The organism is Methanobacteriaceae archaeon, from assembly GCA_013403005.1.
GTDB lineage: Archaea > Methanobacteriota > Methanobacteria > Methanobacteriales > Methanobacteriaceae > Methanobacterium.
This window is the reverse complement of the sequence record JACBOA010000001.1, coordinates 288358-346028: the sequence shown is the minus strand read 5'-3', so window position 1 is coordinate 346028 and position 57671 is coordinate 288358. Positions and strand designations below refer to the sequence as shown.

Annotated in this window: 52 protein-coding genes and 1 CRISPR repeat array (2 of these 53 only partly in view); of the genes, 29 read left to right on the top strand and 23 right to left on the bottom strand. The window is 36.1% G+C overall.

Features of this window, described 5'->3' with window-relative positions; genetic code table 11:
* The 5 genes from HVN35_01650 to HVN35_01630 form a co-directional block, all read left to right on the top strand.
* On the top strand, positions 1-744 hold the 3' portion of the coding sequence (locus HVN35_01650; protein ID NYB51258.1) for an NTP transferase domain-containing protein. Its footprint begins 537 nt before the window's first position; 744 of the gene's 1281 nt are visible here — the last part of the coding sequence; the start codon falls outside the window, past its left edge; the stop codon is at positions 742-744.
* A gap of 210 nt (positions 745-954) precedes the next feature.
* Positions 955-1449 (top strand): gamma carbonic anhydrase family protein, encoded by a 495-nt coding sequence (locus HVN35_01645; GenBank protein ID NYB51257.1) that lies wholly within the window; start codon positions 955-957, stop codon positions 1447-1449.
* An 88-nt stretch (positions 1450-1537) separates the two neighbouring features.
* Positions 1538-2638, top strand: coding sequence for a histidinol-phosphate transaminase (locus tag HVN35_01640; protein ID NYB51256.1), 1101 nt, complete (start codon positions 1538-1540; stop codon positions 2636-2638).
* A 43-nt stretch (positions 2639-2681) separates the two neighbouring features.
* Positions 2682-3377 (top strand): anaerobic ribonucleoside-triphosphate reductase activating protein, encoded by a 696-nt coding sequence (locus tag HVN35_01635; protein ID NYB51255.1) that lies wholly within the window; start codon positions 2682-2684, stop codon positions 3375-3377.
* A 177-nt stretch (positions 3378-3554) separates the two neighbouring features.
* On the top strand, positions 3555-4688 hold the full coding sequence (locus HVN35_01630; protein NYB51254.1) for a tetratricopeptide repeat protein: 1134 nt from the start codon (positions 3555-3557) through the stop codon (positions 4686-4688).
* Between the two features lie 155 nt (positions 4689-4843).
* On the opposite strand, the gene HVN35_01625 is transcribed toward HVN35_01630, so the two are convergent.
* Both HVN35_01625 and HVN35_01620 read right to left on the bottom strand, forming a co-directional pair.
* Positions 4844-5209, bottom strand: coding sequence for a DUF5518 domain-containing protein (locus tag HVN35_01625; protein ID NYB51253.1), 366 nt, complete (start codon positions 5207-5209; stop codon positions 4844-4846).
* Between the two features lie 160 nt (positions 5210-5369).
* Positions 5370-5882, bottom strand: coding sequence for a nucleoside deaminase (locus HVN35_01620; GenBank protein NYB51252.1), 513 nt, complete (start codon positions 5880-5882; stop codon positions 5370-5372).
* A gap of 534 nt (positions 5883-6416) precedes the next feature.
* Between HVN35_01620 and HVN35_01615 the strand changes: the two genes are divergently transcribed.
* Positions 6417-9047 (top strand): PAS domain S-box protein, encoded by a 2631-nt coding sequence (locus tag HVN35_01615; GenBank protein NYB51251.1) that lies wholly within the window; start codon positions 6417-6419, stop codon positions 9045-9047.
* A gap of 152 nt (positions 9048-9199) precedes the next feature.
* Here HVN35_01615 and HVN35_01610 read toward each other — a convergent pair whose 3' ends face one another.
* The 10 genes from HVN35_01610 to HVN35_01565 all read right to left on the bottom strand — a co-directional run bounded on the left by HVN35_01610 (position 9200) and on the right by HVN35_01565 (position 20291).
* A complete protein-coding gene (locus HVN35_01610) occupies positions 9200-9631 on the bottom strand; it encodes a DUF1284 domain-containing protein (protein ID NYB51250.1) in 432 nt (143 codons plus the stop codon).
* A 52-nt stretch (positions 9632-9683) separates the two neighbouring features.
* Positions 9684-10301, bottom strand: coding sequence for a biotin transporter BioY (locus HVN35_01605; GenBank protein ID NYB51249.1), 618 nt, complete (start codon positions 10299-10301; stop codon positions 9684-9686).
* A 373-nt stretch (positions 10302-10674) separates the two neighbouring features.
* On the bottom strand, positions 10675-12042 hold the full coding sequence (phrB, locus tag HVN35_01600; protein ID NYB51248.1) for a deoxyribodipyrimidine photo-lyase: 1368 nt from the start codon (positions 12040-12042) through the stop codon (positions 10675-10677).
* Positions 12043-12148: 106 nt separating this feature from the next.
* Positions 12149-13099: a DUF1722 domain-containing protein gene (locus tag HVN35_01595; protein NYB51247.1), complete on the bottom strand. Its 951-nt coding sequence runs from the start codon at positions 13097-13099 to the stop codon at positions 12149-12151.
* Positions 13100-13325: 226 nt separating this feature from the next.
* The gene (locus HVN35_01590) at positions 13326-14513 is read right to left on the bottom strand and encodes an MFS transporter (protein NYB51246.1); all 1188 of its coding nucleotides are present in this window, start codon (positions 14511-14513) and stop codon (positions 13326-13328) included.
* A gap of 192 nt (positions 14514-14705) precedes the next feature.
* Positions 14706-15011 (bottom strand): helix-turn-helix transcriptional regulator, encoded by a 306-nt coding sequence (locus tag HVN35_01585; GenBank protein NYB51245.1) that lies wholly within the window; start codon positions 15009-15011, stop codon positions 14706-14708.
* A 501-nt stretch (positions 15012-15512) separates the two neighbouring features.
* A complete protein-coding gene (locus HVN35_01580; protein NYB51244.1) occupies positions 15513-16511 on the bottom strand; it encodes a tyrosine-type recombinase/integrase in 999 nt (332 codons plus the stop codon).
* Positions 16512-16688: 177 nt separating this feature from the next.
* Positions 16689-18200, bottom strand: coding sequence for an ATP-binding protein (locus HVN35_01575; GenBank protein ID NYB51243.1), 1512 nt, complete (start codon positions 18198-18200; stop codon positions 16689-16691).
* Between the two features lie 423 nt (positions 18201-18623).
* Positions 18624-19790, bottom strand: a complete 1167-nt coding sequence (locus HVN35_01570; GenBank protein ID NYB51242.1) for a DNA primase — start codon at positions 19788-19790, stop codon at positions 18624-18626.
* 84 nt (positions 19791-19874) lie between these two features.
* Positions 19875-20291, bottom strand: a complete 417-nt coding sequence (locus HVN35_01565; protein ID NYB51241.1) for a hypothetical protein — start codon at positions 20289-20291, stop codon at positions 19875-19877.
* Between the two features lie 323 nt (positions 20292-20614).
* On the opposite strand from HVN35_01565, the gene HVN35_01560 reads away from it, so the two are divergent.
* The 6 genes from HVN35_01560 to HVN35_01535 all read left to right on the top strand — a co-directional run bounded on the left by HVN35_01560 (position 20615) and on the right by HVN35_01535 (position 24714).
* Complete coding sequence (locus tag HVN35_01560) at positions 20615-20905, top strand: DUF211 domain-containing protein (protein ID NYB51240.1); 291 nt, start codon at positions 20615-20617, stop codon at positions 20903-20905.
* 4 nt (positions 20906-20909) lie between these two features.
* Positions 20910-21587, top strand: a complete 678-nt coding sequence (locus tag HVN35_01555) for an RraA family protein (GenBank protein ID NYB51239.1) — start codon at positions 20910-20912, stop codon at positions 21585-21587.
* 153 nt (positions 21588-21740) lie between these two features.
* A complete protein-coding gene (locus HVN35_01550) occupies positions 21741-22811 on the top strand; it encodes a UPF0104 family protein (GenBank protein ID NYB51238.1) in 1071 nt (356 codons plus the stop codon).
* 120 nt (positions 22812-22931) lie between these two features.
* A complete protein-coding gene (locus HVN35_01545) occupies positions 22932-23207 on the top strand; it encodes a hypothetical protein (GenBank protein NYB51237.1) in 276 nt (91 codons plus the stop codon).
* Positions 23208-23263: 56 nt separating this feature from the next.
* The gene (locus HVN35_01540; GenBank protein ID NYB51236.1) at positions 23264-24199 is read left to right on the top strand and encodes a transcription initiation factor IIB; all 936 of its coding nucleotides are present in this window, start codon (positions 23264-23266) and stop codon (positions 24197-24199) included.
* 251 nt (positions 24200-24450) lie between these two features.
* Complete coding sequence (locus HVN35_01535; protein NYB51235.1) at positions 24451-24714, top strand: hypothetical protein; 264 nt, start codon at positions 24451-24453, stop codon at positions 24712-24714.
* A 237-nt stretch (positions 24715-24951) separates the two neighbouring features.
* On the opposite strand, the gene HVN35_01530 is transcribed toward HVN35_01535, so the two are convergent.
* Together HVN35_01530 and HVN35_01525 are read right to left on the bottom strand one after the other, a co-directional pair.
* Positions 24952-27066, bottom strand: a complete 2115-nt coding sequence (locus HVN35_01530) for a phage holin family protein (GenBank protein ID NYB51234.1) — start codon at positions 27064-27066, stop codon at positions 24952-24954.
* A gap of 307 nt (positions 27067-27373) precedes the next feature.
* Complete coding sequence (locus HVN35_01525; protein NYB51233.1) at positions 27374-28225, bottom strand: metallophosphoesterase; 852 nt, start codon at positions 28223-28225, stop codon at positions 27374-27376.
* A 257-nt stretch (positions 28226-28482) separates the two neighbouring features.
* On the opposite strand from HVN35_01525, the gene HVN35_01520 reads away from it, so the two are divergent.
* Both HVN35_01520 and HVN35_01515 read left to right on the top strand, forming a co-directional pair.
* The gene (locus HVN35_01520; protein NYB51232.1) at positions 28483-30489 is read left to right on the top strand and encodes an FUSC family protein; all 2007 of its coding nucleotides are present in this window, start codon (positions 28483-28485) and stop codon (positions 30487-30489) included.
* Positions 30490-30598: 109 nt separating this feature from the next.
* Positions 30599-31444 carry an ion transporter gene (locus HVN35_01515; protein ID NYB51231.1) on the top strand — a complete coding sequence of 282 codons (846 nt, stop codon included), beginning with the start codon at positions 30599-30601 and terminating at the stop codon, positions 31442-31444.
* Positions 31445-31675: 231 nt separating this feature from the next.
* Here HVN35_01515 and HVN35_01510 read toward each other — a convergent pair whose 3' ends face one another.
* Together HVN35_01510 and HVN35_01505 are read right to left on the bottom strand one after the other, a co-directional pair.
* Entirely contained in the window at positions 31676-32155 is a 480-nt protein-coding gene (locus tag HVN35_01510; protein ID NYB51230.1) for a DUF308 domain-containing protein, read from the bottom strand.
* A 302-nt stretch (positions 32156-32457) separates the two neighbouring features.
* Positions 32458-32970: a DUF308 domain-containing protein gene (locus HVN35_01505; GenBank protein ID NYB51229.1), complete on the bottom strand. Its 513-nt coding sequence runs from the start codon at positions 32968-32970 to the stop codon at positions 32458-32460.
* A gap of 339 nt (positions 32971-33309) precedes the next feature.
* Here HVN35_01505 and HVN35_01500 point away from each other — a divergent pair, with 339 nt between their 5' ends.
* On the top strand, positions 33310-33825 hold the full coding sequence (locus HVN35_01500; protein NYB51228.1) for a DUF308 domain-containing protein: 516 nt from the start codon (positions 33310-33312) through the stop codon (positions 33823-33825).
* Between the two features lie 205 nt (positions 33826-34030).
* Here HVN35_01500 and HVN35_01495 read toward each other — a convergent pair whose 3' ends face one another.
* Positions 34031-34186, bottom strand: coding sequence for a hypothetical protein (locus HVN35_01495; GenBank protein ID NYB51227.1), 156 nt, complete (start codon positions 34184-34186; stop codon positions 34031-34033).
* A gap of 377 nt (positions 34187-34563) precedes the next feature.
* On the opposite strand from HVN35_01495, the gene HVN35_01490 reads away from it, so the two are divergent.
* On the top strand, positions 34564-34980 hold the full coding sequence (locus tag HVN35_01490; GenBank protein ID NYB51226.1) for a ribbon-helix-helix protein, CopG family: 417 nt from the start codon (positions 34564-34566) through the stop codon (positions 34978-34980).
* A gap of 144 nt (positions 34981-35124) precedes the next feature.
* Here HVN35_01490 and HVN35_01485 read toward each other — a convergent pair whose 3' ends face one another.
* Together HVN35_01485 and HVN35_01480 are read right to left on the bottom strand one after the other, a co-directional pair.
* Positions 35125-35985 (bottom strand): heavy metal-binding domain-containing protein, encoded by an 861-nt coding sequence (locus HVN35_01485; GenBank protein ID NYB51225.1) that lies wholly within the window; start codon positions 35983-35985, stop codon positions 35125-35127.
* 70 nt (positions 35986-36055) lie between these two features.
* Positions 36056-36379, bottom strand: coding sequence for a YbjQ family protein (locus tag HVN35_01480; GenBank protein NYB51224.1), 324 nt, complete (start codon positions 36377-36379; stop codon positions 36056-36058).
* Between the two features lie 344 nt (positions 36380-36723).
* Between HVN35_01480 and HVN35_01475 the strand changes: the two genes are divergently transcribed.
* Entirely contained in the window at positions 36724-37200 is a 477-nt protein-coding gene (locus HVN35_01475; GenBank protein NYB51223.1) for a DUF308 domain-containing protein, read from the top strand.
* 65 nt (positions 37201-37265) lie between these two features.
* Here HVN35_01475 and HVN35_01470 read toward each other — a convergent pair whose 3' ends face one another.
* The gene (locus tag HVN35_01470; GenBank protein NYB51222.1) at positions 37266-37466 is read right to left on the bottom strand and encodes a DUF2116 family Zn-ribbon domain-containing protein; all 201 of its coding nucleotides are present in this window, start codon (positions 37464-37466) and stop codon (positions 37266-37268) included.
* A 105-nt stretch (positions 37467-37571) separates the two neighbouring features.
* Positions 37572-38252 (bottom strand): UMP kinase, encoded by a 681-nt coding sequence (pyrH, locus tag HVN35_01465; GenBank protein ID NYB51221.1) that lies wholly within the window; start codon positions 38250-38252, stop codon positions 37572-37574.
* Between the two features lie 540 nt (positions 38253-38792).
* Between pyrH and cas6 the strand changes: the two genes are divergently transcribed.
* The 5 genes from cas6 to cas3 are packed head-to-tail and all read left to right on the top strand — an operon-like array spanning position 38793 to position 44709.
* Positions 38793-39527, top strand: a complete 735-nt coding sequence (cas6, locus tag HVN35_01460) for a CRISPR-associated endoribonuclease Cas6 (protein ID NYB51220.1) — start codon at positions 38793-38795, stop codon at positions 39525-39527.
* Positions 39524-40876, top strand: coding sequence for a type I-B CRISPR-associated protein Cas8b1/Cst1 (cas8a1, locus tag HVN35_01455; protein ID NYB51219.1), 1353 nt, complete (start codon positions 39524-39526; stop codon positions 40874-40876). Before cas6 ends, cas8a1 begins: the two co-directional genes overlap by 4 nt.
* Positions 40869-41861 (top strand): type I-B CRISPR-associated protein Cas7/Cst2/DevR, encoded by a 993-nt coding sequence (cas7i, locus tag HVN35_01450; protein ID NYB51218.1) that lies wholly within the window; start codon positions 40869-40871, stop codon positions 41859-41861. The genes cas8a1 and cas7i overlap by 8 nt, the downstream gene beginning before the upstream one ends.
* 2 nt (positions 41862-41863) lie before the next feature.
* The gene (cas5b, locus tag HVN35_01445) at positions 41864-42481 is read left to right on the top strand and encodes a type I-B CRISPR-associated protein Cas5 (protein NYB51217.1); all 618 of its coding nucleotides are present in this window, start codon (positions 41864-41866) and stop codon (positions 42479-42481) included.
* A gap of 11 nt (positions 42482-42492) precedes the next feature.
* Positions 42493-44709 carry a CRISPR-associated helicase Cas3' gene (cas3, locus tag HVN35_01440; GenBank protein ID NYB51216.1) on the top strand — a complete coding sequence of 739 codons (2217 nt, stop codon included), beginning with the start codon at positions 42493-42495 and terminating at the stop codon, positions 44707-44709.
* 4 nt (positions 44710-44713) lie between these two features.
* Here cas3 and HVN35_01435 read toward each other — a convergent pair whose 3' ends face one another.
* Entirely contained in the window at positions 44714-45097 is a 384-nt protein-coding gene (locus tag HVN35_01435) for a hypothetical protein (GenBank protein NYB51215.1), read from the bottom strand.
* 30 nt (positions 45098-45127) lie between these two features.
* Positions 45128-45622, bottom strand: a complete 495-nt coding sequence (locus tag HVN35_01430; protein ID NYB51214.1) for a hypothetical protein — start codon at positions 45620-45622, stop codon at positions 45128-45130.
* A gap of 456 nt (positions 45623-46078) precedes the next feature.
* Here HVN35_01430 and HVN35_01425 point away from each other — a divergent pair, with 456 nt between their 5' ends.
* The 7 genes from HVN35_01425 to HVN35_01395 all read left to right on the top strand — a co-directional run.
* Positions 46079-46312, top strand: a complete 234-nt coding sequence (locus HVN35_01425; GenBank protein NYB51213.1) for an AbrB/MazE/SpoVT family DNA-binding domain-containing protein — start codon at positions 46079-46081, stop codon at positions 46310-46312.
* Positions 46309-46698 (top strand): PIN domain-containing protein, encoded by a 390-nt coding sequence (locus HVN35_01420; protein NYB51212.1) that lies wholly within the window; start codon positions 46309-46311, stop codon positions 46696-46698. The genes HVN35_01425 and HVN35_01420 overlap by 4 nt, the downstream gene beginning before the upstream one ends.
* Before the next feature lie 11 nt (positions 46699-46709).
* A complete protein-coding gene (cas4, locus tag HVN35_01415; protein NYB51211.1) occupies positions 46710-47225 on the top strand; it encodes a CRISPR-associated protein Cas4 in 516 nt (171 codons plus the stop codon).
* Positions 47226-47280: 55 nt separating this feature from the next.
* Entirely contained in the window at positions 47281-48246 is a 966-nt protein-coding gene (gene cas1b / locus HVN35_01410) for a type I-B CRISPR-associated endonuclease Cas1 (protein ID NYB51210.1), read from the top strand.
* A gap of 25 nt (positions 48247-48271) precedes the next feature.
* A complete protein-coding gene (cas2, locus tag HVN35_01405; protein ID NYB51209.1) occupies positions 48272-48535 on the top strand; it encodes a CRISPR-associated endonuclease Cas2 in 264 nt (87 codons plus the stop codon).
* 356 nt (positions 48536-48891) lie between these two features.
* A CRISPR array of direct repeats spans positions 48892-55997; the repeat unit is 30 nt; unit sequence GCCAAAATCAGACTATTTTAGGATTGAAAT.
* A gap of 136 nt (positions 55998-56133) precedes the next feature.
* On the top strand, positions 56134-57009 hold the full coding sequence (locus tag HVN35_01400; protein ID NYB51208.1) for a hypothetical protein: 876 nt from the start codon (positions 56134-56136) through the stop codon (positions 57007-57009).
* A gap of 406 nt (positions 57010-57415) precedes the next feature.
* Positions 57416-57671, top strand: the start of a protein-coding gene (locus tag HVN35_01395; protein ID NYB51207.1) for a phosphoenolpyruvate protein kinase. 2501 nt of this gene lie beyond the right edge of the window; the window shows 256 of its 2757 coding nt (coding positions 1-256); the start codon lies at positions 57416-57418; its stop codon lies off the right edge, out of view.

Here is a 57671-nt window from a genome sequence, read left to right as displayed (position 1 = left end):
GAGAACATATTCAAGGCCATTGTTAAAACTGAAAAATCCGAAAGAGGAGAATATGAAATAACTGACTCTTTGAAAATTCAAATTAAACAGGGTGAGAAGGTTTTAGGCCTGGTATCCCATGATAAATGGATCGATGTGGGGCGTCCCTGGGAATTTCTGGAATTGAACGAACACTTTTTGGAATTATCAGAATCAAAAATTGAAGGTGAAGTGGAGGAAGGAGTAACCATCCACGGACCCCTAATACTTAAAAAAGGCAGTATTATCCGTTCCGGTACTTATATTATGGGCCCGGTTTATATCGGTGAAAACTGCGATGTGGGGCCTAACACCTTCCTGCGCAAACACACCTCAATCGGGAATAACGTTAATGTGGGTAACGCTGTTGAAATAAAAAATTCAATTATTATGGATGGAACCAATGTAAACCATCTCTCTTATGTGGGTGATTCCATTATTGGAGCTGACTGTAACATTGCCGCCGGTACCAACATTGCCAACCTGCGCTTTGATGACGGAGGAGTTAAAGTCACGGTGAAGGGGAAAAGAATTGACAGTGGAAGGCGTAAAATGGGAGTGATCTTCGCTGATGGGGTAAAAACTGGTATAAACTCCAGTTTTAATCCCGGGGTTACTGTGGGTTTAAATTCATCCGTGGGATCCGGTGCCATAATTTACCGGGACATACCAGATAATAAAGTGGTTATACATCACCAGACCCAGGAAATGAAAGACAAAAAATAATTTATTCCCTAACGTCACCAGGAACTGATAATTTCCTTATCAAATAATTTCTTTATTTATTCTAATGAATTAGTTTAGAATACCCCCTCAGAGGACCTATAATGCGGTAATAGTTCTCCTAATTGTAGGCGGGGGATTGATCTTTAATCCAGCAATATTAATAGTGAACCCAATGAAATCTTTTTATTTATCGAGAGTATACTTTTTAACATGATACATCACACTGCCTTAATATTCAAAGGTGCCCATACAATTGGAAAAGTGAGCATAGGAAAACATTCCTCTGTCTGGTATAATGCTGTGATTAGAGGAGATATCGAACCCATAACCATTGGCAATACTTCTAATGTACAGGATAACTGCGTACTGCATTCATCGGAAGGATTTCCCCTGGAAATTGGGGATCGTGTTTCAGTAGGACATGCAGCAGTAGTTCACGGCTGTAAAGTGGATGATAACTGCATTATCGGTATGAATGCAACAGTTCTCAATGGAAGCCATATTCATAAAAACAGTATTGTGGCTGCAGGTGCAGTGGTAACCGAAGGAAAAACCTTTCCAGAAGGTAGTCTGATTATGGGTGTTCCTGCTAAAGCTGTAAGGGAATTAAATGAAGAAGAGATTAAAAAAATTGAAAGAAATGCTTTAAACTACCTGAAACTTGCACTAAAACAGAGAACAGACATGGCAGATAACGAAGATTAACTAGTGAACATTTTTCATAGCCCATAAGAGGACTTTTAAAGGATTTTTATAAATTTATGGAGCTTAAACGATTTTAAGGATTGATTAAATGGTTCATATCAAAAAAACAGTTAAAAAAATGGATCCCTATGTTCCGGGCAAGTCTAATGCAGATTTAGCCCGTATTTATGGGTTGGATCCTGCGGATATCATTCGAATGGGATCCAATGAAAATCCCCTTGGACCCTCCCCCAAAGCCATCCAAGCACTTGAAAAAAGTCTTCACCTGATTAACACCTACCCAGAATCTAACATTGATGATCTGAAACTTAAGATCGCATCTTATGCTGGTGTGAATCCTGAAGAAGTGGTTGTGGGTGGAGATGGTGCCGATGAAATACTGGATGTTCTGGCCAAGACCTTAATTGAACCCGGAGATGAATACATCGTCCATCATCCCTCTTACATGTATTATGAATACAGCTTCAACGTATATGGGGCTGTTCCGGTTTATGCACGCTGGGATGTTGAAGAAAACCGTCTGAATTTAGATTCTGTGCTGGAATCCATTTCCCCCAGAACCAAGGTTATATTCCTGTGCACTCCCAACAATCCCACCGGGGGATTGATAGATGAGCCTGATATCCGCACCATCCTGGAAAGTAGTGATGCTCTGGTGGTTGTTGATGAGGCTTACTGGGAGTTTTCAGGGATCAACAATCTGGGACTGCTGGAAGAGTACGAGAATCTATTTATTCTCAGAACGTTCTCCAAGGTAATGGGACTGGCTGGTATGAGAATTGGTTATGGTATAGGTCACCCTGAACTAATCGAATACATGCATCGGGTTAAACCTGTTTTCAGCCTTAATAAACTATCCTATATCGCTGCATCTGCCACTTTAGATGATCCTGATTACATTGAAAGGTCCACTCAACTGTCCATTGAAAGCAGAGAATTTTTATACCAGGAAATGTCAAAAATTCCCAGTATACGAGTTTTCAAGTCATATGCCAATTATTTGCTGGTGGATTTGCACGGTACCGGCATGAACTCTAAAGAAATTTCAGAAGAACTTATGAAAAATGGTATAATAGTCCGGGATTGTAACTCTTTCCATGGGCTGGATGAATACTGGATAAGAGTGAGTGTAGCAACCCTTAAAGAGGATGAGAAGTTTATTAAAGTCCTGAAAAATATTTTGGGATAAAAATAATATTTTTTGGATAAAATAATAGGGATACTGTAATTTTATGATAACCGGTGGCATAATATTTTCCTCACTGGAATACCCTGGCAAAGTTTCCCTAGTCATATTTACCGCAGGATGCACCCTCAGATGTCCCTATTGCCATAACCCCGAGATAATCCATGGTGGAGAAAACCTGGAACTCTCTGAAATTGAGAGAAAAATTGATGAATCACAGGACTTTATTGATGCCGTGGTTATCACTGGTGGAGAACCCCTAATGCAAATGGAGGAAGTTAGAAAAATCCTCCAGTATTGTGTAAAAAAAGGCTTAAAAACCAAACTCGATACCAATGGGGGTTATCCTGAAAGACTTTCTGAAGTGGTTGACCTGGTGGATTATGTTGCCCTGGATGTGAAAGCCCCATTTAATAAGTATAAAGAAATTATAGGTGCAAATATTGGTGAAAAAGTAATTAAAAGTATGAATATTTCCTCTAATTCGAAATGTTTCTTGGAATGCAGAACTACTTATGTTCCCGGACTTCTTAGACCCTCAGACATAATAGAAATCGCAGAAAATATTCACTGTGATATTTACACTTTACAACAATTTAGAAATCAGATAGTGCTGGATGAGCGATTGAAAGAAACCCCTAATCCTTCACCACAAGAACTTAAAAGAATTGCACGTCAGATTAAACCCATTCTAGGAAAAATCAAGATTAAAACAGCTGAATTTGGTGAAGAAATAATATGAAATGCATATGCATTAAGAGATAGGCATTAAATCTACTGACACTAATCTAATCTGTAATCTGATACAACCTTTAAACATAACTTAATTTGAAACACCATATAAAAAACCTCCATATAACGATCTAGTCATAACTGAAGATAATCCAATTGATGCACAAATCAAATGGGAGGGTGCTAAATACCAATACTATTATTCGGAAGCCGTCACTTGGACCTTATAACTGGTGAAAAAACAACCACCATCAGAAAGCTCTGGAAGAAACCTTTATCTCCTGGTGATCGACTGCATTGCTACTGGAATTTAGTTTCCAAAGAAAGAAAGAAACTCTTTGAGGCCGAAGTAACTGATGTGGAAGTGGTGAAATTCGGTGATCTCATAAAAAATGACGATATTGCACGTGAAGAAGGTTTCAGCAGTGCTAAAGAGCTTGAATCAGAGTTCAGGAAGATGTATCCCGACCATAGTGCAGATGATTCTCTTTATCAAGTTATCAGATTCGTCAAGCTCCCCATGGAGGAATGGGAGGGTGCTAAGATTGATGAAAAGGCCATGATCGCCAAAAGAGCAGACATACTCTTTGATGTGGGGAAGTTTGACAAATCAGTGATTTGTTACACTGCTGCTTTGAAAATCGACCCGGAGGATGTTTACCTTCTTAACCGCAAAGGTGATAATCTTTCACGCCTCGGTAAATTTCAGGAAGCTCTGGAATGCTATGATCAGGCTTTGAAAATAGAACCCAACAATGAATATATATGGAATAACAAGGCTATTGCCCTACTGAATTCTAACCGTCCAGAAGATGCTCTTAAAGCCAGTGATAAAGCCATGGAAATAAATGATGAAAATTTGCTGGTTTTATACTGGAGGGGTTTTATTTTTGAAATGCTGGGACGTTTTAACCATGCACTGCAATGCTATGATAAAATATTAAATCTGAACCCTCAGGATTTGGAAGCCTGGAATGCTAAGGGAAACCTTTTATCACAGATTGATCGAGCTGAAGAAGCCTTAGAATGTTATGACCGTTCTCTAGAACTTTGTTTAGAAGATGAACCTGATTCATTAACCTGGAATAGGAAAGGAAACGCGCTTATGGAGTTGAACCGTTTTAAAGAGGCTATTGAGTGTTATGATAAATCACTTGCTCTAGATCCGGATAACGAGGTTTTCCTGAGTAATAAAGGAGTTGCATTAATGGAATTGAACAATTTTGAGGATGCCGTAAACTGTTTTAAAAAAGTCCTCATTCTAAACCCTGAAAATGAAGATGCCCAGATTTTGATGGATGAATGTCTGGAAAACCTTTAGCTGGAAGATCAATTGCCTAATACAATAAGGATTCGCTTTTTAGTACTATTTTATTAGAAATAATTGTATAAATTTTACTATAAATTATAAAATGAGGGTTATAAAATGAGGGGAAGTGGATAAATAGTTCAAAGGATGCTTGGTAAAATTAAATTTTAGTCACTTCCACTTAATAAACCACCAATGGCTCCCCCTACACCCATGAAAATTATGTTAACGATTAGCGATGCTATTACTAAAGTTATCCCTGTTAATACTCCTGCTGTAAATCCTGCTATACCACCAAAAATTGTTCCTCCCACCACCAGTAAAATAGCCAGGACAATGGATCCGAATGCACCGGCCACAGTAGCATTCCACAATCCGCCCAGTATCCCCTCATGAACCCAGTATCCCACAATAAATCCTGCTATGAAAAGCCCCAGGTTAACACCCCAATAAGCATTCACGTAGATACCAAATAAATTACTGAGTATCACTGCTAAAATAAAACCCACCACTACGGGTCCCCATTTCACCATTCATATTCCCCCTTAGTATGTTGTTTTTTTAAATCCAGGATTTTTTTAATTAAATTTTTTAATGTAATATGATTTAAATTATTATGTATGATTTTTAGATTAATCTAAAAATAATTTATTTCCTTATTAATCTAAGGTTTTTTTATTATAATAAAATTTGCTAATAACTTCTGTATTGATTAATAAAAATTGCATCTGTAATGGATTTTTTTTTAAGTCTGAAGGGTGTTAGTTTACAACCTACATCTTCATTACCTATATTCTCATTCCACAAATCGGGATGTTTCTCAATGAATTCCCTTAGCATATGCTTACACGAATCAAGGTTAAGGTTTATTACCTGCACACCATTACGGGTAAGATTCTCTTCCGGACCCTTGAAGTTTTCGTTCACCCCCACCACAACCAGAGGAATGTTATAAAGTAAAATTGCTCCTGAACACATTGCACAGGGTGAAAGTGTTGTGTAGAGTGTGCAATTTTTATATTCATCTGCTTTAATCCTACCTGCACTTTCTAAACATTCAATTTCGGCGTGGAGAATTGCTGAATCGAGCTGAACCCGTTTGTTATGCCCTCTTCCTATTATTTCACCGTTTTTTACCAGAACAGCGCCAATAGGAATGCCTCCATTTCTCAAGCTTTCCATGGCTTCTTCCTGAGCAAAGGCCATGAACTTATGATGATTATCTTCTATGGTTACCCTGTTTTTTTTATCTGTCAAAGTTCACACTCTCCCCTTTCAATCCCCCCTGAATAATCACAATAACCTAATTGAATTTTGAGAAGAAAGATATGCCCTCACCCTTAGGAGTTGTTGATAAACCCCTTATGGAGTTGTTGATATTTAGATTAACTGTGATCATGCTTCATAATTATATTAATATTGAGCTGTAATTTCTCCAGCTGTGTGATACTCACCCCGTATTATTATTCCTATGGCCACATTCTAATCAACTTATAATCATTTTTCCTAAGCAAAGTCACATCAGTATTGAATTAAGTCATAAAGTAATAATCTAAAATGTGTTTTAGAAGATGAAAGGATTTATTGCTATTAGTTACCTAAATCCATAATACGTTCTTAATTTTATTTATGCAGTTATATCTGTTGGTTATTATGTGCAAAGTTTTTTAAAAATACAGAGTTAAAATATATTATCATAGTAACTTCTTTATTATAGCAACCTCTCAGGAAAGTGTGAGTTTGGAGAAGAATCCTAAGATAAGGTTGATTTCATTACGTAATGCCACTATTATATCTGCAGTATTTACAGTTGTTTATCTAATGTTAACCCTTATTTTTTTAGGTAATCAGGAATTTCTTACAGTTTTAAGCAACACAATTAGCCCCTTAGTCAACCTAATCGTGATCATATTCCTTATATTAACCTTGAGGGTTCTTAAAACATGTAAATCATCCGAGTACACTGCATGGTTATTTTTGACACTGGCACAATTTTCTTATTTAGTAGGTGATGTGATTTGGAGTATTTTAGAAATGGGACTTCGAACCGAGCCTTTCCCCTCTATTGCTGATGTGGGTTATATTTTGTACTATCCCCTATTTGCCATTGGTATTTTTATGTTGCCACGTTTATCTCAAAATACTGATAGAAACTATAAAACCGTCTTGGACATGGCTATAATACTTATTGCCAGTGGCATGTTCTTTTGGACCTTCCTTATAATGCCCACTTTAGAGACTAAGACCGGAGAGGGTTTAGGACTTTATCTTTCCATTTTGTATATTATGCTGGATTTTGCACTCCTTTTCCCATTACTTGATTTGATTTTCAATCGAATTAAAAGTTTAAAAGATAGTGTTCTTCTCCTGTTAGCTGCTTCAATCGTTGCACAACTTTTCACCGATATCTGGTTTGTTCAACAAACCATTTCAGGAAACTACTTTTCAGGAAATCCTATGGAAACCGGTTGGATGATAGGTTACTTCCTATTAGGTCTTGCAGGAATAATGAGAGCCAATGAGATTATATCTCATGAGAAAGAGGCGACAACCTCCAGAGACCCTCATAAATTTTCTTATAATATATATTTACCTTATTTACTTGTTATTTTATCCTATTTGCTGCTTATCGTAGGGTATAAAAATTATTCCGACATGAACTTAATGGTTTTAGAAACAGGTGTTGGTTTAACAATTTTACTGGTGGTTATCAGGCAATTATTGTCCTTGAAAGAAAATCAAACCCTGTATCTCAACGCCCAGCAAGAGATCATAAAAAGAAAGAAAACTGAAAAAAAACTTAAAAGAGAAAGAGATCGGGCGCAAAGTTATTTCAATATTTCCGGAGTGATATTGTTGGTGCTGGACCTGAAAGGATGTGTGAAACTAGTGAACAAAAAAGGTTGCCAGGTTTTAGGATACCCTAAGGAGGAAATAATTGGAAAGGATTGGTTTTCCACATTCGTGGCACCTGAGGAGAGGGAGGATGCAAAATCTATTTTCACAAAATCAATTCAAAATCCAAAAGATTACAAAAATATGCAAACTGAAACTAACATTATTAACCGGGAAGGAGAAAAAAGAACCATTTCATGGCAGCACACTTTTCTAAAAAATGAAAATAAAGAGATAGTAGGGACCTTAAGTTCTGGAGAAGATGTAACCTTAAGAAAGATCAGAGAAAAAAAGTTAAATGAAAAAACCAAATCCACTATTCGAAGACAGGATGTACTTCTCCAGTTAACACGTGAAGAAGCTAATGACCTGGAACATGCATTTAAAACATTAGTTGAATATGATTCTGATATTTTAGATGTGGAAAGAGTGAGTATTTGGTTCTTTAATGATGATAAGACTGAAATTGTATGCCGTGACCTATACCAGAAAAGTACAAAGACCCATGATAAAGGTTTCATTCTCAAGGCTCTGGATTATCCCCAGTATTTCAAAGCCATTAAGAACAGCCACAACATAGCAGCATATGATGCAATTAATGATCCAAATACCTTTGAATTCGCAGAATCTTATTTGAAACCCTTGGGGATCATTTCCATGCTGGATGTTCCCATCTGGTTTAAAGGAGAGTTGTACGGAGTTCTGTGTCATGAACATGTGGGGGATAGGAAGAGAAAATGGAGTTTTGAAGATCAGGATTTTGCAGGGGCTATTGCTAACCTGGTCTCACGCTATTTGGAATCAGAAAATCGTAGGCAGGCTGAAAAAAAAATAATTCAATCCTTAAATGAAAAAGAGGTTTTGTTAAGGGAGATTCATCACCGGGTTAAGAATAATATGCAGGTTATCTCCAGTCTTCTCAATCTTCAGTCCCGCAGTATTGAAAATGAATCCGTTAGAGATGTTTTTAAAGAAAGTCAGAATAGGGTTAGATCAATGTCCATGGTTCATGAATTACTGTACCGGTCTCCAGATCTGGCCAGTATCTATTTTAAAGATTACATTAGGAACCTGGTGAACACTCTTTTTCAATCTTACAATGCGCATAACCGAGAAATAAAATTGAAAGCTGATATTGAAGATATTAAAATGGGAATAGATACTGCCATCCCCCTGGGATTGATAATGAATGAGCTACTGACCAATTCATTGAATCATGCTTTCCAAGAGGGTCAAAATGGAGAGATAAAAATAAGTGCTAAATTAGAGGGTGATGGTTACCTGGTTACAATTTCTGATAATGGGGTAGGTTTTCCAGATGATATTGATTTTTACCAAACCAGGAGTTTGGGTCTGCAACTAGTTAACACCCTAGTGGATCAGATTAAAGGAGATATCAAATTAGAAACTGAACATGGTAAAGGAACCAAATTTGAATTACGCTTCAAGGAAGTGAAGTATAAAGCAAGGATCTAAGTAGAAGAATCAAGAAATGGAAATCAGAATGACTATTTCCATCCTTAATTTTAATTTTATAACTTATTTTTTTTTAGGATAAACTTTATAATAAAATATTTTCCCCATATCACATACCTTGGATTGTATTTGCAATCAGGATATGATGAATTTTATAGAACTCTTTTCTGGAAATATAAACACTTATTTTTCCAAAAACAATTTGCACATATCTTTTTAATAGTCCGTGGGCTTAAATTCTTGGTTAAAGTTTTTATCTCATTCCAGGATACCAGGGATTCATGGTTAATTTCTAAATATTGAAGTAATAAATTATCCATAACCTTGATTCTGCTTTCAGATATGGGATCCAGATAACAGGTACCATTTGAAAGATGAGGACAATACCTGCATATGGAATCCGCGCCTCTGACAATCTTTAAAAAAGTAGAAGGATTATCTCGGAGTTTATGGACAATTTTTGCCATATTTGTCGTGAAATCCTTGCTGTAGCCGTGGCCCTGGAATCCTTGGATGCATAGGAGGTGATGGGCTCTGATCTCCACAGGCTCAGAAACAACGCCAATTTCGACGTTACCCACCATATTATTCTCCCTTTGAGACATCCTCTTAAATTTCCATAAACCTTCTTTTGGATTAATATCTATCTTTAGGCGTTATGGCCTTGGTTAAAGCAGCTGCTCCCCCTATTTTAACCAGATCTCCGAAAATAAAGGGTAAAAGACCCATGCTAATAATGGTTAAGATTGTGGGGAAGCTTCCCTTAACCAGGTACATCCATAATCCCAATCCTACTAAACCCGGGATATAAATTAGGGCGAAGTTAGCCAGGAGCATGAGTCCCAGCATCGGTCGGAAGTTACGGGAATGAGTGTATTTATCTGTGAAGTAGCCAAGGAAGAGTGCTGCAAGAATAAAACCTATTAAATAACCCCCTGTAGCGCCTAAAATAATTGTATAACCACCACTAAGTCCTGCAAACCAGGGAACACCCAATAAGCCCACTGCCAGATATATCACCTGGCTTATGCCACCCCAACAACGGCCCAGCACCACACCAGCCATTAAGACAGCAAAGGTCTGGGCAGTAATTGGTACCGGAGTCCAGGGTAGCGGTATGACAACTTGAGCCATTATTCCTGTAACACAGGCCATGAAAAATGCTATGATTAATTTATTAACTGTGGAGGTGTTTGATCTCCATTCAAATAATGAGTATCTCTTCCGGTAATATTTTTCAGTGCTGATTTCCATACATATCACTCTTTACTTCATGAAAATTTTCAATACTCCTACAATTCAACTTCTATTATGTTTTAAATGTGCATAGGACAGATATTAGTCTGATATTATGCTCTTATTAACTAACATCCTAATATCCTAGTAACTTTTAAAATACCGTGCAAAGCTTCAGTGAAGCTCCTTAACTTATTAGATGCAATGATGAATATATAACTTTTCTTAAAATGAAAACTTCCCAAACCCCTACTTGACTAGACAGATACTGTTTAATTCAATTCTTAAATGATTTTTACAGTTGGATTTATATATTGTTTATCCATATCCCCTAAATTAATCAATAACTCCTAATTTATAATAATAAATCCTAAATTCACCAATTTACTAATTAATCATCCATATCCGTATTATTCATCACATCTTCTATGCTATCAACATAAAGGTCTATTTTGAATTTTCTTTTAAGACCATTGGCATTCATGTAACGTACTTTTCCGTATATTTCCCTCTCCTTCCATGCACGGTCATGCTTTCCGAAACACCAGGCCACCCCTGCAAATCCATTAGGGTCCCGACCATCCAACTCATACTTATTATTGAGGGTAAGGGCAATCTGGTAAGCTTCTTCAGGTTCATTGGTCCATTCGAGAATTTTTTTACCCCAGTACATTCTCATATAACCATGCATTTTACCCTTATATCTCATCTCATTCTGGGCTGCATTCCAGTAGGGATCATGAGTTTCTGCATTTTCAAAGTCTTTAAAAGAATACAGGTATTCTCGTTTATCATTTCGGTGTTTCATTAGAGTTTTAAGAGCCCATTCTGGAAGACAATTCAAGCGATGATAATGTGGATTGTAATAAACGAAGTTCATGGCCAGCTCCCGCCTTATAATTAATTCTTCCAGATAAGCATTTTTACCAGGACTGTTGGTTTTTAAAACTTTGAGTGCGATGTAAAGAGGAGATATCTGACCAAAATGAAGGTAGGGACTCATATGGGACAGATAATCCCTGGTGGGATCATTTCTCTCTTCAAATTTATCGATCTTATTTTTAAGGAAATCATCAAGCAATTTAAGGGCATTTTCAGTGCCTCCTTTAAAATGTTCAACTGATTCGACTTTAGAATCAAGCCTCATCCTTTTCATGAGCCTATTCAAATTATCGAGAGTTATTGATTCAATATCCAGTTCCTGTGAGCTTTTTAGATGATTTTCCATTTTAAGTGGCACTAAAAAATCTTTTAGTCTTTTATTTATCTTTCTGCGGAGGGTGGCCGCAGAATATTCTTCTTTAGGTGAAGCGGTTTCAAGGGGAACCACCACATTGGTTTCTACCTGTTGCATGGGACACTTTACACTATCAATAACCATCTGAATCCATTCTCTTTGAATTTTAAGATATCCCTTATCAGTGATTAACATGGAAGCGTTTTCTGCTAACTCCCTGGCACCTTCAGGGGGTGAAACTAACTGAACCACCATCTTTATTCCCCTCTTTTCTAGGGAAATCTTGGTGTTTTGAAGTCCCTGAAGTAAGAAGGAGTAATGTCTCTTATTAGCCTCTGGAAAATCATTAGTTAAACCAAAATATACCAGTAATGGCTTTTTAAGATGATTAGCCTTCATTATGCTGTATTCCAGTGCATGGTTATAGTGTGAACGGGGAGATGCCTGCATCCAGTATAAAACATAATCCCCCTCCTGTACTGGATTCTCATTAAGTTTACTCAACCGTTGGCTTTGGATCATGTTCATCAACTTCCATAAGATAAGGAACACAAGAGAACTTTGGATAATACAAATGATTTTAGGTGGATATTGAAGATTTGAATTTAAAAATTGATGATAGTTTAAGTTAAATGAAGGTTATTTCCATGAGTTCATCAGGGTATGGTTCAAAGAAAGTCTGATCAGAAAGATATTCATTGTTAAAACGGATGATCCATGATTTAAGTAAGTTTTGAGTTACTAATAATGGTACTCTTCCCTGCCTGTATTTTTCCAATGATTCCAGGAAAAATGATTTCTCCTGGTGATGGAGATCCTTAGAGAAATGTCCCATAGCATGCATTAAAACATTGATATTGGCAGGTGGCAAAGGATCCTTAACAAGCATCTTTCTCATAATCTGTTTATATTTTTCAATTAACTCATTTAAAGAATTCTTTGAGGAATTAGCCACCAATCTGCCCAGTTTACGGGTATAAGTTTGACTGTAGGATAGGAATAATAACTTATTTTTCCGGTGGAAATTAACTAGGCTAGCGAAATCCCCATTTTCAACATTTTCCCGGAATTCTGCTAGGGTGTAAATTCGTGTCAGGTAATTTTCCCTTAAATATAGATTGCGCAGGCGGCCTTCATCCTCAACAGGGAGATAGGGAAAACTTTCAAAAACCTTTCTGGCGAACAATCCAACTCCATCTGTACGGGGTCTTGCTTTAGCCCCGGGAGGATAAACCTTAACTGCTTTAATACCGCAGGAAGGGGATTTATTTTTGAGGATGAACCCATCTACCACTTCGATAGAATTCAAAAAAGAATCTGCAAAGTATTCCATGTTTTCGGTGAAATCAGCACCTGTTGAAGGTTGGATTAGCATTATCTGATCATTATTTTCCTCCAGGTGAATAGGGTCCCGGGGTATGCCCAGTCCAATTTCCACCTCGGGACAAACTGGGATAAAATCCGCGAAGTTTTTAAGCTTTTCAACCAGGCTACTTTTGATGATAAGACCATTGTAACGACAGGCCTCGAATTCTATACATTTACTTGAAACCAGACACGGCCTTGGGAATTTCCTCAAAAAACAACAACCCCCCTAAATTTTAATGATGATTTTTCACAATCATACAATCATAATTCACAAATACTCCTGAATGATCTTAATTTTGAATCCTGAACCAGTTATACCTGAGCTTAGTTGTAACTATGTCCAAAACCCTATAAATAAATATCTTTGAGATAATTAATTATAAAGTCATTAAATGTGCTTTTTGAGTTTTAAATCAGTTTTTCTGGCCTGAATTACATCATGGGCGATGATTTCTGATTAATAGTAGAGGTAGGATTGCTATTATCTGCGTTAATACTGAAAAAATCACCATCAAACTGAGAGAGAAGTCATAAATGATTCCCATGGCAAAACTTCCTATGAACCATGAAACTCCATAAATTGTGCTGAATATACCATAGGCGGATCCTCTCCTATTAATAGGTGACATTCCCGCAACTGCTGCCCTCATAATGGATTCTTGGGCACCCATTCCCACTCCCCATAATACCATTCCCAGTAAAGCCAGGTTAAATCCACCCCAGAATACCAGTGGAGCGAAAAAGGCTGATGCCGTGACTGCCATGATTAAGGCCCACATTCCGATCTTATCAAAGAATCTTCCGAATATTAAAGCTGCCAGTGCATCCACACCCATGGCTACAGAATAAAAGATGGGGATCATTACTGGTGAGACTGTTTCTACCTTTTGGAAATGAAAAGCGATTAGGGGGAAATCAGCAAATCCAAGAGCAATGAAAATTACCCCCACAATGTAAATCCAGTATATTTTCATCAGTCCTTTTGTTTCCAGTTGGGGGACATTTATTTCTAAATCATGAGGGTTAGGGTATAAAAATCTTGAAGTAAGAAGTACGGTTAAAGCCAGAATTGCTGGTAGGAACAAAAATAGAAAGCTGGTTTGGTAATTACCATTCCAATACATAATCACCGCCACCAACAGAGGCCCTAAAATGGCTCCGATCTGATCCATGGCTTCGTGGAGTCCGAATCCCCATCCAGACCCAACCTGTGATGTGGCATGGGATAACATTACATCACGGGGTGGTGTGCGTATGGCTTTTCCCATTCTTTCAGCAATCAATAGAAAAGCTGCCATAGGCCAGTTTCCAGCAAAAGCAAGTAATGGTACTGCGATTAGGTTCACTGCGTAGCCGGTAATGGTCATAAACCAGTACCTTCTTGTTTTATCCGCCAGATATCCTGAGAGAAAACGAAGTGCGTAACCTATTAACTCTCCAAATCCAGCTACGAAACCTACTGCAGCAGCATTAGCACCCAGTAATGCCAAGTAGGGGCCAGTTATGCTGCGAGCACCTTCATAGGTCATGTCACCAAATAAGCTTACAATTCCCAATAGAACGATGAATTTGATGGAGTTGTTTTTTATACTATCCTTTGATAACTCAAAATTTAGTTTGAACATAAAAATTCCTCAATTTTTCCATGGAACCTAAGATCTTAAAGTCCTTAAAGAAATCCTTAAAGAAATCTAAATTCTTTAAATGGAATCTATAATCAATTGAATCTATAATCCGCTGCATCCTACTACAAACATCCATTATATTACCTTAGGCTCTGGTCATCTTCCAGGTGAGATCTAATCATCATAACCTCTCTAATCATCCATAACCTCATTTATTAGTTCATTGATTTTAACTCGAGATTCCTGAAGGATTTTCCTACCCTTAGATGTTATTTGGTAATATTTCCTTATTTTTCCGTTAACGTTCTCTTTTCTACATTTCAAAAACCCCTCGCTTTCCAGAGAGTGAAGTATAGGATACATTGTACCCGGACTGACTTTATAACCATGATTTTTAAGCTCTTTAATCATCTGCACTCCATAGATTTCTTCCTTGCTTGCATGGTAGAGTATGTGTATGCGGATAAATCCCAGGAAAAACTTTCGATTTAAAGCCATTTTTCTACTCCCACTACTTATTTGTACAACTACTGATCCCAGTACACCTATTAATTTATATCTAAATTCGATATCTATTTTCTATATTTAATATCAATATCGAGTATTGATTTCATTAGTTTTATACTTTTCCATTTTTAATTTTTACCCATGCACCCTGAAGAAAAAATCGTGAAATTAGCCTTTGCAAGCCTTTACAATTTATGTTTTTTATATATATTCCAGAACAAATTATTTATTAAAAAATTATTATAAATTAATAATTGATATAAAAGCTGCTTAAAGTTGAAAATTTGAGTTCAATAATAGAACAAATAATAAGATAAAAAAAATAAGATAAATATTAAAATAATAATACTTTTATATTAATAATTAATAAAATGTATTCTTATTAATGTTCTTTTTCATTAATATCATTATCCATATAATTTTTATGAATATTTTTAATGAATAGAATCTGTTTATGAAGAATTAATAACAAAAAAATTTGATGAAACAATTTTAAAGCAGTTTAGCCTTATCATAAACATTTTTAAGCGTTACCATATCTACACTGGTGTATATCTGAGTGGTGGATAAATTTGAATGGCCTAGAAGTTGTTGGATGGCGCGAATATCCACACCATTCTTTAAGAGGTGGGTGGCGAATGAGTGGCGGAGGATATGGGGAGTTACCTTCTTTTTTATACCTGCCACCCTGGCGTAATCTTTGATCATCATCTGCACATAGCGGGGAGTTAAATGATTACCTTTACGGTTTACAAAAAGGTATTCACTATCACAGGTTCTTTTTTGTAAGAATTCAATAAGCATTTCCCGGGTAGCATCATCGAAAAGAACTATCCTATCTTTTTCCCCTTTCCCACGTATTCTGATGGTTCTTTCATCCAAATCAACATGGTTTGTCTGCAGAGTAACCAGTTCTGAAACTCGCAACCCAGAAGAATATAAAAGTGCTAATATTAACTTATTTCGGAGTTTTAAAGATTCAGATGTGGGTGAAGATGAATCAACTGGCTCATAATTATCCAGTGCATGAATAAGGCTTTTTACTTCATCCTCGTTAAGGGATTTAGGGAGTGATTTGGTTCTTTTCGGAGTTTGAACCTCATCCAGGATGGTTATACCCCCAAATTCAAAGAATTTCTTAACTACCACAGTCACCAAATAAATATAATTCTGTGAAACATTCTTTTCACGCTTCAAATAACGAATATAACGTTTGAAACCTCTTAAAACCTGCCTTTCATCATTCAGATCCTTCTCATCTTTCAGGAAATTGTAGAAATTGTTTATGATTGACCGGTAAGTTTTGATGGTGTTATGGGAGTAGTTCCTTATTTCCAGTTCAAAAAGGTAATCTTCCATCATTTCTGGAATATCATATGCTTCCAGAAAATTCTCATCCTGCGGATAATTTGGAGTATTCCCCACAAATTTATGGATATCAGTGGGAGCACCATTGGATGATTTCCAGTTTCCCTTGGAATAGTGGTTCATGGTATCAATTGTTAATAATTATATTGTTTAAACCAGATTTCAGACTATTACTATATCAATATCATCATTTAAATAATTAAATCTTTTCATTTCTAGACCTAGTATTAGATAAATAGTATAATTTCATAATAAAGACTTTAAAAAAAGTTTAAAAAAATAATATCTAATACGTGAATTTTAAAGGTAGCTGCGGTCCACATGATCATTGGATACTCCTTTTTTCACAGAATGCTTCTTCTGTGAAGTTGAAAGATCTTTTTCCAGTGCCTGTTCAAATGATTGATAGCGTTCTAAGATCTGATCCTCTATGGATATGGCATTTTTTATGGCGAAAATTATGTGTCGTTCATCAATTAAAGAATCTCCTTCCATAACTGCCATATCACCAGCCATGCGAACAAGACCTCCCAGATCTCGAAGTCTTAAGGTTAGGGAATCCTTCTGGTCATCAATTATTTTAGCTCTTTTGCGTGCTTCTTCCACAATTAATTTTACGGCACTTAAGGTGGCATGTGGTATTTTTCCATCTATTTCGATCTCCTGAGCTACGAACTGAGCCATTTTTGCCTGGTTCTCCTCAGTATCCGGCATGGTAGTTTTCAGGAGTATTTCGTATCCTTCGCCCTGTATACGAGAACGTAAAGGCGGTAGTATGTGTTGAATGTCACGGATATTACAGGCACCTACAAATATGAAGTCACAGGGAACATCTTCTACTTTCACTGAACTTCCAGCGCTTTGAGGATTTCTACCCACAATAGGAAAGTACTTGTCCTGCATGGCACTTAATATGTATCGCTGCAGAGGAGCTATATGAACGATTTCATCAATAAAAAGAACTCCTTCATGGGCTTCGTGAACTGCACCAGGAACTACCCTTTCATAGGGTTGTGTTCCCAGATCAGGATGACCTCCATAGGGATCATGCCTTACATCTCCCAGTAATTCAGTTTCACTGGCCCCGGTGGCCTGGATGAAACTCTTCCGCTCCAGGGGGACTATTATATTTTTGGGTTTCTCCTCCACCATTTCTCTCCTTTTTTCAAGGGCGTGCTGATCCAAAATTTTGATCCGGTCACCATCTGCCCTTTCATAAATCACCACCTCTTCTCTACCCTGATGCATGCGAGTGGTGGTTACTCTGTCCTGGGGAACATTAACTGGCCCACTGTCCATTTCAAACATTCCTAAAAGGTCCCCCAGATGTTTTCTGCGGGCGTTGAGGTGTGAATATTTATCAGACCCGCAGTGGGGACATATGCTCTGGTAGGCGCTGGTATAGTTCTCACAATTGGAACATCTGAAACCTAAACGTTCGGCAACAATTTCTGGAACTTCCTGGGGAGTTACAATCTCACCTTCAGCCCTTTGCAGATCTTCTATTTCGTTTTCAATCTCCTTACGGGTTTTTACTTCCACAAATGGTCTTTCAGGCTGTTCTGGGTTGTTAACAACAGTAATTTCTTCCTGGGGCTTGGCCAGGTGAAAAGATATGGCTTGGGCTATGAGAGATTTCCCTATCCCCGGAGGGCCGACCAGTAAAAGATTTCTCCTTTGTTTGGCAGCAATTTTAACAAACTTTATGATGTCATCATGCCCAATAACTCTTTCCAAGGGATCTTTAGGAATTAAAATATCAGCAGTGCTTTCAATATCATTTAAAAACTCTTTCTTCATGTTAACATACATGATATCCCTCAATTTTTATTTTATCTAAAGGTTATGCACTGTGAAACTTTCCCACATCTAAAGTGTAGATAAATGGGTTCAATAAATTAATATGTTAGAGGAATTAAATAAATTCATTCCATCTGAACTAACTGATCCTTGTTTTACAAGCTATCTTGCTTACCATTGAATTGAAGTGGATGATAATAGTGAATTGGATTATTTAGTGAATTGTACTATTGTACTGGATGATAGTGCTGGATGATAAATAGGTAAGAGTCAAATTATTTTATACTGTAATTTAAGGATTACCAGGGAAAAAATCGGGAAATATTTAAAAAAAATGTTTTTGGATAACGATTTCAATCAGAATGTTATCCAATCTTTTTATCCCTAATTAAAGGATTATAAATTTAATTATTTAAATTTATTTAGTCTTTAGTCTCAGCGGGTGATGATTTTCAGTTGGCTGGGTTTTTTTACAACTTCGCTCATTCTCACTGCTACAATTTGTTTTATTCCTTTATCCTTGGCAATGTCAATGAGCCTCTGGCTGACCACACCATCAAATACCACTGCGTATGCTCCTTCACCCTGTAAGTTTTTCAGTTCTTCATACAGGGACTCTACTTTAACCTCTTTAAGGATGTTTAAAGCATCATCCAGTATCTCCGCATTACCAGAACCCTCCAAATCCTTAAGGATTCCTTTCAATAATTTGATTTTATCCGGAATTTTGTCCATGGCTGCTTTCTTTTCAACCTTTTCCTGTTTAATTCCCATATCATGGTATATCTGTTCAACAGGTATCTTGTCCCTTAAAGCCACCATAACTTCATCCTTGGTGAGGTCCTCTACTTCTTTACCGCGAGGAGCTCTGGTTACATAGTCCAATTCCCCGACTTGAAGAAGTTCTTTGAGAATCAGGTCTCCGCCACGGTCACCGTCTAAAAATGCAGTAACTGTTTTTTTCTTGGTTAGTTCTGCTACTGTTTTGGGAACGCTTACTCCTTCCACTGCAATGGCATTTTTCACACCATACCTCAGCAGGTTTAAAACATCGGCACGGCCTTCCACTACCAGAATAGCATCAGAGGATGCTACATTAGGACCGGCAGGGAGTTTATCATGACCAAAATCAGTGATTTCATGGATGCGCATGGCCTCTTTAACCTCTTCAATCATTTTGAGGCTTTCCGGGGTGACTTCCTCCATCATCCCCTTGTAAAGTTCCTTGGCTCGATCCACTACTTTCCTTCTTTTAACTGCCCGCACATCTTCCACTTTGTTAACCTGTATGTAGGCTTCGCAGGGTCCCACCCGGTTAATGGTTTCCAGTGAAGCAGCTAAAATAGCTGTTTCCACCCGATCTAAACTGGATGGGATTACAATTTCCCCCTTGGACCGGCCTGCTTTGGAGTTGATATTTACTTTGATTCGACCGATCCTGCCTGTTTTTTGCAGTTCTCTTAAATCAAGATCATTACTTAAAAGTCCCTCAGTTTGTCCGAATATGGCTCCCACCACATCCGGTTTTTCCACAATTCCGTTAGCATTTATCTGAGCATGAATAAGATATTTAGTTGTACTGATTTCTTCTTTAGTTCCCATTTTTTGGGCCTCCATCAATGCATAGATACTACTGATAAAATGAGGCTAGACAATAAGCCTGAAGATCAATATCTGGGAATACTATTAATGATAGTAATACCATTTCACACCAGATGGGTTTTCTTCAAGTTCCAATTGTTCCATATGCCGAGGGAGGCTCTCAATATCCTTAATAAAACGACGAGTAATCCCCATGATTATCCTTCTGAAGCGAAGGTCTGGATGAGAACCAAGACTTTGAATATCCTCTGAAAGTCTTTTGGCAAGTTGATTGCCTTTGCGATCAAAGTCTGTTAATATGACCACTCTTGGTGATAGAGCCGCTACTTCTGCAATTTCAAAGAGTTTGAGTCCTGAACCAGAAACTTTTATGAAATTTCCATTTACTCCCAGTTCCTTTAAGGCCTTTTCATCCTTTTTGCCTTCAATTAGAACTGGAATTCCCTGATCCCCACAGATCTTAAGCTCTTCGATTATATTGAACAATTTAATAAAACTCATGATTAGCCCTATTCTGGTGCTATGTAAGTATCTATGTTTAATATGCATTATCTCCTATATAAAATTGAAGTAAATAGCCATACTTCTTTCCCACTAAAATTGTTGGAATTACCATATATTGAAGAATATAACGGACTAGATTTTTTTTATGGAAAACAGGAGAATATAAACTATAACAGAATGTTTAGGCTTTGTTTAACCATTTAAAACTGTTTCACTTGAGCATAAAGTTTTATAATATATTTAATAAAGAATTTATACAAGCAAATACAGATGCAAAATGAAACTAAAATATTGATGAAGAAATAACTGGAGGACCTAAATTGGCAAAAGGTCTTATAAGAATAGTTTTAGACATATTAAAGCCCCATGAACCTACTTTGCCTCATTTTGCTAAATTTTTAAGCGAAGTGAATGGTGTGGAAGGAGTTAACGTTACCCTAATGGAAATTGATAAGGAAACTGAAAACATTAAAGTTACCATGCAGGGTAACGATCTGGACTTTGAGGAGATAAGTAAAGCCATAGAACAGTATGGTGGTTCAATTCACAGTGTGGACGAAGTAGTCGCCGGTAAAACCATGGTTGAGGAAGTTACAACTCCACAGGACTGATTTCATGGCCAAAAAATTGGAAGTTTCCCCTAATTTATTATTAAAAAAGTTTTCATCCCAAAAAAATTCTGAAAAGATTGATTTTAAATTGGAAGGTATGGATATTAGCACTTCACAGATTTCAGATGCATTAAAGAATCTAACTGGTAAAGACGGAGTTATACCTCAAGTGAAACCTGTTAAAAATAATTTGAAGATTCAGGGAAGAGTGGTTACTGTTAGTACCAGACAGGATGATTGGGGAACTTCACTTAAAGCCATTGAAACTGCCAGAGAAGGGGAAATTATTTTCATATCCTGTGATGGGGATGACGTAGGAGTTTGGGGTGAACTATTTTCCACCTACTCCCAGGAGAAAGGTCTGGGAGGTACCGTGATTTATGGTGCAGTAAGAGATGTTAAAGCAATTCGCGACCTTAATTACCCGGTTTTTTCCCGCAGTATAGTTCCCAATGCAGGTAACCCCAGTGCTGAAGGAGAAATTAACATCCCTCTGGACTGTGGAGGAGTTTTAGTTAACCCTGGAGACTGGGTTTTCGGTGATGATTGTGGTGTGGTTTTAGTGCCTGAAAATCTTTTAAAGAAGGTAATAAACGAAGCCAGGAAAATAAAACAAAAAGAAGAAGAAATACTGGGCCTAATTCAGGAAGGTGCATTATTGTCTGATATTTTAGGTATTTAAGGGAATTATTTATGAATTTTTATTCGATATTTGAGACTTGATTTAAATGGTTTTAATCCGTCAACGGAACTTTATTAATAATAATCATAAACAATCAAATTTGTAAATAATATGTTTAAGGATTAATTGACTAAAATTTTTTTAGAGGTTTTCATGGAAGACACATACGCAGTTATTAAGAAGCATAAATGGAAGATCTTGGCCACTTTTGGGGTGGCTGCATTTATGATCTTTGCCATGACCTTCCTAATAGGTTTCAATGATGTTCTTGACACCTTAAAGAAGGCTAGATGGGAGTGGGTTCTCTTAAACTTTGTAATGGAAGCCGGAATACTCATTGCATGGACTGCAAGGTGGAAAATAATACTGGACGTGGTAGACACATCTCCCAAATTCACCACAGTCATGATGATGCTCTTTGCCAGCTTATTTGGAAACAATGTTACACCCAGTGCAGCCGGAGGAGAACCCCTGAGAGCATTTTTATTAAAAGAAGTTGAAGGAACACCATTTGAAATAGGATTCGCATCATCCACAGCAGACCGTGTCTTTGAATTCCTACCATTTGTACTTATATCCATCATAGCAGCCTTATTCTTGTTAAGCTGGGATATTCCACCGGTAACCCGCATATTCGTAGTTGCCATGATCATAGTTTCCATTACCCTATTTGGAATACTCATCTACGCCGGCCTTAATAAAGAAATTACCCAAAGAATTTTAATATCTCTCGCTAGATCCATCTATCCCACTGTAATGCGCTTAACCAAAAAAGACATATCCTTCGTTGAAATAAAAGAAAAAATCATCTTCTACATTAACCGATTTTCAAGGGGATTTCTCACTGCCCTACAGGATCGTAAAGTATTCATAATGGCTTTTTTACTCTCCTTTGCCATGTGGGGTTTTGATATGCTTAGGATGTACGTTTGTTTTGGATCTTTAGGAGTTTACCCTCCCATTCTACCCCTGGTGATCATATACACCATTGGAATATTGATTTCTCTTTTACCTTTACTTCCAGGTGCTTGGGGAATACGGGAAGCTACTTTAATCGCTCTTTTCGCTGTGGTGGGTGTTTCAGCAGATGTGGTAATGGCTGCCAGCCTAATTGATCGTCTGGCAAGCTATATAGTTCCCACCATAATTGGTGCTGTTGCTGCCCTCTATTACAGCCGCAAAGTTAAAAATAAAAGTGTTAACCCACTACCAGCCGATTTATAGAAATTTGATAGTGAATATAAGAATACTTTTAGTGATCTTTATTATAAATCTATCGAAACATTTATATACTAATTCTGAAAGAATAGTTACAAACATATATAAGATTTTCGGTTTTAGTGCATGAAGAAACTTGGTAATATACTGCATCTCTCCAACAGAGGGCGAATTATACTTCGATCACACCAAACCCCTGCCTTGGGATTGTCAGTTTTTAACTCCCATCATAAGAAAGTTGGTTATATTCATGATGTTTTCGGACCTACCAAAGATCCATACATTTCAGTGAAAATTCATGCAAAAAATTCTAAAAACTTTGAAAACCGAGTTGGAGAGACACTTTATGTACCTAAACAAAGTAAGAAGAAATGGGGGCGACGGAAACGAAGCAAGAATTAGTTGAAAAGGTTCCTGAAATCACTAAAGAAAAGAGGGAAGTTTCAGGGAAAGAACAGATGAAGCAGGACATGTCTGAGATTGAAAAAATCGAGACAAAATGTCCTGAATGTCAGTCTGAGAAGATTAACAATGACCCTGAACGTGGAGAAATTGTTTGTGGTGCATGCGGCCTGGTAATCGATGACAACCTGGTGGACATGGGGCCCGAGTGGAGGGCTTTTGACCATGAACAGCGGGATAAAAGAACCAGAGTAGGAGCACCAATCACCTACACCATACACGACAAGGGTCTTTCCACCATGATTGACTGGAGAAACAAGGACATTTATGGTCGTGACATACCTGCCCGTAACCGAGCCCAATGGTACCGGCTCAGAAAATGGCAGCGTAAAATAAGGATTTCCGGGGCAACAGAACGAAACCTGGCCTTTGCACTCAGTGAACTGGACCGCGACTCCTCTAGACTGGGACTTCCCAGAAGCGTTAGAGAAGCAGCATCAGTGGTGTACCGTAACGCAGTGGAGAACAAGCTCATCAGAGGAAGAAGCATAGAAGGAGTGGTTGCCGCATCACTATACGCAGCCTGCCGGAGATGTAACGTTCCCAGGACCCTGGATGAAATTGCGGAAGTTTCCAGGGTCAGTAAAAAGGAAGTGGGCAGAACCTACCGTTTCCTCACCAGGGAACTGAACATTAAACTACCACCCACCAGTCCAGTTGACTATGTTCCACGTTTCGCCAGTGAACTGAATCTATCAGGAGAAGTTCAATCCAAAGCCATAGAAATCATAGAAAAAGCCATGGAAAAAGGTCTGACCTCCGGGAGAGGGCCTACTGGAGTGGCTGCTGCTGCATTATACATTGCCTCAGTACTCTTAGGTGAAAGGAAAACACAACGTGATGTGGCAGATATAGCTGGAGTAACTGAAGTTACAATCCGTAACCGTTACAAAGAGCTCACAGAACAGTTAGATATGGGTGTAACACTCTAATAAATAGTTTTTTTAGAAATATAAGTGAATTTGTGGATTTATCCAGAAAGGGATTGATCCTACTTTTCACACATTTTTTATTTTCCGTAAAGTATTTTCATGAGGATACATGAATATATAATGAACTAGTAAAATTTGAAAAAATTGAATTTTTTATGAATAAAAAATCAGTTTTTGAATAATATTGAATCATATTTCAGCTAAATTATTCATAATACATTTTTATTCTAAAAAAATAAGGAGATCATATTATGTCTATAGATTTTTATAAGAAAATAATGGAAATATCAAAGGTAATGGAAGAAAAAGGTGACGGAATCAGCTACATTCGCAATAAAAGTGACAATTACACCATTGGAACCAAAAAATACAGTGAAGAAATAGCCAAATATCTCGATGAAAACCTGGAATCATGGGAAGGTAGTGAAGCTCATTTATCCAAAAAGAAAGGAAAAAATAAACAGTTAAATGGTAAGAAAGTTGGTTACCTGTGGAAAATTCCTGTACCTGAATAATTTAACCCTTCTTTTTTTCTAATTGTAATAATTTTGAAATTCTGCTTATTCCCATAAACTCAAGGCATGTTTATTTCATCTCTACTTTCAATAATTTCTTTTCTTTTAAAAAATTCGTTATTAAATATCGCTATTAAATAATTTCTGTAGAAAAATGTCTGTAGAAATAATAATAAAGCATTTAATAGCATTTGAAGCCTTTTGATTATAGATACGGAAATAAGAAAATTGAATGGTTTATAACCGTTTAAGCTGTTTTTTAAGAATTTTATATAAATTTTCAGCACCCACGATTTCTTCAGAGCCCATATCCCAATCTGAGGGGTACATTATAAAGGGTTGAGTTTGTTCACCACCCAATCCACCGTGACTGCCCACTAATTCCTCAAAGGCAGCTACTTCATTATTTTCCTCATCGTAAAAGCTGTTCACCAGAATATCTGGAGCATACTTGAAACTATCTGTACGTAGAAGATGTTTATTTGCTCTTGGCCCGAAGGGAGTTAAGGGGTCTTTTCCCTCCAGGAAACCATCTTTAAGGTAATTAATGCCCTCCCTTCCCATGGCTAGGGGGCCCTGCTTTTTAGAGTGAACCATTATAAATCCAATACCTTCATGTTGCACTAAACCGGGAATTAGATCTGGATAGATGGTTTTTATCTGTTCAAAGGTTAATCTGTCCTCATAGTCTGTGAGATAGATGAGTCCCAGGTTTCCTGATGCCAGTACAATTACCTGCGCTTCCTCAGAAGTTGCCTTCTTTTTGGGAGGCATTTGACCTATTTCATGTCGCTGCAGATACTCCAAAACCTTACCCTTTATTAATGGAGCCTCATCAGCTGTTTTAACTGCTTTATAGAAAATATTTTTACTCTCATCAGCAACTCTTTCCCCTTTAACCCTCATAAATCGCTTACCATCTTCAATGGGGTCCTGGATAGCCTGCCCGAAATGGTCTTCATTGGAGGAGAGCTCACTGTAAATCATGGCCTCTGGAGGGATTAAATCACGTACCAAGTCTTCCAGTGTCTGACCATACCTCTGCAGGAAAGTAGCTCCATTGGTCTGACCGTGATCAGACTGAACCACCAGTTGGTAGGGACGTGGAGCGTATTTACGGGCATTTTCCAGGCGGTGAAACTGCTTGTCCAATTTTTTAAGAGCATAAAAAGCATCCCAATCCCTTGTTCCCGAATGATGGGCGATTTCATCATATCCCAGGTAGGTTACGTAGGCAACATCCACCTCCCCCTCTAGCATGTCACCGATAAGCACGGCAGTGGTCACCTCCCTTAAGAATACATTGGCACCAGCCCTTACAAATGGATAAATAAACCCTCGCCTTATGCGGGGTCTGACGTTCTTGGCCCAGTGTAAGATTTGGGATGTGAAATCCAAAAGAACATCCCATAGGAATAAGGCCACAATACGGGCGAAATTGGAGGGGTAGGAGTATACATAGTACCAGGCACGGGTGTAAAACCGTCCCAGATTTTTAAGTTGACTGTAGGTGAATATGACATCAGCAGCATCTCCAGAGAAAAGGTTGGTTCTGCTGGCCCCCTGACACACTAAAAGCCCGTTACCATCGGAGATTCTCTCCTCAATTATGGGGGCATCAGACAGTCCTGTGGAAACCATTATTTTATTATTTTTATCCTTTTCCACCCACCTGAAGGCGGGAATGTTGTGGTTGTTCCCGTGGAGTATTCCTGCCTGACTGGCACCTGTCTGACTTGACAGGTCGGTTTCCCAGGGGATGATTTTGTGGGTTCTCTCCTCCAACCATCTTTTAAGGGTGGGCATGGTGCCTTTTTCTATGGCTTCATTTAGAATGTTATAAGCCAGACCATCTATTTCCAGGAATATAACTCCAGTTTTTTCTTTAAATTCGATTTTTCCTTTTTTAGCTTTGCGGATGACACTGCGGTAATAGGTGGCATCATCATCAATGGTGAGAATTGCGGATAGTATGGCGGTGACTGCTGCCATGGCAATGGGTGTGAGTATTAGGGCAGGTCCTTCAATGGTGAATCCCTCCACAAAGTTACTGGCCAGCCAAATTAAAAATCCGTTTAAAAGGAGTGCCCCTATCCCCACTGTAAATACCATGAAGGGTAGTAAAAATCGGGCCATTAAAGGCCAGAAAATAGTATTTAAAAGTCCCACCATGCCTGCGACTATAAAGGCATTGGCCCAGCTGTCAAAATTCAGGCCCACTGAGAAGTAGTCTATCACTACAAAACCTAAAAATCCGCCCACCCACATTACCAGGGTGCGGGCTAACCAGTAGAACTTGGAATGATCCTGAATATCCTCAAACCAATCCCATGAATCCTGTTCCCCACTCATAAACTTTTATTCCCCTTTAATTCATCCATAACCCATCACCTTTAATAACCATACCCTGTACTGTCTTTATCCACGTATAAAACCTTCACCTTTAATTCACTAATAAACCCAGTATTCTATTATCTACATATAAAACCTTAATCACCTTTAATTCACTGATAAACCCGGTATCATGTTATCTACCTATGAACCCTTTTCTAAATTTATTATATCAAATCTAAATCCCTTCTTAAATTGAGAATTATTTGATTTTTTTTTTACAAGTAATTATGAATACAATAATTATGAAACTAAGCACATCTGAAGGTTAATGCTCTTCTGGTGATTTTAATTGGAAAATGGTGATCTCCGGGTCGCAATTGATTCTCAGCCAGAAAATGTTGGTTCCCAGTCCCCTGCTGGTGTACTGGACCATGTCACCTACCTGGTATTTGCCTGCAGGATATTTTAAAAAGTGCGGGCCCCGGATGAATGTCCCCAGACCTGGAATTAGGAATTGACCACCATGGGAGTGGCCTGAGATTTGCAGACTGAAACGTCCAGTGGTGGAACTGATATCTGCAAAGTCCGGTTCATGAGCCAGTAGTATGGCTGGTCCATCCTCTGGAAGTTTTTCCATAACCAGGTCCAGCCGGTGCTTCTCAAGCATCACACTATCCACCCCAGCTATATGCAGAGGAGCTCCTTGGTGATAAATGGTGAAAAAATCATTACTAACATCGATTATACCGCATCTTCGCAATATTTCACGTATCCTGGGAGCACCTAACCAGTGGTCATGGTTTCCCAGAACTGCTATAGTGTATTCCTTTGGTTTCAACCTTTTTAAGGAATTTTCAAGGTCACAAGCCACCTCGTCAAGTATGTAGGATACGAAATCACCAGTAATGGTTATGGAATCTGGTTTTTCTTTATTGAGAAGATCTATAACCCCATTAAGATGTTCAGGGGTGATCCACTGCCCTAAATGAATGTCAGAAATATTTCCCAGGCGGTAATTATGAAATGAGGGGTCGAGATCTGGTATGGTTACCTCTACATGCTCTATCCGGAAGTCTTGGTGGTTAAATTCCGGATTTCCTATTTTATGACGCCAGTGATTCATGCCCCTCTGCACTTTTTGCATGTATTTCAGCACATTTGGATCCTTCTCTTTCATTATAAAAACCTTAAACCAATTATGGATTTGGAAAACATGAATACTATGTAGAAGTTTATGTTGCTAGTGCATTATAATATTATTTTTTAAATCTAAAAAGAAAGAGATTATTTTTTTAGGAAATAATCATTGGTTAAACAAATATCTAGATATTTTAGAAGTTATAATAATATATTTAAATCATATAAATGAATACATACATGTGTTTTTGGATAGAAAAAATCTAGATGGGTTTATTAAAAATTGAGGTTGTATGGATGGAGAAGAAAGGTTTCATGGGGAGGTTGAAAATACTATCCAGACCCACTGGTAAACCCCAGTGGAAATTAGCAGCCAAATCAATAATCTTAATATTTCTAGCTGCTTTTGTAGCTAAATTCTTAAGTTTTGATAAGGGAATTGGTGCTATACTTTCTATCACCCTTTTAGCGAGCATAATTATCGACCTGCCACTGCCTCTCCGTAAAGTTGTTCCCCTGGCCCTAATTGGGTTTTTGATGACATTTTTGGCTTTTATTAGTGCTTATCTGGCTCTAAGCAGCCTGCCAGTTTTCCTGTTTTTCACAGTAATTTGGGCTTTTTTCAGCCTTTCCCTGTACATATTTGGCGAAACAGCAGGTATTTTCGGTTTTATGATATTTATCTCCTATTTCGTGGCAGTTGTTATGGTTAACAGGGAAGCATCGGCCCTGGAATGGGGACTGTATGTAGTTTTAGCCTATCTAGTTAGCTCCATTCTCTTCATCCCTAAGATCATAGGAAGAAAGAGAAATATTCTGAAAATGGTCTCATCTCCTTTTGTTCCGGACACATCCCTGGAGAAGGTTTTATACATGAGAACTAATTTATCAGGTGTTCCGCTTGATGAGAGAGATTATGTGCTCTTCCATCTTGGCGAGTATCTGGCAGGGTTCAGAAGTTACAGTAAACTGGTGTTATCCCGCTTGTCAGGTAAATCAAAGGAATTATTTCAGAGCTTTTTAGATTCAGTCAATGAGGCCAGTTTAGAGATAGCTTCTAGCATCACTGGCCAGCAGAAAACCGTAAGCCTGGAGATGGTGGATGAAAGAATAGATAATTTAAAGAAATATCTTGATTCAAGAGATCCCAACTCAAATACATTAATAGAAATATCAAAGGAAATTAAATTCTTACTCAAAAGGTCCGATGAACTTTTACTTGCCAAATATCCCTCCCATAGAAAAAAGAAAATATCTCAACCAGGTAATTCTTTAAAGGAAGTTTTAAGAGCTAATTTTAATCTGAAAAATATGTACATTCGTCATGCCCTGAGGTTCTCCCTGGCCATGACACTGGGACTTTTAGCTGTTTACCTATCCCATGACAGGGATGCCATCTGGATTACCATGGGAATTTTAATAATCATCAAACCAGATGTAACCAGCACTCTGAACAACATCCTGGTAAGGGTTTCCTTTAATGCGGCAGCCATTCTACTGGCAATTCTAATGGGATTCTTATTCCCCCATGAACTACTCCTGGTCATAGCTTTTTTAATGCTCTTTTTCTTCAGAGCATTCTATCCCCATTATATGGGTCTTTCTGTCATGGCTCTTTCGGTTTTTGTGGTGTTGATTTGGCCCACCGGTAGTGTGTGGGAAAATGCTCTAGCCCGAATTATGGACATATCCCTTGGTGCAATTATTGCCTTCATCTGCGCCTATGCTATTTTACCCAGCAGAGTCCGGGTTAACCTTCCCCAACAGATGGCCCGAACCATCCGCAGCAACAAAAAATATGCAGAGGCAGTTCTTCCCAGCAGTGGGAAAACTTACAGACACCAAAAAGCAAGCGCCGCCTTCAGAGATTACATGTTAGAAGAAAAAAACCTGGAATCTGCCATTAAAAAGGTAGAAGATACCTTTGATGATGTTGAAGATGATGTGTTAATATACAATGAATTATTTGCTGCTAATAGGAAATTAGCTGCCGATATATTTGCAGTGGCTACTTTAATTGAATCTAGTGGATCCATACCTGATTTTACACTCTCGAAGGAACAGTTAAGTAATGCTTTAAGTGAAATGGCTTTATCTGTTGATAAAAATGTTATACTCCCTAAAGCCACTATAAATAAGTTTTCTCACAGTTTAAAACCAGACCCACAGATAAAGATAGGGGATGTTAATAGAAGTCTTGAAAACTATCTAAACTGGATAATATCTGATGTGAAGTATCTGCAGGAAGTGGTGGAGTCCGCAATTAAATTAGGAGCCCTTAAAAGGTACCGGAATATGACCTAGACTGATTAAGGACTCCTCTAACTTGACAGCTGGATGGATAATCTAAATAAAAAAATAAAATCCTACCGAATCACAAGAATTATTTAATGACAGGATATAAATTAGAATTATGAATGATGATATTGGCCGGAAGATAGAACTTTTAATGGAAATAATATTCATTATATTTATCTTCCTGGATTCATTCCTGCTTTTTATAAGTGTTTTACTGCCCCTGCGCCCTTCTGGATTTATGGGCATCATATATATGGACTTGTTAACCAGCATGCTGCTCTTTTTAGGTTATGCAATTAAAATGCGCAGGCAGAATAAAAAAATATTTGTGAGAAGGAATTGGAATGGGATAATATCCGTAACACCCTTTTATTTCATTGGAATTATCCTCCTGGGTATGAGTGAATCATCAATCATCCTGAAAGTCCTAGTTTTAATCAAGACCTTGGCACTTTTAATGTCTGCCCGCCAGGTTGGCAGATCTGTTGATGAGTTTGTAGAACGCAGCAAACTGGTCTACGGATTTTCATTCTTTGTAATTGTGCTTTTATTCAGTTCAGTTGCTTTTTTTGTAATAGAAAGCGGGGTTAACCCCGAAGTATCTACTTATGAGGACTCATTATGGTACGTGATCCAGACCATTACCACTGTGGGTTACGGTGATGTGGTACCCGCTACCCAGTGGGGACGTTTAATTGGAGTGATTGCCATGGTGAGTGCCATTGGAATATCCAGTCTGCTAACTGCTGCCACCACCTCATCTTTAATGGATAAATTACGTCAGGAGAGGCAGGAAATGGCAAAAAATACCGTTGATTATGTTAAAAATATTGAAAAAAAAATTAATGGTCTGGAATCAATAATGGCAACAGATAAAAATGTTGAAGACATTAAGAAGGATATAAATGATATTAAATCAGAAATGAATGAAATCAAAAAACTTTTAGAAAAAAATGAATAAAAAAATGGGAAAATGATTTATTAATTTTGATTTTTTTCCGATGGATTCCATCAATTTATTCTTTGGGTCTAGATCTACTTTTTTTCAAATAACTGGAGTAACTGTTCACGTACCTAGATCACTGCATAACCACTCTAATGAACCTTCAAATGTATGATGGATTATACTTTGAATACTTTGATACTGCTTGTGATAAATCTAGAACTCCTTTGATAGAATTTCTGTTTTTTTCTACTCGAATATTGACAGCACACCACTCAGAATCAGCCATATGCCTATTAAAACTCCCAGGTATAATGGGTCGAAGGCAAATGTTCCCAGAATGATGTATAAAATTCCCAAGACTATCCCCAGGACACCAGCCCAGGTAGCATTTTTAAAGTCATTACGGGACAGTAAGGCGATTATACCTGCAATTATCAGGAAGAACCCTGCCAGGTACAGTATGAATCCTGTTAAAAATGCGAATATAGCTGGATTAAAGATCAATCCTATGCCTATGATGAGCACAATTATTCCCAGTATTATATTCAGAATTCCCGCAGTTTTACTGATCTCCATCTGAGATCCGCCTACAATCAGAAGCCAGATTGCTATCATCAAAACTACAAATCCCGTTAGCACACTTGCAGCTACAAGACCAGCTAATGGGAACGCCAATACTATTATACCGAGAATTATGGCCAAAAGACCCATAACCAAATTTTTCATTTAACCCCTCCATTTTTTTTAATATTTTTAAACATAATAAATCTGTAAACATAAAACTATAAAAATTTTCGCCTTTAACTGGCAAAAATCCTCATTATCTCAATTAATGAGTTGAAGAATAAGTTAATACAAATAAGAAATAAAAATATCTTAAAAAAAGTGGCATTATGTTAAAAAAAGGGAATTCTAGAGGGCATCATGAAATTTAGAAAAAATGGGGAAATAAAAAAAAATGAAGTTCGATGTAAGCCTGCTAAGTTTGATATTTTACCCTTATAATATTCACTAATCCCATGTTATTTTTAATCATCTGCTTTTGGTTGGGGAGTGGTGAAGAAGATTTCCATCACACCTGCTAATATCAGGAAAGCTCCTATTATAACTGCCAAAAATAAAGGATTGGCCACGTAAATGCCAACAACCATGTATAATAAACCAAATATAACCCCTAAAACACCAATACCTTTTGATTTTGTGTTTTTACCTGAAAAAAGTCCAGTTAGTCCTGCAACGATTAGGAAAAACGCTACAATGTACAGTGCTAGGAAGGTTAGAAATTCAAAGGCAGGCACGTTTCCCAGAAATCCAATCCCCAGGAAAACTGCGAATATCCCTAAAAGAAGATCAGCAATTCCTGCTGCCAGATTTCTCCCCCAGACATGGAAACTCTGGAAGAAAAACCATATCCCTAAGAAAATGATTCCCAGACCAGTGAGAACACTCAAGGTTAGCACACTAATTAAAGGGAAGGCAATGATTAAAAGACCTAAAATTATAGCCAGAATACCAATTAATGTATTGTTTTTTCCATTCATGTGAAACCTCCAAATTTATACATAAATATACCCTTGTCGAATAACATTTCATACTTGAAGTAATTGGATTTACTACACCAATATTTAAGATTCCATTTAGGATTTATAGTTTACAATTGCAAAAACCTCCCTGTTTTTGCCAGAGCCATTCCATAATAACTGGTCTTTAATCCCAATTATAACCATGATTAAATTCCACCTTTTCCATAAGGCCTTTTATGATTTCTTATAAACTGGTGAATCCTATCTTAAGAGTTCAGGTTCAAAAAAAATTTATAAGTTCACATGAAAGATTATTCATGTAAGGGGCTTGTGGTTAAACTGTGGGAGGTTGATCTAATGGTGCAAGAAAGAAATGTGTTGTTAGGTATTCTATCTATAATACTGGGTTTAATGGTAATAGCATTCCCTTTAATTAGTGTTTTTACTTTTAGTGTTCTGGCAGGCCTGGGAGTACTCATTCTGGGTATCTGGTTCCTGGTTCAGGCATTTGCAGTTTGGGAAGCTAGTAAAGTAAGCAGTGTGGCCTATCTGATTTTAGGAATTGTTGCCATTATTGCTGGAATTGGATTGGTTGGAAATATACTTGCATTGAGCTTCCTGGCAAGCTTTATACTCTATTTAGCCGGGATGTTCCTCTTAATATCTGGTTTGATTGCGATCTTCACCGGAGAAGGAGGATCTGCAAAGGGATTAGGTGGTTTTGGAATCATATTAGGTATTCTTTACATCATCCTAGGACTATATGCATGGGATCCATTCTATTTAGCCCTTTTAATTGGTATTTGGCTGGTGATTAATGGAATATTCCAATTATTTGTCCCCAATAGAAGCATAACTGAAGATACAGAATAAAGACCAACAACAAGCCCCTAATATTTTTCCCCTATAAAGTTGTGCCCCCCAAGATGATTTTATAGGAATATTATGATTTTAGATCTTAGAAAGTTTCTAAATACAATCCGGAATAAAAATATAAAGAGATAAATCTAAGAAAAAGAATATAATGATTTTTTTTTACTTACTATTTTTTTATTATCTGTGACTGAAATGTGATTTTTTATTTAGATTTAAGGTAAAGATACAAACCATAGACCAGAATTATGGCCACAATTAACCAGTATATCCAGTAAACAATGTCTGGAGCTCCTAAGATCAATATTGCAAGAACAATGGCCAAAACGATCATTAAAAAACCCATAGTTTTTTCATTCATTATCACCAACCCCCTAAAATTCAATGCAATGTTATTGAATTTGATCTATGTCCTTTATTAGGAATATTTCTTTGGGTTATATGAAGAATGTAAACATTTATCCCTCAAGATTTATCTGCACATCTGGCTGGTTATAATTACAATTTGAATCCTAAAATCCCTCCTAAATGGTGAAAACTAACATTTTATTCATAATCTGGACTATAATAACTTTAAAAGCTAATTTTCGTCCTCCAATTCAAATCTGATAAGAGTTAGGAATCTGGGCTTTATTGGGTGGTATGATCAGAATGGCCAATATTTAAGAGAAAATGAATGTTTCAGTGGTAAAGTTAATAAATAAAAAGTTTCAATTATTAACATAACCTTTTGGAGGAATGTGTGTGAAGGGTTTAACCAGAATAAGTATATCAATATCCCCCCAATTATTGGAAGAATTTGATGAAGTATTAGAGGAGAGAGGTTATGAAAATAGGTCTAAAGGCATAAGAGATGCTTTGAATGATTATATTTTTCGTTTCCAGTGGATGAATGAGATGGAAGGGGAAAGAGTTGGTTTGATTGCTGTAATCTATGATTATCATTCTGCTGGTGTTCTGGAAGACTTAAATAATGTTCAACAGGAGTATAAAGATTACATCAATTCAGTTATGCACTTTGACCTGAGTGAAGATAAATGTATGGAAGTAGTTGTTATGAAGAGTGATATAGAACACATTAAGAAGGCCAATGCGAAAATTAAGGATTTTAATGGTGTGGAGAAAGTTATGCTGACCAGTGCTGGAAGAAAATAAAATGAGAGATATTTAACATTTCTTAAAATTAAAGATTGAGCATTCACAGTATTGGATGGGCAATTCCACAAGGAGATTAACAAAAAGAAATCTTAAAAAAGTGATTAGTTAATAGGGTTGCTTATAATATGGTAAAAAAGTATTCTATTGATAAACAACCGCCGTGCCCGTGGCCGTAACTATCAGGGCACTTCCCTTTAATCCGCCTATGGAATTGTAATCTATAAAAACCTCAATTACTGTGTTGGCACCCATTTCCCGTGCATCTTCCAGCATGCGCAGTATGGCCATGTTTTTCGCATCTTCTATGTGCATGTTCTCCAGTTTAACCTGATTGGATAATTTGGAAAGGAGATTTGATTCTTTTTCTTTAACCACTGCCTCCCCAGTAACTATACCAATGTGCTTGGTGATTTTACCCCCATGAACATGAGGGATGGAGACAATGGGAACCTCCAAACCCTCAATCATTTCTTTTAGATCAGTATCAACAGTATCTTCAACATCACCATTTTCGCCAGGTTTTAATTCATCTGAATCTGGATTTCTTCTGCGTATTTTTTCAGTGGCCCTGGAAAGAAGGTTCCCCACATAACCTATTAGATAGGTTAAAGTACCTAAAAACACCACAAAGAGGATATAATTTATCAGGATAGGGAATGCAGCTTGTATCATCAGGGCCAGACCACCTAAGGTGAAGAAGTTAATCACTATGGGATCCTTGGGGAAAAGCCAGGCGTATGCATTTATAATTATGAATATTAGTAGTGCAGATATAGCTCCTGTGCTTTTACCGTACATCCTGCGGGCTATGTACGTTTCCACAAATCCTGCGATAAGGGGGGATATTATGAACATTATGTTAAAGCCAAAAATTACCAGATCCGCTTTGACACAGATAACTGCTGATAAAAAACCGATTAAAGTTCCAATCAGTATGGCAGCGAAAGCCCATCGCTTTTCATAGAAGAATGTTAGTAAAGATTCTAACAATTCAATCCCCATTCCACAATTTTTTAGAATTTAAAAGGTTTTAGATCATCAAAATTAAGATTAACTCCTAATTTTACCCTTGTTATTCGTAGGATACTGCTGTGCCGAATACTGTGACCATTATGGTGTTGCCCATGGTTCCACCTAAATTATGGTAGGCAATTCTAGCCCCAATAACAGCGTTGGCCCCTTTATCTCTTGCTTTTTCCTTCATACTATCCAGGGCAACATTACGGGCCTTCTTAAGTTCCTCTTCATAGGCAGATGTCCTGCCCCCCACAACATCCCTTACACCTGAAAACATATCCTTATAAACATTGGCACCTAACAGTGACTCACCAGTGACTAAACCATAATATTCTTTAATGTTTTTCCCCTCAATGGTTGGAGTGGTTAGTACAAGCATTTTAACTACCTCTAAAATTGATAAATAACTTTTATAATTTTTTATTGTAGTTATATATCTCCTTTATAGTATTTGAGTTTAAAAGCTAAAAAAAATACCAAACCCCAAAAATTTTTAGATAGAACCATTAATTTTTCCCAGCCAGGGATGAGTTAATGAATCAAAACCTTAATTTTCCAACCGTGGATATCATCACCACTAGGTTTAATATAATCTACTCACAAAAATTAGACTGGCAATTTAATCTGATTCAACTGGATGAGGGTTAATGGCAAAAGATCAGTTGGGGAAAATAATTGATTCAGCTAATGTTCTTATGGATTAAACATCTAGAGGTTGTTTAAATGAAAAACACGATAGTTGGAATTATTGCAATAATTGTGGCGGTTATTATGATTGCAGCCCCTGTTGTGGGATTAGCAACTCTGGGCCTCATATCAGGACTTATAATATTGGGAATGGGTGTTTGGTTGGCAATTTTAGGTTTCAGTGAAAGAACAACCAACGACTTATGGTTATTCCCCCTCCTGGTTGGATTGGTGGGGGTTATTATGGGCTTAACATTCCTATTTAACACTTCCTGGATAGTTAACCTGGGATTTTGGGCTTACATAATCACCGGAGCACTGCTCATCGTAAATGGATTCATCGCTCTATTTATAGGTGAAAAACAAATCTTAAAAACCTATGCAGGGATATTTGGATTATTATTCGGTTTCCTTTTTGTTATAGTGGGTTACTACAATCTAGACCCTAAAATCTTAGGACTGTTGACAGGTGTGGGGCTTTTAGTATTCGGAATACTGAATATTCGTGAATAAAGTTTGATGATAAAAAAAATCCGCGATAAGCCCTGCTTAAGATAATAATGGGAGAATAAGGGTTATTAGAACCCTATTTTATCCCTTAACATGAAAAAGAGCCATACCAGTATAAACAGGCCGAATAATATGTAGAGTAATCTCCGGTTCTTTTGAATCTTTTTCTGGTTTTCCCGGGCTATCTGTTCACAATTTGGTGAGCAGTACCTTTCACTCATAGGGATGGGAGTGGCACATATAGGGCAGTGTTTATGTTGTTCAATCATGAAAAATACCTCTCTATTTTTTTAGTAGATATAGGATTTGATTTTTACAATTTAAACCTTTAATTCAGTTCCCTTGAACAATGCAAATCATAGAAATTATTAACTTTATTCTTGGTTGGGAACTATTAAAGTTCCAATTTCACCTTTGATGGCTTTTTTAAGATTTTCTGGGTTTTCCCCGTTGAATATGACTGTTTTTATATTGGAACGGTCAATGATCTGTATGGCTGTTTTATCCAGAAATTCGTAGGTCCCTGCCTTCATTTGGCTATCAGCTAATGTTTCCAGCATTTCTCTGGGGGTTATCTCCGGGATCATGGTGGCATCTGGATGTTTATGGGGATCTTTATCATACAACCCATCCACTGAGGTGGCGTTTAAGAGGATGTCCGCATCTACAAATTCTGCCAGGATGCTTCCCACGGCATCTGTGCTGTGTGCGGGTTCGGTGCCGCCCATGACCACCATCCTTCCAGAGGTGGAGAATTCCAGTGCTTCTGCGAAGTTATGGGGGACTCGAGGATAGGCATCTTCACCCAGAGCAGTTATAAGCAGGCGTGCGTTGAGCCGGGTGACTTCAATACCCAGATCATCACACATGGCTTCGGAGGCCCCTAGATCTCTGGCAATGCCAATGTAATCCCGGGCAGTTTTCCCTCCTCCCACCACTACCATGATCTGGTGTTCTCTTGCCAGTTCCTGTAAAACTCTAGCATAATCTTGAAATCTTTTATAATGGTGGTCCTTGATTATTATGGATCCACCTACTGTAATCACAATGCGCATCTCATCACCAAATATTTGATAATCCAATGAATTTAAACCAATTACTGATAGTCTAATTTTAATGCATATATATAATTATAATTTTAAAAATGTTCATCAATGGTTTTATACTTATTTTAAAAACTGAAAACTGATTATTAGCTTTTTTTAAGATAATGTGAAAATTTATCCTCTCTTTTAGTAGTTCCCTTATTGAGGAGGATGAGTCTGTGATTTGCAGTCTATTATAGACTTATCTCCTAAGATTTGTGAAACTTTTTACAACCTTAATTTATTCCATAAATTAACTATTTAATCAATGCATGGACCGTAAGTTTATGTTGAAATATGGATGATGAGGGTAAAACATATACATTTATATATTGGTGTTTACAATTAATATCTTGAAATAAAGAGATGGTGGTTTGGTTTGATCACACCCCCCGTAAATTCATGCCAATAATTGGTTCCTTATAATGATTCAGTAGAACCATAAAACATTAGAATCATAAAAAAATACGAAAATTAATATAATTCTTGGATAGAATTGGATTATGAAAAATGAGATTAAAAATTAGTCTGGCATCAAATAACCGTAATTATTTAATTCCTTATAATTACAACCATATTCTTTCTGCCATTATTTACAGGAAGATCGCAGACCTTGATCTGGCTGCTAAGCTTCATTTTTCTAATGATTTTAAATTTTTTACTTTTTCACAGATTTACGTTCCAAACTGGAAGCGAACACGGAAGGGGATTATTTCAAGGGACGGGAAGTTAGAGTTTTTTATCAGTTCCCCCAACGAGGACTTAATTAAGAGTCTGGTGGAGGGACATCTTGAAAATTCAGTTGTTAATTTTAAGAGGGATGAGTTGCTGGTAGAACAGATTGAGCTTTTAAAAAAGCCATTTTTCAAGGAAAATATGGAAATGAGGACCATGTCTCCAGTTATGGCCCGTATAAAGCGTGAAGTTGATGGTAAACTTAAGATTTGGGACTTGGGCCCTGGGGACGAGCGCTTCTATGAGAGCATTCAGAAGAACCTGATAAATAAGTATACTGCATTCTACGGTGATTACGATGGTGAGAGGTGGGTTAAAATAAGGCCAGATATGAATTCTACCAGGAGGCGCAGGATAGAAATAAAAGGTAACTACCACCGCTGCTTCATGATGAATTTCGAGATAGAAGCAGATTCCAGACTGATAGAATTTGCATATGATTGTGGATTGGGTGAGAAGAATAGTATGGGGTTTGGGATGGTTGAATTGAATAATGGAGGTCAAAGATGAGTGAAATAATTTATGATTTTACTGGAAATCCATTTGTAGATGCGGGGATTTGGGCAATTTCGGAATGGTCGAATAAAAAACCCAATGAACTTAATAAGAAGGACTTTAAAGGAATTATTGATGATGTTGTTAAATTGTATCTTTCAAAAAAATGGTCGAAAAACATCTATTCAATCTTTCCGAACAATCCAATTACTAATCCTTCAGTTAAAAACAAAGAAGAAAGATATTTAGGAATATTAAATGAGTTAATTGAGGAAATAGTTCCATTAGGCAAATCTGGAGACTGCATATCTTGTGGAAGAAGAGATGTAACACACAGATCGGGCAAAGATAAAATACCTTTAACTGGTTCTGGCAAATTAATAAATTATTTCTCATATGGGGTTGATGGTGCAGATTATTGCCCCGCATGTGCATTTGCAGTTCAATTTTCACCTTTGACAATGTATGCATGCGGAAAACTACTATTGATACATTCTAATTCTGAGAAGATAATGAAAATTTGGTCTCGTAAGGCCATTAAAAACATAAATAAACAATTAGCCTCCGGTGAATTTACAGGGTGTTTTAATGAAGAATATACTAACCCTAAAAATGCCCTTTTTCATATTATTCAAGACATGGTTTTAGAATATGATGTAAGATGGATTAATGAAGCTCCTTCAATAAATTGTTATCATTTTACAAATTATAACCAGGGCCCTGATTTAGACATTTATCATGTTCCCACTCCAATCTTCAAATTTTTAGCATATGTACCTCAGCATGAGAAATTTGAGGATTGGTTAAAGATTGTTAGGCGAGGTTATAGATTTGTGAACTGGGAAAAAATTAAAAATGAAAAAGAGTACAAGAACAATCCAAATACAGTTTATGACAATCTGTTAAAGGGAAAATCAATTATTAAATATTTTATTGATAGAAAAAATAAGGAAGCTATTGGAGGATGGGATCTTTTGAGCCATTATCTTGAGGAGGTAAGAAATATGGACGAAAAAAGGATAGATGTAATTAAAAAAGTTGGAGATGAACTAGCAGATTATATAAAAACAGCTGACGATATAAAAACGTTGAAAAAACTAGAAACGGCAAATAATTATAGAAATTATCGCAACCTTCTAAGAATCATAATAAAAAAGAGAATAGAAAATAAAGCTGAAAATCCTTTGTTTTCCTTCGATGATTATGTCAATCATTTATTCCCTGAAGGCAACTTAACTTGGCGAGAAACACAAGACTTGATACTTTTCAGAATTTATGAAGTTCTGCATGATTGGATAATCCAGCAAGGAATTTCAGAAGAATTAATAGTTGAAGAAGATGAAATGGAGGCAGAAAATGTCTAAAACAGTTGTTGGTTTTATGTTAGTGGACGCACCACACTCTGCACTGAACAATGCAGGTGCTGATGCAGGAGACCGGACAGAAAATATAGTAAGAGTTAAATCAATCCGAAGAGGTAAAAAAGTCTATCCTTATGTTTCTGGACAGGCTTTAAGATATTGGTGGAGAGATACATTAGAGAAAAAATACGGATGGAATCTTTCACCGATTGAAAGACAGAAAAAAATTGCTTTTACCAGTGCAAATCCTATTGAATACGATGATGACGATGTTTTTGGGTATATGAGAGCTCTGAAAGCGAAAGAAGGTGGCACAGTAACTAGGATATCTCCATTAAAAACTTCTCCATTGATTTCAGTCATTGGGCAAATCCCAACCCAGGATTTTGGAGTTATGGCTCGTCATGAAGGTGATCCTGTACCTTATGAACATGAATTTTATTCTACAGTCCTTAAAGGTATATTTTCATTAGATCTGGATAGTTTAGGAGTTTTCTATGCAGAAGAAAAAACAGGTTACAAAAATATGTATCCTAAATTAGAAGAAGAAGCTGAAAAAAAAGGACTTACTAAAGATGATGAAAACTGTAAATGGATAATGCCTGATGATATAAGAATAAAAAGAGCCCAGGAAGTTATTAAAGCCCTCCCATATCTTCAGGGAGGAGCAAAGTTAACATCACATTTAACTGATGTGTCCCCAAAATTCATAGTTCTAGCAGCAATTGATGGTGGTAACCATATTTTCATGAATATCGTGAAAGAAGACAATGGAGAATCAGTGATTGACATTGAAGCGCTGAAAGAAGTTATAAATGAATATGCTGATTGTTGCCTTACAGATATTTATATAGGTCGCAGAAAAGGGTTTATGGATGGCTTAGAACAGGAAATTGCAGAATTAACCGAAGATAATGAAAATATTAAATCAGGAACCATCAAAGAGGCTGTAGATCAGTTTGCAGATAAGATTTCAGAGCTGATGTAACCATGAAAGCTTTAAGAATCCTGATTGAAGGTTGGGTAACCTCTTTCAGGTACCCTGCCTTTATCAGTGGATTTCAGCCAACTTTACCGGTACCACCACTAAGTACAATTTATGGTATTATATCTGCTGCTAAAGGCGATCTAGTCACCCCAAAAGATTTATCAGTTGGCTATGTGTTCAGTCACCAGGGAAAAGCAGTAGATTTAGAAACCATATATGAGTTATCAGGTTTACAAGGTAAATCGAACGTTATTAAAAGAGAATTCTTAGTGAATCCAGAAATTTACCTATATTTAGATGATCTGGATTATCAGGAATACTTTAAAAGGCCTTACTATCCACTTCTATTGGGACGTTCAACTGATCTGGTATCAATTAGTGAAATTAAAGAGATAGAACTTGAAAAACAAAAAAATGTAAAACTCGGGAAAACTATACTGCCTTTTGGGTTAAGTGGAGCATTTGGTACCATTCAAGCACTTCCAACTCATTTTACTAACACGATCCCACGTAAAGCAGTAGGCACGAAACCATTTATTCTGATGAACCAGTTCTTTGACTATTCAGATGAATGTTACTATGATGCAGAAAAAGACTGGGGAGTCTGGTTCCATAAATAAGGGTTATCAAAATGGCACTTCTTGCAAAACCTGATGAAACTATTCTGGAACACACAGAAAATGCATTGAAAGTCTTTAAAAGTATTAAAAAAGCTTACAATAATGTTCCAGAGTTATGTGGAGTTGACGATTTCTGGGAACATCTTTTTTATTCCATTTTTTTCCACGATTTTGGAAAAGGAGCAACTGGCTTCCAGGAAATGCTCAAAGATGAAACGCATAAATTGAGATGGAGATATCGCCATGAAATGTTATCTGCAGGGTTTGTTTCTGCTCTGAATTATGATGATTTGTATAAAAGAGCAATAGGAATCGCCATAATTACTCATCACAAAGATATTAACAAACTTAGAGAACGTTATAACACATTTCCAAGCACTAATGGTAAAAAATTATATCAAAAGAAATTATCGGAATTAGAACCTAATTTTGAAGAACTTTTAAGCTATTTTAAGGTTATAGGAGAATGGAGTGAGGACTATTTAGGATATAAATTGGATAATTACAAGTTAATTCCCTCAATTGATGAATTAAAAGACGTATACAAAGATTCGGCACTTCCATATTATCTCGAATGGGAAGATGAAGAGTATACAACATTACATGGAAAATATGGAATCTTTTTAAAAGGTTTTGTAAATGCTTGTGACCATCTGGCTTCGGGTTCAAAATATGAAATTTTAGATGGAATTAAAGATATGCGCTCCATATTCAACTTTCCTGAGCTTCGTAAAGTCCAAGAAGAGGCTTTAAATATTCATGGAAGCGCTTTTCTTACTTCTCCAACAGGGAGTGGTAAAACTGAAGCATCTCTTCTTTGGAGTGATACTAATCAGAATTCAAGTAAATCAAAAAGGGTATTTTATTTATTGCCTTACACAGCAAGTATCAACGCAATGTATAAACGGCTCCAAAAGGACTTTGGAAATGAAGATTTAGTAGGATTATTGCATGGTAAAGCATCATATTTTTTATATAAAGCGTTATCAGAGGATATAGGTAACTATGATCTAAAAAAAAATAAAATCAAAGAGATAAAAGGATTGTCTAAAAAAATTTACAGACCCTATAAAATTCTTACTCCATTTCAGATACTTAAAGCATTTTTTGGGATTAAAGGATTTGAAATGCAGATTTCAGAAATGACCAATGGTTTATTCATTCTTGATGAAATACATGCCTATGATGCACATACAACTTCTCTCATTCTGGAAATTCTAAAAATTTTGAAAAATAATTATAATGCAGAGATGCTAATTATGTCTGCTACCCTTCCAACATTCATCAAAAATTTATTTAAGGATAATTTAGGTATTTCAACTGAAATAAAAATGGATAAAGAAGAGCTTGAGAGATTTACGAGACATGAAGTTAATGTTATTCAAGGAAACATACTGGATAATCTTGACCTGATAAATGATGATTTAAACGAAGGAAAACGAGTTCTTGTAGTATGTAACACTGTTTTAAGAGCTCAAGAAGTTTTTGAAGAACTATCTGAGGAGATTGAAAATAGTGCACTTCTACATGGTAGATTTATGCTTCGAGATCGAGAAAAAATAGAAAAGTCTTTAGATGATCTTGATTTATTGGTTGGAACTCAAGCAATTGAAGTATCACTAGACATAGACTATGATGTCTTATATTCTGAACCTGCACCTATTGACGCTTTAATCCAACGATTCGGTAGAGTAAACAGGAAAGGATGGGCTAAATATAAAATTGCTCCTGTAAATATTTTTTCGGAAGTTTCTGAAAAGGATAAATATATTTACAACCTTGAAATTGTTCAAAAAACTGTACAAAGTCTCGAAAATGTGGATATTTTAAAAGAAGATATTATTCAGAAACTTGTAGATGACATCTATGCAGATGGATATGTGGGAAAAGATAAAGAAGATTTTGAGAGGGTACAAAGAAATTTTGAATCATTTAACCAACATATAGTTCCTTTTATTAACGATAGTGAAAGTGAAATGGAGTTTTATTCTCTTTTCCAGTCTTATGAGGTAGTTCCATTCAAATATAAGCTTGATTATCTGGACGAAATAGATGAGAAAAAATACTTCGAAGCAATGAGCTATTTCCTTTCTATCAGTATTGGACAGTTTAAAAAGCTTGAAAAGGAAAATAATGTGGAATTAGATGGGAATACCTATTTTGTTGATGCAAAATATGATAGTAGATTAGGTTTAATGTTAGAAGCAGAAGATAACTCCATTATTTAATTTATTAGCCTGTAAGTTTTTTATATGCTAGCTCAAATAAAGGTAACAAATCTTTTGATGCTGTCTTTGATGAATCAATGTAATATATAGCTTCTTTCCACTGCGAATCATATTTTGTCATATCTATTTGCACTTCCAAATTTTCAACTTCTTCTTCATCTAACTTAAAGAAAAATGCAAATGTTTTAGTTCCTATCCATTTGATTCCGAAAGCATTGAAAAAACCAGCTTTGAAAGAAACATAATTTTTATTGTATTTAGTTTCTAAAGACCAGTTATTTTCCTTAATAATTGATTCTACTTCTTCAACATACCTAATGAATTCTTCAGCACTATTTTTATTATACTCTTTCTTATAAAAGTCTAGATCATACGATTCTAATCCCATTACTGGCTTGATTTTCCCTTTTACCTCTTTTTATAATTTATTTACTAATAAAAATTGATTTTCTTCATCAACCCACCTTTGTACTTCAATCAAATCAACAGGATAATTAATCTTATCCACAAATTCTAAAGTAGATCTTAAGATATTTGGGGCAATTATTATAATTCTGACTTCAAAATCATCCCAAGTAATTGTCAAATTATCAGGCTTTTCTTCACATTCTAACCATAAATTTTTTATCCCATCTGGATTTGTTTCTGCCCAGATAGCATATTCAAGAACTTGAGGAATAATAGAAGAGTTTACATCTGCATTTTTCATTTCAACAATACAGATATTCCCATCGTAATCCACACCTACTATATCCGGTATGCCAGATTTATTCCCACCCCTTATTTGCCTTTTTATTAAGAATATATCTTCTAAAATTTCCTGAGTATTGAAAACTATTCTTTCAAATTCTTCTTCTGATTTAAAAGATTTTGACAGGAGACTTTTTGTGTATTCTTTAGTTTTCCAAAACAAATTTGCTATATTAAAACCCCAAATTTAGTTAAATCACTCATGTTATAAATTTTTATCCACTTATCCACCTCCAAAAATTGAGTGTATTCAGAAGCATCATGTTCTTTTTAGCATTAATTTAACGGGACTGTATAGTTAATGGATGTTGGAGTGTTCATCAAAATTTGAAATTCGTTAATATGGTTATTTAACCAAAAAAAGATAAATTATGGTAAGATTGTTTGCAAATATCGTTCAACCCCTAATAACTTTACAACTCCCACAATGGGAAAATTTTTTATAAATCCGTTATCTAGGAATTGAATTTTAAAAAAAAAAAAACTTATCTCCCACTGGCGAGAAAATCTAAGATATTTTGAGCGAAGACTTTCTTGATCAATCCTTTTTCATACAAAAATAGGTTGCCTTTGAAAATTATAAATACTTTGAAAAACAAGATTTCAAATAGTGATGAACATGACTTCAGAAACTAAAATTTCAAAGGGCTTTCAAACTGTAGTTCCATCCGATATACGAAAAAAGTTTGATGTTGGCCCTGGAGACATTTTAGAATGGAAACCCACCAAAGAAGGGGCAGAGGTCAGATTTCGAAAGAAAGTAACCATAGACGACATTTTTGGGATTGAGGATGGGCCAGAAACCGATGCTGTGGAGCTTAAAAAGAAAGTACAAAAAGGAGAAAAGCTTTGATATTCATTGATTCCTCTTTTTTTATCGCGGCCATCAATAAAAAGGATCAGTGGCACGAAAAAGCTGGTGAAATTCTTCCAATAATTAGAAATGAAGAAAAAATCACTTCAGAGCTGATTTTATCAGAATCTGTAACACTAGTTGGAAGTCTTTTCGGTGGTAAAACAGGGCTAAAACTTTTTAATTATATTTTAGATAATCATGAAGTTCGTTATGTAGATAAAGAGCTAAGTTTCAATTCTATGAATACTTTTCTCAAGTACGATGGAACATTATCCTTTGCAGATTCGGTTTCTATAGAAATAATGAGAGATCTGCAAATAGAAAGAATGGTTTCGTTTGATTCTGACTTTGATAAAGTTGATAATATTATAAGAATTCATTAAAAGAGATTAAAATGCTTTCAGACTCCGAAAAAGAACTCAGGATAATTGGAACTCAAATAAATTATTATTTCATCTGCAAGATGAAACTATGGCTTTTTTCTCACCACATCCAGATGGAACATGAATCAGATCTTGTATCCCTTGGAAAATTGCTCCACCAGAAAAGCTACAATAATGAAAAAGAGTACACAATCGATAATTTAATAGCTGTTGATTTTATTAAAAAAAGGGAACATCTCGAGCTTCATGAGGTTAAAAAGAGCAGTAAAATGCAAAAAGCTCATGAATACCAGCTTCTCTATTATATGTACTACCTAAAACATGAAAAGGGCATTAGAAACATTAAAGGTATAATCAACTATCCTAAAATAAGAAAGAAAACATGTATAGATTTAGATGAATCTAAGGAGAAGGAACTAAAAAACATAATCAAAGAAATAGTCAATATCATTAATAATGACCCTCCAAAGCCTGAAAAGATGAAGATTTGCCGGAGATGTGCATATTTTGAGTTTTGTTGGGTGTGAAAGAATAGGTTGTAAAAAATACTCATGAAGGATCATTTTATAGGATTGGTGGGCTATGAAGAAGAACTATTATTTGCTGTCAGATGGGTTGCTTAAAAGAAGGGAGAACACAGTTTACTTTGTGAATAAAGATGGCAAGAAGCCCATTCCAATTAACAAAATTTATTCAATTTATGCCTATGGTTCATTAACTTTCTCATCCCAGGCAATGCATCTTCTAGCCAAAGAGGGAATACCAGTTCATTTCTTCAATTATTACGGCTATTATGATGGGAGTTTCTATCCAAGAGAAAAGCTGTTATCCGGGGATCTGATTATAAAACAAGCTGAACATTACTTGCACGATGAGAGGAGAATTTTTATAGCTAAAAAGTTCGTGGAAGGCGCTGCAAAGAACATGGAAAAGGTTTTGAAATATTACAACCTTGAAAACCAGATAAACACAATATTAGATGATTTAGATGGCTGCAGAAGGACAACGGAAGTAATGAATGTAGAAGGCAGAATACGTGCTGATTATTATAAGAAAATGAATGAAATTCTCCCTGAAAGTTTTAATTTCGATAAAAGAGAAAAAAGACCTCCAAAAAATATGATAAATGCACTTATAAGCTTTGGAAACTCCATGCTCTATTCTACAGTATTATCCGAGATTTACAATACTCAACTCAACCCCACCATTAGTTATCTTCATGAGCCCTCTGAACGCAGATTTTCCCTGGCACTTGATTTAAGCGAGATTTTCAAACCAATCCTGGTGGATAGGCTAATTTTCTATCTCGTGAATAAGAAGATGCTAAATGAGGCTGACTTTGAAAAAGACCTTGATTACTGTCTTTTAAATGATAAGGGAAGGAAAACTTTCATAAAGCAATATGATGAAAGACTTAAAAATACCATTAAGCATCGAGAACTTAACCGGAAGGTTTCATACAAAAGACTGATACGGCTTGAGGCTTATAAACTCATAAAACATCTTTTAGGTTCCAAGGAATACAAACCATTTGTGATGTGGTGGTAAGGACAGATTTTGAGAAGATGATCAGATGTATGTGATTATTGTCTATGATATAAATGTTGATCGAGTGAATAAAGTCAAAGGATTTCTCAGGAAACACCTTTACTGGATTCAAAATTCAGTTTTTGAGGGAGAGGTAACTAAAAGTGAGCTTGAAGAAATAAAGACAGGCTTGCTGGAAATTATAGAAAAAGATACTGATTCTGTGATAATATATCAGTTTAGAACTGAGGATGCTTTCAATAGAAAAGTTTTAGGAGTTGAAAAATCACCCATAGACGGCATAATATAATTTAATGGCTTTAAATTAATTTTCAAATATTTAAAACATTTCATTTTGGTTTTTTAAGGTATTATAAACGATCGTTTATCATTAGAACTTAACAAGCCCGATTAAACTAACTTATTGTTATTTTTTAGTTAAATTTGTTTAAAATAGATTTCTTATATTTTTTAAAAATATATCCCTCATCCGAAATGTAAATAAGTAATTTGACTATTTAGAATATATTTTTTTCTTTAAAAATTTGTATTCTGTGAGTCGTTGATCCTTATAAAAGAATTAGTGAATTTACAATCGACATTTTTAAGTAGTTCAGAGGCCAAAGGATAGTATGCATTTAGAGGAATAGGGCATATTTCCGGCCAGCCAAAATCAGACTATTTTAGGATTGAAATAAAGTTGCTTTTATCTGCGATTTGGGCCTGGTCCTTGCCAAAATCAGACTATTTTAGGATTGAAATCATGACAATGACACGCCCCACAATTGACACGATAAAGCCAAAATCAGACTATTTTAGGATTGAAATTCTTACTCTCTACAAAAGTTTCCTCAGTTGTGGGAAGCCAAAATCAGACTATTTTAGGATTGAAATTATTTCTCAAGTAACATACCACTATGCTCGAGGAAGCCAAAATCAGACTATTTTAGGATTGAAATAGCAGTGTATAATGCTCTAGTCTTTGTTTTAGATGCGCCAAAATCAGACTATTTTAGGATTGAAATGCCGTTACTTCATCAAATGAAGGAGTCTGCAACAAGCCAAAATCAGACTATTTTAGGATTGAAATATAGTGATATCGAAGAAATAATAAGCTGGTTTAAAGCCAAAATCAGACTATTTTAGGATTGAAATGTTGGTGTAGCTTATTGGTGTAGCTTATTGGTGTAGGCCAAAATCAGACTATTTTAGGATTGAAATGAAGATGTTCTGAAGATGTTCTGAAGATGTTCCGAAGGCCAAAATCAGACTATTTTAGGATTGAAATGAACAGCATAGCAACAGCAACAGCAACAGCACCAGAGCCAAAATCAGACTATTTTAGGATTGAAATGCAGCAGCACTTAAAACAGGAGTAGATTTGGGGGTGGCCAAAATCAGACTATTTTAGGATTGAAATAACCTCATCCACAAACACACCAACATTATCACGCATCGCCAAAATCAGACTATTTTAGGATTGAAATGTTAAGAATTTTGAAGTTCCAACCATATACCAGTTAGCCAAAATCAGACTATTTTAGGATTGAAATCTTCTAATATCAACATATTCTCCATTTAAGTTATTAGCCAAAATCAGACTATTTTAGGATTGAAATCATCACAGGCGACCCAGACGCAGACCCAGATGCGGCCAAAATCAGACTATTTTAGGATTGAAATTCCGTAAATAGTTTGAGCGTGTCTGATTTGTAGGGTGCCAAAATCAGACTATTTTAGGATTGAAATATATGAATACGATTGATAGTATTACTCACCTTGCCGCCAAAATCAGACTATTTTAGGATTGAAATAATTCAAAACTCTGGCAGGGCTTTCATAATGAAAAAGCCAAAATCAGACTATTTTAGGATTGAAATGGACTTTGGGTGGAACAACCCAGAGTGCTGAAACACGCCAAAATCAGACTATTTTAGGATTGAAATGGAGTTCACCGTAACAGCAGCTGGTGCTATCCGTGCCAGCCAAAATCAGACTATTTTAGGATTGAAATAATGTGTGGGGGTTCTAATATAACCCTCACCCTTTTAGCCAAAATCAGACTATTTTAGGATTGAAATGTGGTAGTCTAAATTCTATAGTATGTTCATTTTTTAGGGCCAAAATCAGACTATTTTAGGATTGAAATTGAATGGGAAGAAGAGGGACCCATAAGTGATATGGGTGCCAAAATCAGACTATTTTAGGATTGAAATATGCGATGGAACTTATGTTAGTCAAGGGATGGTAAGCCAAAATCAGACTATTTTAGGATTGAAATCACTGTGAATAGCTCCAGCCCCGACAAAACACTCCGCCAAAATCAGACTATTTTAGGATTGAAATATACTAATCAACTCCATACATTTTTATTACTTTAAGGCCAAAATCAGACTATTTTAGGATTGAAATAAATGTTAATAATAATAATTGCTTATAAATGAACTCGGCCAAAATCAGACTATTTTAGGATTGAAATTGGTTCATGTCTTGGTGCTGGTGCTGGTCCTGGTGGCGCCAAAATCAGACTATTTTAGGATTGAAATCTGAAACGGATGTACTGGGCGAATAACTGGTTTATAGCCAAAATCAGACTATTTTAGGATTGAAATCAAACCGGTTTTGTGGTAATTGGAACACTAAACAGGAGCCAAAATCAGACTATTTTAGGATTGAAATCCGTCAAAGAGGAAGTGATATACTTTCTTTGAGTCTAAGCCAAAATCAGACTATTTTAGGATTGAAATGTGCTAATCTCCCCGCAACACAGCAAACTGTTTATCGCCAAAATCAGACTATTTTAGGATTGAAATTTCGTGTCTATATTCAGTATAGAGGACGGTGCTGTGCCAAAATCAGACTATTTTAGGATTGAAATCAAATGGTTAGTCAGTGCTGTAATATCATCCAAGCCGCCAAAATCAGACTATTTTAGGATTGAAATTTTATTAGAACACAGACATGGGCGTCCAACGGCTTGCCAAAATCAGACTATTTTAGGATTGAAATTTACTCCACGCATAAATAGTAACTACTGCATTTAAGCCAAAATCAGACTATTTTAGGATTGAAATGGGACCCAACGGCCAGAATTGCTATAAAGAACACCGCCAAAATCAGACTATTTTAGGATTGAAATTCTTTTAAGCACGGATAATATATTAAAATTAAAAAGCCAAAATCAGACTATTTTAGGATTGAAATAGAAGATTGGGCTATTCGCCAAGGATTTATTTACAAGCCAAAATCAGACTATTTTAGGATTGAAATCATCACACTAGTAAAGATGGATTTTTTAACCATATTTGCCAAAATCAGACTATTTTAGGATTGAAATTGTTTTTAGTTTTATGTTGTTTTTTTGGGTGTAGTTTGCCAAAATCAGACTATTTTAGGATTGAAATAATGTAGATGTATTGAATGTTAAAATAGGTGAATTAAGCCAAAATCAGACTATTTTAGGATTGAAATTTTACACGGAACATAAAGCCAGCTCCATCGGGATTATGCCAAAATCAGACTATTTTAGGATTGAAATATGGATATTATGGTGGTTCAGACAAAACACAAACCGCCAAAATCAGACTATTTTAGGATTGAAATAGGAGTTGATAGTTATGGGTGATGAATGGGAAACTCCGCCAAAATCAGACTATTTTAGGATTGAAATACATCTGGAATTCTAGATTATGGAACTAAACCAGCTCGCCAAAATCAGACTATTTTAGGATTGAAATATATACTAGGATTATATATCAAATATAAAATTTTAGAGCCAAAATCAGACTATTTTAGGATTGAAATAAAAACATAGGATAAGATGGTGATATTATGCTAGGAGCCAAAATCAGACTATTTTAGGATTGAAATATAAAATCCTAAAAATCTACAACAAATACGAAAACGGGCCAAAATCAGACTATTTTAGGATTGAAATGTACAATAATTTAATGTTACATCTAATCAATAATTAGCCAAAATCAGACTATTTTAGGATTGAAATTAAACACCACATCTTAACCATAAAGATGGATTTTTTAGCCAAAATCAGACTATTTTAGGATTGAAATCGGTTTGAGTGTGAGTACTGTGGGGACCACGCATCTGCCAAAATCAGACTATTTTAGGATTGAAATTTATATACAACTACTAATAATTATGGATTTACTAAAAGCCAAAATCAGACTATTTTAGGATTGAAATGATATGTACCGGTGTACTGACTGTGATTACATAACAAGCCAAAATCAGACTATTTTAGGATTGAAATTATTATATCTAAAATTTTATATTTGATATATAATCGCCAAAATCAGACTATTTTAGGATTGAAATTTAAAAGAAACAAGATGAACAAGTTCGACATCCCCAGCCAAAATCAGACTATTTTAGGATTGAAATGAATCTAATATCTTGAAAACCACAACTCTAACTAAGCCAAAATCAGACTATTTTAGGATTGAAATTCCTTCATTTGAAAGATCAATAACTATTTCACTCATGCCAAAATCAGACTATTTTAGGATTGAAATCATGCTATCTATGTGGTGTATGGCACAAGCCCCCACGCCAAAATCAGACTATTTTAGGATTGAAATCAGTGAATGTTGGGGTTCATGCGGGATACAGTATGCGCCAAAATCAGACTATTTTAGGATTGAAATTTATTTGAGGATGGGCGCATATTAACTGGTAATCCTGGCCAAAATCAGACTATTTTAGGATTGAAATTTAACCCATTACATTAAAAATATAATTATATGGTTGGGCCAAAATCAGACTATTTTAGGATTGAAATCAGCGTACCCCCTTTCCTGGACGCTGGGTGGAACAAGCCAAAATCAGACTATTTTAGGATTGAAATCGACTGGGCATACGGTGGCTCAACATACTCGACTGACGCCAAAATCAGACTATTTTAGGATTGAAATATACATGGATTCATGCTTTTGGGTTACGGTTTCAAGCCAAAATCAGACTATTTTAGGATTGAAATCCACTCCTGAAGATATTATTCTCTTGAAACAGATTAGCCAAAATCAGACTATTTTAGGATTGAAATTTTAACATTCCTCCTTTTCATATTCATCTAAAATACGCCAAAATCAGACTATTTTAGGATTGAAATTGTAGAATCTTTTACTGTCATTGTTAAGTGAGGGGGCCAAAATCAGACTATTTTAGGATTGAAATATCAACAGGTCTCTCATTACGAAACTCAGATAGAAGGCCAAAATCAGACTATTTTAGGATTGAAATACATTATCCCGCATCTGGTCGGTTGTTGGTGTTAAGTGGCCAAAATCAGACTATTTTAGGATTGAAATAATGATTGGAAAATTGCGAAGTTAATTATGAATACTGCCAAAATCAGACTATTTTAGGATTGAAATGACATTCCTCTACTATCCCTTCAGGGATATAGGTTACGCCAAAATCAGACTATTTTAGGATTGAAATACCTCATGAGGCAAAGGGTCTTCCAAACTAAATTCGCCAAAATCAGACTATTTTAGGATTGAAATATCATTTTATAAAAAAATTAAAAAAAATTTTAGTGGGCCAAAATCAGACTATTTTAGGATTGAAATTCCCCTGTGTTGTTACCGGGTGTTACGACTTTTAAACGCCAAAATCAGACTATTTTAGGATTGAAATAACTTTTTTTTAAACCCATGCTGCGTTTGTTTCCCGCCAAAATCAGACTATTTTAGGATTGAAATCCGGTTGCTGTGAAACTCGTAGTTGCAATACTCGTCGCCAAAATCAGACTATTTTAGGATTGAAATGTGTAATTAGACGCTGTTGATGTCCCTGTGTCAAGCCAAAATCAGACTATTTTAGGATTGAAATAATATTACTAAAAGAGGTGATTTAACATGGCATGGAGCCAAAATCAGACTATTTTAGGATTGAAATCGAAATGGCTGAGTAGAAATCTATTTAGATTTCTATAGCCAAAATCAGACTATTTTAGGATTGAAATGTGGAAATCTTCGGTGTGAAAGGGTTTAAAGCAAAAGGCCAAAATCAGACTATTTTAGGATTGAAATATTACTTCCCGTAAAATTCATACCCCCAACCAAAGCAGCCAAAATCAGACTATTTTAGGATTGAAATTTTGTTTATTTTTTTGTGGGGAGGGATTGGGATAAGCCAAAATCAGACTATTTTAGGATTGAAATTAATTTTTGAATATAATATTCCTTGTTATCCTATTTGCCAAAATCAGACTATTTTAGGATTGAAATTTTTCCCTTTTATATCCCCCCATTGTGTTGTAGGGGGCCAAAATCAGACTATTTTAGGATTGAAATTACGGCTTATGTGCAGCGTGGTGGTTGGAAGAATTAGCCAAAATCAGACTATTTTAGGATTGAAATGATGATACGGTGGTTGCATTGACCTTCACACCTTCGCCAAAATCAGACTATTTTAGGATTGAAATTGGGATAGTAGATTATTGTGGTAATGGTTTGCTGATGCCAAAATCAGACTATTTTAGGATTGAAATTCATCATCAACGGCAAACGCCACATAGAATTCGAAGGCCAAAATCAGACTATTTTAGGATTGAAATGTGCCAGCAGTGGAAAAGCTATATGGGCATTAGAGCCAAAATCAGACTATTTTAGGATTGAAATATGTTATTGCAATGGAATCAGCCAGTGCCAGCAGTGGCCAAAATCAGACTATTTTAGGATTGAAATGTTGCAGTTACTGGGACTGGTGATTGGCAATGGGCAGGCCAAAATCAGACTATTTTAGGATTGAAATGAATATTCAGTTGAGGCGGCGGTATGAGAAGGAGTTGCCAAAATCAGACTATTTTAGGATTGAAATTCACCATCACAGGAGAGGAAAGTTATCAAGGATACCGCCAAAATCAGACTATTTTAGGATTGAAATCTACTTTCATCTTTTTATTAGGACGTTTAGGAGGGCGCCAAAATCAGACTATTTTAGGATTGAAATGATTTTGAGGGTGATGTGTCTAAACGAATGGATCAGCCAAAATCAGACTATTTTAGGATTGAAATTTGCGTATGTAGTAGTGCATGATATCTGCAAAGGAGGCCAAAATCAGACTATTTTAGGATTGAAATTTAGAGGGTAAAAAGAAAAGAATAGATGATATTTTAGCCAAAATCAGACTATTTTAGGATTGAAATTCTGGAAGTCTATGGGTTCACTCTGCAAAGCAAAGCCGCCAAAATCAGACTATTTTAGGATTGAAATTAACTAGCATATGAGTTGATCATTATGGGTGTGAATGCCAAAATCAGACTATTTTAGGATTGAAATTGGATGTTACAGGCCAACTGACAATGCTCTTCAATAACGCCAAAATCAGACTATTTTAGGATTGAAATGTGAAAACAACAAATCTTTTCCCTTCTAATTCAAAGCCAAAATCAGACTATTTTAGGATTGAAATATTGGGTACGATACATAATAAGGTGATTATGTTATGGCCAAAATCAGACTATTTTAGGATTGAAATATGACATCGAGATCAACCCCTTCTGCTTTTTCAATATCGCCAAAATCAGACTATTTTAGGATTGAAATGAACATACAGTTTAAAACACACTGGGAATGGGATTGAGCCAAAATCAGACTATTTTAGGATTGAAATATGACATCGAGATCAACCCCTTCTGCTTTTTCAATATCGCCAAAATCAGACTATTTTAGGATTGAAATAAGGACATGGAGAGGCTGGGAAGACCGGTACAAAGGGCAAAATCAGACTATATTATGATTGAACTTCTCAATTTCCAATCTCAACTTATACCCCTTATCAACCAATTTAAGCACTTTAACTCATTAAACCTAAACTGTTACCATAAGATTCCAAAATTTTTATTTAATTAGAGCGCCCCATATTAGTATGGGGGGTTGTATATGGCCGATTTCCAATGTCCGAAATGTGGTGCCCTGAATGATAAATATGCGGTAGAATGCACAAATTGTGGGATTAGATTTGCATTAATCGACACGGAACTATGTGAAGACAGAAACTTTTATTTTTACGGGGAATATGATGATTATCTGGAAGATTTGGAGAAAAAGGGATATGATGATTCCTCAAGAAAAATGGAAAATCTTGAAAACAAAGTGGCTTTTTTAATAATAATCATCCCCGTGGTAGCAGGCCTTCTAATATCCCATAAAGTTTTTGTTTTTTCATGGACCTACGCTGTAATCGTAGGTTTGCTGATGGTTGGAATTTTCATCCTATTAGAAGTCCTTGATAGAAGAGTGGTTAAACCTCCCGAGAAAATATTTGAAGCCAGTGCCCTGAATTTCTGTTTCAACTGCCGCTACCGAAGTATTGGAGGTCAAGAATTCTGCCCCCTCTGTCTTGAGAACTTTAAAGGTGTAAATAAGCTGATCATGTTGCCACATGTAGATTTGGTATTTAAAGATGAAACCCTGCGAGTCTACTCCAAAAAATCTGGAGGAAGTATGCATTCTCATGATGTGTGGGGAACTGCGCAAACTGGTTTTTTCACAGAATATGACCGGGATAAGATATATGATCACAGTTTCTATACCAAAAAATCCCTTTTTTCTAAAAAAGAAACTTTCCACTTTAGTTTCCGCTATGACTATCCTGTTTTAGAATACTACTGGGATTACCTTACCCTCAACAGACGAACAATACCTAAAGGTTTATGGGATCCGACAAAAAATCACGAGGTTCAAAGAGAAATATGGGATTTCCAAATATCAGAAAAAGCCATGTACGAGATTCAAGACTATTTAGTTTCATTATAGGACGATTATTCCCTATTCATTAACTGCTGATTTAAAGAGAAATAAAGGGACTGTAAAGTTATTAGAGGGTTGAAGAGGCTAGTAAAAAATATTTTTTTGCTTAATATGTCTCCTTCTGGTTAAAAAAAAAAGATGATGAACAAATTTGAATAATATATAAACAGTCCTCCCCATTAATTTTGAAATAACTTATAAGATAATACTCTGGATGAGCATAGAAGTTATTCTTCTTCAATAAACTTTAAAATCAGCATATTTTCTGAATATAATGAAATGTTAAAATTGAAGATTAAACCCAGATTATCAATCCCAGAGTTAAAGTATATATCTAAATTATTCATGATTAATTAATATAGAATCTGTTCCTTTAATTGCATTTTTTTGATTATCCCTGGATAATGATACTATGGAAGTTAAAAGTAAATACGTGTTAGATCTCAAAGATCAGGATCTTACCCTGGAAAGAGGGGGTGGGAAAGCCCTGAACCTGGCAAAAATGTTAAGATCCGGCTTTGAAATTCCTCCAGCACTGGTTGTTTCGGTAGATGCCTACGACCTTTTTATTAAAAATGAATTAGAAACTAAGATATCAGAGATACTGGACTCTATTAACTTTGAAAGCGAAAATTCCATCTCCAGAGGGTGTTCTTCCATAAGAGACC

Excerpts from the sequence above, each read along its gene's own strand:
- HVN35_01490 (NYB51226.1), top strand. The coding sequence starts at position 34,564 with ATGTGTGTGAAGGGTTTAACCAGAATAAGTATATCAATATCCCCCCAA.
- HVN35_01545 (NYB51237.1), top strand. The coding sequence starts at position 22,932 with ATGAAGAAACTTGGTAATATACTGCATCTCTCCAACAGAGGGCGAATT.
- HVN35_01510 (NYB51230.1), bottom strand. The coding sequence starts at position 32,155 with ATGAAAAATTTGGTTATGGGTCTTTTGGCCATAATTCTCGGTATAATA.
- HVN35_01580 (NYB51244.1), bottom strand. The coding sequence starts at position 16,511 with ATGAACCACTATTCCAAGGGAAACTGGAAATCATCCAATGGTGCTCCC.
- HVN35_01605 (NYB51249.1), bottom strand. The coding sequence starts at position 10,301 with ATGGAAATCAGCACTGAAAAATATTACCGGAAGAGATACTCATTATTT.
- cas1b (NYB51210.1), top strand. The coding sequence starts at position 47,281 with ATGAAGAAGAACTATTATTTGCTGTCAGATGGGTTGCTTAAAAGAAGG.
- HVN35_01505 (NYB51229.1), bottom strand. The coding sequence starts at position 32,970 with ATGAATGGAAAAAACAATACATTAATTGGTATTCTGGCTATAATTTTA.
- cas4 (NYB51211.1), top strand. The coding sequence starts at position 46,710 with ATGCTTTCAGACTCCGAAAAAGAACTCAGGATAATTGGAACTCAAATA.
- HVN35_01525 (NYB51233.1), bottom strand. The coding sequence starts at position 28,225 with ATGAAAGAGAAGGATCCAAATGTGCTGAAATACATGCAAAAAGTGCAG.
- HVN35_01495 (NYB51227.1), bottom strand. The coding sequence starts at position 34,186 with ATGAATGAAAAAACTATGGGTTTTTTAATGATCGTTTTGGCCATTGTT.
- HVN35_01585 (NYB51245.1), bottom strand. The coding sequence starts at position 15,011 with ATGGCTTTAAATCGAAAGTTTTTCCTGGGATTTATCCGCATACACATA.
- HVN35_01550 (NYB51238.1), top strand. The coding sequence starts at position 21,741 with ATGGAAGACACATACGCAGTTATTAAGAAGCATAAATGGAAGATCTTG.
- HVN35_01535 (NYB51235.1), top strand. The coding sequence starts at position 24,451 with ATGTCTATAGATTTTTATAAGAAAATAATGGAAATATCAAAGGTAATG.
- HVN35_01590 (NYB51246.1), bottom strand. The coding sequence starts at position 14,513 with ATGTTCAAACTAAATTTTGAGTTATCAAAGGATAGTATAAAAAACAAC.
- HVN35_01435 (NYB51215.1), bottom strand. The coding sequence starts at position 45,097 with ATGGGATTAGAATCGTATGATCTAGACTTTTATAAGAAAGAGTATAAT.
- pyrH (NYB51221.1), bottom strand. The coding sequence starts at position 38,252 with ATGCGCATTGTGATTACAGTAGGTGGATCCATAATAATCAAGGACCAC.
- HVN35_01640 (NYB51256.1), top strand. The coding sequence starts at position 1,538 with ATGGTTCATATCAAAAAAACAGTTAAAAAAATGGATCCCTATGTTCCG.
- HVN35_01635 (NYB51255.1), top strand. The coding sequence starts at position 2,682 with ATGATAACCGGTGGCATAATATTTTCCTCACTGGAATACCCTGGCAAA.
- cas7i (NYB51218.1), top strand. The coding sequence starts at position 40,869 with ATGTCTAAAACAGTTGTTGGTTTTATGTTAGTGGACGCACCACACTCT.
- HVN35_01400 (NYB51208.1), top strand. The coding sequence starts at position 56,134 with ATGGCCGATTTCCAATGTCCGAAATGTGGTGCCCTGAATGATAAATAT.
- HVN35_01570 (NYB51242.1), bottom strand. The coding sequence starts at position 19,790 with ATGGGAACTAAAGAAGAAATCAGTACAACTAAATATCTTATTCATGCT.
- HVN35_01480 (NYB51224.1), bottom strand. The coding sequence starts at position 36,379 with ATGCTTGTACTAACCACTCCAACCATTGAGGGGAAAAACATTAAAGAA.
- cas8a1 (NYB51219.1), top strand. The coding sequence starts at position 39,524 with ATGAGTGAAATAATTTATGATTTTACTGGAAATCCATTTGTAGATGCG.
- HVN35_01470 (NYB51222.1), bottom strand. The coding sequence starts at position 37,466 with ATGATTGAACAACATAAACACTGCCCTATATGTGCCACTCCCATCCCT.
- HVN35_01555 (NYB51239.1), top strand. The coding sequence starts at position 20,910 with ATGGCCAAAAAATTGGAAGTTTCCCCTAATTTATTATTAAAAAAGTTT.
- HVN35_01485 (NYB51225.1), bottom strand. The coding sequence starts at position 35,985 with ATGGGGATTGAATTGTTAGAATCTTTACTAACATTCTTCTATGAAAAG.
- cas6 (NYB51220.1), top strand. The coding sequence starts at position 38,793 with ATGAGATTAAAAATTAGTCTGGCATCAAATAACCGTAATTATTTAATT.
- HVN35_01565 (NYB51241.1), bottom strand. The coding sequence starts at position 20,291 with ATGAGTTTTATTAAATTGTTCAATATAATCGAAGAGCTTAAGATCTGT.
- HVN35_01475 (NYB51223.1), top strand. The coding sequence starts at position 36,724 with ATGAAAAACACGATAGTTGGAATTATTGCAATAATTGTGGCGGTTATT.
- HVN35_01515 (NYB51231.1), top strand. The coding sequence starts at position 30,599 with ATGAATGATGATATTGGCCGGAAGATAGAACTTTTAATGGAAATAATA.
- HVN35_01645 (NYB51257.1), top strand. The coding sequence starts at position 955 with ATGATACATCACACTGCCTTAATATTCAAAGGTGCCCATACAATTGGA.
- HVN35_01575 (NYB51243.1), bottom strand. The coding sequence starts at position 18,200 with ATGTATGTTAACATGAAGAAAGAGTTTTTAAATGATATTGAAAGCACT.
- HVN35_01500 (NYB51228.1), top strand. The coding sequence starts at position 33,310 with ATGGTGCAAGAAAGAAATGTGTTGTTAGGTATTCTATCTATAATACTG.
- phrB (NYB51248.1), bottom strand. The coding sequence starts at position 12,042 with ATGATCCAAAGCCAACGGTTGAGTAAACTTAATGAGAATCCAGTACAG.
- HVN35_01625 (NYB51253.1), bottom strand. The coding sequence starts at position 5,209 with ATGGTGAAATGGGGACCCGTAGTGGTGGGTTTTATTTTAGCAGTGATA.
- HVN35_01540 (NYB51236.1), top strand. The coding sequence starts at position 23,264 with ATGAAGCAGGACATGTCTGAGATTGAAAAAATCGAGACAAAATGTCCT.
- HVN35_01530 (NYB51234.1), bottom strand. The coding sequence starts at position 27,066 with ATGAGTGGGGAACAGGATTCATGGGATTGGTTTGAGGATATTCAGGAT.
- cas2 (NYB51209.1), top strand. The coding sequence starts at position 48,272 with ATGTATGTGATTATTGTCTATGATATAAATGTTGATCGAGTGAATAAA.
- HVN35_01520 (NYB51232.1), top strand. The coding sequence starts at position 28,483 with ATGGAGAAGAAAGGTTTCATGGGGAGGTTGAAAATACTATCCAGACCC.
- HVN35_01425 (NYB51213.1), top strand. The coding sequence starts at position 46,079 with ATGACTTCAGAAACTAAAATTTCAAAGGGCTTTCAAACTGTAGTTCCA.
- HVN35_01610 (NYB51250.1), bottom strand. The coding sequence starts at position 9,631 with ATGGTGGGTAACGTCGAAATTGGCGTTGTTTCTGAGCCTGTGGAGATC.
- cas5b (NYB51217.1), top strand. The coding sequence starts at position 41,864 with ATGAAAGCTTTAAGAATCCTGATTGAAGGTTGGGTAACCTCTTTCAGG.
- HVN35_01620 (NYB51252.1), bottom strand. The coding sequence starts at position 5,882 with ATGGCCTTTGCTCAGGAAGAAGCCATGGAAAGCTTGAGAAATGGAGGC.
- cas3 (NYB51216.1), top strand. The coding sequence starts at position 42,493 with ATGGCACTTCTTGCAAAACCTGATGAAACTATTCTGGAACACACAGAA.